At 60.7% G+C, this 56879-nt stretch carries 53 protein-coding genes (1 of these 53 running past the window's edge); 32 read left to right on the top strand and 21 right to left on the bottom strand.

Annotated elements, in window-relative coordinates; genetic code table 11:
- Positions 1-107: 107 nt before the first annotated feature.
- The 3 genes from ACXAH0_RS20690 to ACXAH0_RS20700 all read right to left on the bottom strand — a co-directional run bounded on the left by ACXAH0_RS20690 (position 108) and on the right by ACXAH0_RS20700 (position 1654).
- On the bottom strand, positions 108-1058 hold the full coding sequence (locus tag ACXAH0_RS20690; RefSeq protein WP_475194761.1) for a relaxase/mobilization nuclease domain-containing protein: 951 nt from the start codon (positions 1056-1058) through the stop codon (positions 108-110).
- Positions 1055-1420, bottom strand: coding sequence for a hypothetical protein (locus ACXAH0_RS20695; protein WP_475194763.1), 366 nt, complete (start codon positions 1418-1420; stop codon positions 1055-1057). The genes ACXAH0_RS20690 and ACXAH0_RS20695 overlap by 4 nt, the downstream gene beginning before the upstream one ends.
- Before the next feature lie 84 nt (positions 1421-1504).
- Entirely contained in the window at positions 1505-1654 is a 150-nt protein-coding gene (locus ACXAH0_RS20700; RefSeq protein WP_475194765.1) for a hypothetical protein, read from the bottom strand.
- 744 nt (positions 1655-2398) lie between these two features.
- Between ACXAH0_RS20700 and ACXAH0_RS20705 the strand changes: the two genes are divergently transcribed.
- The 3 genes from ACXAH0_RS20705 to ACXAH0_RS20715 all read left to right on the top strand — a co-directional run bounded on the left by ACXAH0_RS20705 (position 2399) and on the right by ACXAH0_RS20715 (position 5390).
- Positions 2399-3496, top strand: coding sequence for a tRNA-dihydrouridine synthase (locus ACXAH0_RS20705; protein ID WP_475194768.1), 1098 nt, complete (start codon positions 2399-2401; stop codon positions 3494-3496).
- A 533-nt stretch (positions 3497-4029) separates the two neighbouring features.
- Positions 4030-4560: a DUF5946 family protein gene (locus tag ACXAH0_RS20710; RefSeq protein WP_475176753.1), complete on the top strand. Its 531-nt coding sequence runs from the start codon at positions 4030-4032 to the stop codon at positions 4558-4560.
- A gap of 188 nt (positions 4561-4748) precedes the next feature.
- Positions 4749-5390: a glutathione S-transferase family protein gene (locus ACXAH0_RS20715; RefSeq protein ID WP_475176749.1), complete on the top strand. Its 642-nt coding sequence runs from the start codon at positions 4749-4751 to the stop codon at positions 5388-5390.
- A gap of 17 nt (positions 5391-5407) precedes the next feature.
- Here ACXAH0_RS20715 and ACXAH0_RS20720 read toward each other — a convergent pair whose 3' ends face one another.
- Positions 5408-6445 (bottom strand): LacI family DNA-binding transcriptional regulator, encoded by a 1038-nt coding sequence (locus ACXAH0_RS20720; RefSeq protein ID WP_475194770.1) that lies wholly within the window; start codon positions 6443-6445, stop codon positions 5408-5410.
- A gap of 154 nt (positions 6446-6599) precedes the next feature.
- On the opposite strand from ACXAH0_RS20720, the gene ACXAH0_RS20725 reads away from it, so the two are divergent.
- From ACXAH0_RS20725 to ACXAH0_RS20770, 10 genes are all read left to right on the top strand, one after another.
- Positions 6600-6779 carry a hypothetical protein gene (locus ACXAH0_RS20725; protein ID WP_475176742.1) on the top strand — a complete coding sequence of 60 codons (180 nt, stop codon included), beginning with the start codon at positions 6600-6602 and terminating at the stop codon, positions 6777-6779.
- Positions 6780-6809: 30 nt separating this feature from the next.
- A complete protein-coding gene (locus tag ACXAH0_RS20730; RefSeq protein ID WP_475176736.1) occupies positions 6810-7952 on the top strand; it encodes a TRAP transporter substrate-binding protein in 1143 nt (380 codons plus the stop codon).
- A gap of 122 nt (positions 7953-8074) precedes the next feature.
- Complete coding sequence (locus tag ACXAH0_RS20735; protein ID WP_475176732.1) at positions 8075-8590, top strand: TRAP transporter small permease; 516 nt, start codon at positions 8075-8077, stop codon at positions 8588-8590.
- A gap of 11 nt (positions 8591-8601) precedes the next feature.
- The gene (locus tag ACXAH0_RS20740) at positions 8602-9933 is read left to right on the top strand and encodes a TRAP transporter large permease (RefSeq protein ID WP_475194773.1); all 1332 of its coding nucleotides are present in this window, start codon (positions 8602-8604) and stop codon (positions 9931-9933) included.
- 8 nt (positions 9934-9941) lie between these two features.
- Positions 9942-11255, top strand: a complete 1314-nt coding sequence (gene hisD / locus ACXAH0_RS20745) for a histidinol dehydrogenase (RefSeq protein ID WP_475194775.1) — start codon at positions 9942-9944, stop codon at positions 11253-11255.
- 3 nt (positions 11256-11258) lie between these two features.
- On the top strand, positions 11259-12011 hold the full coding sequence (locus tag ACXAH0_RS20750) for an SDR family NAD(P)-dependent oxidoreductase (protein ID WP_475194777.1): 753 nt from the start codon (positions 11259-11261) through the stop codon (positions 12009-12011).
- Complete coding sequence (locus tag ACXAH0_RS20755) at positions 12008-13003, top strand: zinc-dependent alcohol dehydrogenase (RefSeq protein WP_475194780.1); 996 nt, start codon at positions 12008-12010, stop codon at positions 13001-13003. The genes ACXAH0_RS20750 and ACXAH0_RS20755 overlap by 4 nt, the downstream gene beginning before the upstream one ends.
- Before the next feature lie 11 nt (positions 13004-13014).
- A complete protein-coding gene (locus tag ACXAH0_RS20760; RefSeq protein WP_475176711.1) occupies positions 13015-13305 on the top strand; it encodes a UxaA family hydrolase in 291 nt (96 codons plus the stop codon).
- Positions 13306-13317: 12 nt separating this feature from the next.
- On the top strand, positions 13318-14499 hold the full coding sequence (locus tag ACXAH0_RS20765) for a UxaA family hydrolase (RefSeq protein ID WP_475194782.1): 1182 nt from the start codon (positions 13318-13320) through the stop codon (positions 14497-14499).
- A gap of 62 nt (positions 14500-14561) precedes the next feature.
- The gene (locus tag ACXAH0_RS20770; protein ID WP_475176699.1) at positions 14562-15566 is read left to right on the top strand and encodes an Ldh family oxidoreductase; all 1005 of its coding nucleotides are present in this window, start codon (positions 14562-14564) and stop codon (positions 15564-15566) included.
- A 47-nt stretch (positions 15567-15613) separates the two neighbouring features.
- On the opposite strand, the gene ACXAH0_RS20775 is transcribed toward ACXAH0_RS20770, so the two are convergent.
- A complete protein-coding gene (locus ACXAH0_RS20775) occupies positions 15614-15868 on the bottom strand; it encodes a hypothetical protein (RefSeq protein WP_475176694.1) in 255 nt (84 codons plus the stop codon).
- Between the two features lie 383 nt (positions 15869-16251).
- On the opposite strand from ACXAH0_RS20775, the gene ACXAH0_RS20780 reads away from it, so the two are divergent.
- Together ACXAH0_RS20780 and ACXAH0_RS20785 are read left to right on the top strand one after the other, a co-directional pair.
- Entirely contained in the window at positions 16252-17298 is a 1047-nt protein-coding gene (locus ACXAH0_RS20780) for a GlxA family transcriptional regulator (RefSeq protein ID WP_475176689.1), read from the top strand.
- 152 nt (positions 17299-17450) lie between these two features.
- On the top strand, positions 17451-18743 hold the full coding sequence (locus tag ACXAH0_RS20785; protein ID WP_475176686.1) for an Hsp70 family protein: 1293 nt from the start codon (positions 17451-17453) through the stop codon (positions 18741-18743).
- Positions 18744-18941: 198 nt separating this feature from the next.
- Here the strand turns inward: ACXAH0_RS20785 and ACXAH0_RS20790 are convergent, their stop codons facing one another.
- The gene (locus ACXAH0_RS20790) at positions 18942-20348 is read right to left on the bottom strand and encodes a PepSY-associated TM helix domain-containing protein (protein ID WP_475194783.1); all 1407 of its coding nucleotides are present in this window, start codon (positions 20346-20348) and stop codon (positions 18942-18944) included.
- An 81-nt stretch (positions 20349-20429) separates the two neighbouring features.
- Positions 20430-20849 carry a hypothetical protein gene (locus ACXAH0_RS20795; protein WP_475176676.1) on the bottom strand — a complete coding sequence of 140 codons (420 nt, stop codon included), beginning with the start codon at positions 20847-20849 and terminating at the stop codon, positions 20430-20432.
- Positions 20850-21209: 360 nt separating this feature from the next.
- Between ACXAH0_RS20795 and ACXAH0_RS20800 the strand changes: the two genes are divergently transcribed.
- From ACXAH0_RS20800 to cobM, 7 genes are all read left to right on the top strand, one after another.
- Positions 21210-21461 carry a DUF6732 family protein gene (locus ACXAH0_RS20800; protein WP_475194785.1) on the top strand — a complete coding sequence of 84 codons (252 nt, stop codon included), beginning with the start codon at positions 21210-21212 and terminating at the stop codon, positions 21459-21461.
- The gene (locus ACXAH0_RS20805; protein WP_475194787.1) at positions 21458-22594 is read left to right on the top strand and encodes a sirohydrochlorin chelatase; all 1137 of its coding nucleotides are present in this window, start codon (positions 21458-21460) and stop codon (positions 22592-22594) included. The genes ACXAH0_RS20800 and ACXAH0_RS20805 overlap by 4 nt, the downstream gene beginning before the upstream one ends.
- A 12-nt stretch (positions 22595-22606) precedes the next feature.
- Complete coding sequence (locus ACXAH0_RS20810) at positions 22607-23263, top strand: precorrin-8X methylmutase (protein ID WP_475176662.1); 657 nt, start codon at positions 22607-22609, stop codon at positions 23261-23263.
- Positions 23264-23551: 288 nt separating this feature from the next.
- A complete protein-coding gene (gene cbiE, locus ACXAH0_RS20815; protein WP_475194790.1) occupies positions 23552-24748 on the top strand; it encodes a precorrin-6y C5,15-methyltransferase (decarboxylating) subunit CbiE in 1197 nt (398 codons plus the stop codon).
- Positions 24748-25473, top strand: coding sequence for a precorrin-2 C(20)-methyltransferase (gene cobI, locus ACXAH0_RS20820; RefSeq protein WP_475194796.1), 726 nt, complete (start codon positions 24748-24750; stop codon positions 25471-25473). Before cbiE ends, cobI begins: the two co-directional genes overlap by 1 nt.
- On the top strand, positions 25443-27797 hold the full coding sequence (gene cobJ, locus ACXAH0_RS20825; RefSeq protein WP_475194797.1) for a precorrin-3B C(17)-methyltransferase: 2355 nt from the start codon (positions 25443-25445) through the stop codon (positions 27795-27797). The genes cobI and cobJ overlap by 31 nt, the downstream gene beginning before the upstream one ends.
- Positions 27794-28564: a precorrin-4 C(11)-methyltransferase gene (gene cobM, locus ACXAH0_RS20830; RefSeq protein WP_475176643.1), complete on the top strand. Its 771-nt coding sequence runs from the start codon at positions 27794-27796 to the stop codon at positions 28562-28564. Before cobJ ends, cobM begins: the two co-directional genes overlap by 4 nt.
- A 49-nt stretch (positions 28565-28613) precedes the next feature.
- On the opposite strand, the gene ACXAH0_RS20835 is transcribed toward cobM, so the two are convergent.
- From ACXAH0_RS20835 to ACXAH0_RS20845, 3 genes are all read right to left on the bottom strand, one after another.
- Complete coding sequence (locus ACXAH0_RS20835; protein ID WP_475194800.1) at positions 28614-29960, bottom strand: metallophosphoesterase family protein; 1347 nt, start codon at positions 29958-29960, stop codon at positions 28614-28616.
- Between the two features lie 540 nt (positions 29961-30500).
- Positions 30501-31139, bottom strand: coding sequence for a LysR substrate-binding domain-containing protein (locus tag ACXAH0_RS20840; RefSeq protein WP_475194863.1), 639 nt, complete (start codon positions 31137-31139; stop codon positions 30501-30503).
- Positions 31073-31405, bottom strand: a complete 333-nt coding sequence (locus tag ACXAH0_RS20845; protein ID WP_475194865.1) for a LysR family transcriptional regulator — start codon at positions 31403-31405, stop codon at positions 31073-31075. The genes ACXAH0_RS20840 and ACXAH0_RS20845 overlap by 67 nt, the downstream gene beginning before the upstream one ends.
- A 144-nt stretch (positions 31406-31549) precedes the next feature.
- Here ACXAH0_RS20845 and ACXAH0_RS20850 point away from each other — a divergent pair, with 144 nt between their 5' ends.
- Entirely contained in the window at positions 31550-32533 is a 984-nt protein-coding gene (locus tag ACXAH0_RS20850; RefSeq protein WP_475194801.1) for a fatty acid desaturase, read from the top strand.
- Complete coding sequence (locus ACXAH0_RS20855) at positions 32530-33390, top strand: sugar phosphate isomerase/epimerase family protein (protein WP_475194804.1); 861 nt, start codon at positions 32530-32532, stop codon at positions 33388-33390. The genes ACXAH0_RS20850 and ACXAH0_RS20855 overlap by 4 nt, the downstream gene beginning before the upstream one ends.
- A gap of 38 nt (positions 33391-33428) precedes the next feature.
- Here ACXAH0_RS20855 and bchE read toward each other — a convergent pair whose 3' ends face one another.
- From bchE to cobA, 3 genes are all read right to left on the bottom strand, one after another.
- Positions 33429-34991 carry a magnesium-protoporphyrin IX monomethyl ester anaerobic oxidative cyclase gene (gene bchE, locus ACXAH0_RS20860; RefSeq protein WP_475194805.1) on the bottom strand — a complete coding sequence of 521 codons (1563 nt, stop codon included), beginning with the start codon at positions 34989-34991 and terminating at the stop codon, positions 33429-33431.
- 100 nt (positions 34992-35091) lie between these two features.
- The gene (locus tag ACXAH0_RS20865; RefSeq protein WP_475194808.1) at positions 35092-36408 is read right to left on the bottom strand and encodes a cobyrinate a,c-diamide synthase; all 1317 of its coding nucleotides are present in this window, start codon (positions 36406-36408) and stop codon (positions 35092-35094) included.
- 10 nt (positions 36409-36418) lie between these two features.
- Positions 36419-37297, bottom strand: coding sequence for a uroporphyrinogen-III C-methyltransferase (gene cobA, locus ACXAH0_RS20870; protein WP_475194810.1), 879 nt, complete (start codon positions 37295-37297; stop codon positions 36419-36421).
- A gap of 157 nt (positions 37298-37454) precedes the next feature.
- Here cobA and ACXAH0_RS20875 point away from each other — a divergent pair, with 157 nt between their 5' ends.
- Both ACXAH0_RS20875 and ACXAH0_RS20880 read left to right on the top strand, forming a co-directional pair.
- A complete protein-coding gene (locus ACXAH0_RS20875) occupies positions 37455-38555 on the top strand; it encodes a cobalt-precorrin-5B (C(1))-methyltransferase (RefSeq protein ID WP_475194813.1) in 1101 nt (366 codons plus the stop codon).
- The gene (locus tag ACXAH0_RS20880; RefSeq protein WP_475194814.1) at positions 38542-39300 is read left to right on the top strand and encodes a cobalt-precorrin-6A reductase; all 759 of its coding nucleotides are present in this window, start codon (positions 38542-38544) and stop codon (positions 39298-39300) included. The genes ACXAH0_RS20875 and ACXAH0_RS20880 overlap by 14 nt, the downstream gene beginning before the upstream one ends.
- Before the next feature lie 14 nt (positions 39301-39314).
- On the opposite strand, the gene ACXAH0_RS20885 is transcribed toward ACXAH0_RS20880, so the two are convergent.
- Positions 39315-40112, bottom strand: coding sequence for a WecB/TagA/CpsF family glycosyltransferase (locus tag ACXAH0_RS20885; RefSeq protein ID WP_475194816.1), 798 nt, complete (start codon positions 40110-40112; stop codon positions 39315-39317).
- A gap of 326 nt (positions 40113-40438) precedes the next feature.
- Between ACXAH0_RS20885 and ACXAH0_RS20890 the strand changes: the two genes are divergently transcribed.
- Both ACXAH0_RS20890 and ACXAH0_RS20895 read left to right on the top strand, forming a co-directional pair.
- Positions 40439-42550 (top strand): GumC family protein, encoded by a 2112-nt coding sequence (locus ACXAH0_RS20890; RefSeq protein WP_475194819.1) that lies wholly within the window; start codon positions 40439-40441, stop codon positions 42548-42550.
- Entirely contained in the window at positions 42528-43769 is a 1242-nt protein-coding gene (locus tag ACXAH0_RS20895; protein ID WP_475194821.1) for a UDP-phosphate alpha N-acetylglucosaminyltransferase, read from the top strand. Before ACXAH0_RS20890 ends, ACXAH0_RS20895 begins: the two co-directional genes overlap by 23 nt.
- Before the next feature lie 23 nt (positions 43770-43792).
- Here ACXAH0_RS20895 and ACXAH0_RS20900 read toward each other — a convergent pair whose 3' ends face one another.
- Positions 43793-44959 carry a glycosyltransferase family 4 protein gene (locus ACXAH0_RS20900; RefSeq protein ID WP_475194823.1) on the bottom strand — a complete coding sequence of 389 codons (1167 nt, stop codon included), beginning with the start codon at positions 44957-44959 and terminating at the stop codon, positions 43793-43795.
- A 115-nt stretch (positions 44960-45074) separates the two neighbouring features.
- On the opposite strand from ACXAH0_RS20900, the gene ACXAH0_RS20905 reads away from it, so the two are divergent.
- The 4 genes from ACXAH0_RS20905 to ACXAH0_RS20920 all read left to right on the top strand — a co-directional run bounded on the left by ACXAH0_RS20905 (position 45075) and on the right by ACXAH0_RS20920 (position 50449).
- Positions 45075-46109, top strand: a complete 1035-nt coding sequence (locus ACXAH0_RS20905; RefSeq protein ID WP_475176589.1) for a glycoside hydrolase family 5 protein — start codon at positions 45075-45077, stop codon at positions 46107-46109.
- Positions 46110-46156: 47 nt separating this feature from the next.
- Positions 46157-47245 carry a GumK N-terminal domain-containing glycosyltransferase gene (locus ACXAH0_RS20910; RefSeq protein ID WP_475194826.1) on the top strand — a complete coding sequence of 363 codons (1089 nt, stop codon included), beginning with the start codon at positions 46157-46159 and terminating at the stop codon, positions 47243-47245.
- A 295-nt stretch (positions 47246-47540) separates the two neighbouring features.
- A complete protein-coding gene (locus tag ACXAH0_RS20915; RefSeq protein ID WP_475194828.1) occupies positions 47541-49019 on the top strand; it encodes a lipopolysaccharide biosynthesis protein in 1479 nt (492 codons plus the stop codon).
- Between the two features lie 227 nt (positions 49020-49246).
- Entirely contained in the window at positions 49247-50449 is a 1203-nt protein-coding gene (locus tag ACXAH0_RS20920) for a hypothetical protein (protein WP_475194829.1), read from the top strand.
- 91 nt (positions 50450-50540) lie between these two features.
- On the opposite strand, the gene ACXAH0_RS20925 is transcribed toward ACXAH0_RS20920, so the two are convergent.
- From ACXAH0_RS20925 to ACXAH0_RS20950, 6 genes are all read right to left on the bottom strand, one after another.
- A complete protein-coding gene (locus tag ACXAH0_RS20925; RefSeq protein ID WP_475194867.1) occupies positions 50541-51950 on the bottom strand; it encodes an aspartate aminotransferase family protein in 1410 nt (469 codons plus the stop codon).
- 59 nt (positions 51951-52009) lie between these two features.
- Positions 52010-53023: an NAD-dependent epimerase/dehydratase family protein gene (locus ACXAH0_RS20930; protein ID WP_475176570.1), complete on the bottom strand. Its 1014-nt coding sequence runs from the start codon at positions 53021-53023 to the stop codon at positions 52010-52012.
- Entirely contained in the window at positions 53020-53457 is a 438-nt protein-coding gene (locus ACXAH0_RS20935; RefSeq protein ID WP_475176566.1) for an EamA family transporter, read from the bottom strand. The genes ACXAH0_RS20930 and ACXAH0_RS20935 overlap by 4 nt, the downstream gene beginning before the upstream one ends.
- Positions 53458-53602: 145 nt before the next feature.
- Positions 53603-54907 (bottom strand): FAD-binding protein, encoded by a 1305-nt coding sequence (locus ACXAH0_RS20940; protein ID WP_475194830.1) that lies wholly within the window; start codon positions 54905-54907, stop codon positions 53603-53605.
- Positions 54908-54912: 5 nt separating this feature from the next.
- Positions 54913-56349 carry a UbiA family prenyltransferase gene (locus tag ACXAH0_RS20945; protein WP_475194833.1) on the bottom strand — a complete coding sequence of 479 codons (1437 nt, stop codon included), beginning with the start codon at positions 56347-56349 and terminating at the stop codon, positions 54913-54915.
- Positions 56350-56586: 237 nt separating this feature from the next.
- Positions 56587-56879 carry the final stretch of a class I SAM-dependent methyltransferase gene (locus ACXAH0_RS20950; protein ID WP_475194835.1) on the bottom strand. It continues 505 nt past the right edge of the window, so the window shows 293 of its 798 coding nt (coding positions 506-798); the start codon falls outside the window, past its right edge; it ends in the stop codon at positions 56587-56589.

The following is a 56879-nucleotide window of genomic DNA, read 5'->3' on the forward strand; positions in this document are numbered from 1 at the left end:
TCCGCCGCTTTCTTCGCTTACTCATTAAGGGCCCTTAAATGTCCATTTAATTAAGCGGACACTTAACGCACCAAATCGAAAAGCGGCAGGTCGGGTTCAACGGACGCTCACGCTTCTGCATACCATCGTCTAGCCTGACCTTCGTCCAACTTTGTGCGCTCACTTCTATGAGTTGAGATCAATTGCTTGCGCTCGTTCTCAAGTGCTGCACGTTCGATGGTCAGATCATTCCTTGCTTCACCAGCCATACGGACGAATTGGCGGCGGACGTTGTTTCTATGCTTTGCCATGGCCTCTTCAACGCTTGGCAGGCCGTCAGCTTCTCCCAGTCGTTCGCGAACGACCTTCGCTTTTTTCCCAACCGCTCGAGCAACAGCCAAAACTTCACCGTCATGGCAAACAACCACATGACCGCGCCTATCGCCTTTGGCGAGAATGTAACCATGATCTTTGAGCGCTGCTTCCAAACCTGAACGGCTATCGCTGACCATCCAGCATTGTTGAATGAGTTTTTTCTGGTCGATTGCGTTCTTGCCGCGCCGCTTGGCAGCTTGCCATTCTGCAAGCGTGACATTGGTGGGAGATTTGAGGGAACGATCACGTAAACCCGCAGGCATCTTCCATTGATGCTCAAAGAAAAGATCTCGACTGAGAGACATCAACCGGTTTTTGAAATGCGGTAGGTTCTTCGCTGTCATGGTCTGCGCATCAATGCGGGAAAACACCACATGTGCATGCCGCCTCCCGTCTTTCTCATGAAAAATGAGAACGCGAGGTTGACCGACGAGGCCATTGACTTCAGCAATCCTGTCCGCAGCTTCTTCAAACATCTCAACCGTGACGGATACATTGGCAGGCGGGTTTATACTGACGGAGAAAAACGGCTGGCTACACTTGGTACCCTTGGCAATCGCCTGGACTTCCTTGAACGCGCCAGTGACATCATCGGATACGAACCCTGAGACTTCATGCACCTCAACAAAATCATTGTCGTTTTCATTGAGCAAGTGAATCGCCAGTTTTTTGGCATTGCCGCGCTGTGCCCCCTTGAGCATCATCGCTCTGCTACCCCAAGAGCGCACATCAATAACTTACGAACTCTGGTCAGAAGATCATGGCACTGCACGAGAAGCGCTTTGCATTCGTCATCTGCTGGCTGAGTGCCATCCTCAATGTCTTCCGAAGCTTTTTTGAATGCGAGAACCAGATTGTTCTGACCGAGCAAGGCAAGAATCTGCGCAAGAACGCGATGGTCCTTTATCGGTGCAGCTTTGTGTGCCTTGCGCTGCTCTGCGGCTTTCTCCAGAACAAGTTCGCGTATGAATGGAGCAAGTTGCTTGTCACCCGCCTTTGCCTTCACAAGCGCATACTCGTCCGGCTTGAGCCGAATCGTGATGCGGTGGTCAGGCGGGTTAGGCATTGTAGGCGCGCAGGCTCCCCAAAAAAAGAAAACCCGCCGCTCATAGTGAGGGCGGGTGCAATTGAATTTGAATGTAGGAAAGGATCAGCGCGGGCTTAGATCGGGCGGATCACTTGGCGGAGAAGTTTCATCCACATCGAAATCTGGAAGCGCATTCAATATCGCTTCCCATGTCTCAAGCTCTTTGAAAAGATCATCAATATGGTTCGAACTTTCTCCCAGAAGGTCCGCCATATTTGCGTCTGCGGTAGCGCTCAACCCGAAAAAGGCAAATTGGGTTGTGCGAAGACCCATTGGACGCCATCTTCAGGCCGTTTCTACAAACATTCTGATGCAACTGGCCCGGTAAAACCAACCTTACCAAATAAGACCCTCTTCGACCGAGACATGAGCGCGTTCTGCAAAGCGCATGTTACAGGGCCGTATGGGATATCGTCCAGGGCGCGCGACAGGGCGCAACGCTCTCATGTCGTGGCCTTTGGTGGCTTTTTCAGGCCTGCCACGCTGTGTCACACCGCTTACCCGGCCAACAAGGCCAGCCTGCTCGCCTTTCCTTGGCGGCGAAGCTGAAAAACCAGCCAATAGGGTCTTGTTTGGTGAGGTTGATATTAGGCCAAATCTGACCAGATTGCGAAGAGCACTAGAGTGTGGCTAGCAAGCTTATGTTTCTATTATGGTTTTCGAAACTGAAATATGCTCCGGTGCGCGCTGCATAAAAGAGGCGTATTTTAATTCAACCACACTAGGTCAAAGCGGCTTGAAGCCGAATACCGGCATATGCCTGGGGCTCGACACGGCCAGCACCGCATTCCCTCTTCTTCCCGGTCTTCATGGTCTTTGGCAGCATCTGCATCTGTTTTTTGGGCATTTGCTTTAATTTTTTGCAATTTCCGGATCTGGTGCAGAAGGGGCTCCGGCAAAGATTGACTCTTTGGTCAAAAATGATTGTCCTAGTCCTCAAAAACCAGAGGACACATTATGTCAAATGCGCTTTCGACACATTTCACCGGCCTTGAATTCGTCAATCCATTCGTTCTGGCTTCTGCGCCGCCTACGGAAAGCAAACGCAAAATTCTGAGGGCCTTTGAGGCTGGATGGGGAGGTGTTGTCACCAAGACGATTGGCTTGCACCCGGTTGAAAACGTCGCAGGACCCAAGACGATCTTTCAGCGTTCCAGCGAAGCCAAACCTTACGTTTCGCGCACAAAACGGCCAGACACGGTGGCCCATTCCTCTTGGAACTGGGAGCTGATTTCCGATCAGCCGCTTGATTTGTGGCTTCCTGATCTGGAGGAGATCAAGAGCACCTATCCCGACCGCATGCTCATTGCCTCCATCATGGCCGGGGCGGGCGGTGAAGACGAAATGAACAATTGGCGCAAGCTGGCAACCGCTTGCGTGACCGCCGGGTGTGACGCGCTGGAGCTGAACCTGTCCTGCCCGCATATGGACCGCAAAGACATGGGCGCGCATATTGCCAATGATGAAGACATCATCCGCTCGATCCTCAAGGCTGTCACCGGCGTGGTCAGCGTTCCGGTGTGGGTGAAACTCACGCCCTCAACCTCCTCTCTGGTGGAGGCCGCCGGGGTCGCCTATGAATCGGGCGCCGCCTCCATATCGCTGTGCAATACGTTTCCGTCTTTGCCCCTGATGGACCCTGAAACCATGAAATTCGAGGTCGAGGTCGACGGCCTTGTCACTTCCGGAGGCCTGGGAGGCGCGGCTATTCTGCCGCAAGCCCTGCAACGTGTGTCGGACATCTCACGGGCGTATCCGGACAAGGCGATTTCCGGCATTGGTGGCATCCGGGGGTTTCGCGAGGCCTTCAATTTTATTGTCCACGGGGCGGGGAACCTGCAGGTCTGCACGGCCGCCATGGAAGAAAAAGGCAGCGGTGGGATTGGCGTTAAGCTCATCCAGGAACTGACAGAGGATTTGCGCGATTACCTGCAGCGCAAAGGCCTGTCGTCAATTGAAGAGTTCCGCGGGATCGCACGCGAACGCATTGTAGAGCATTCCCAGATCCGCCGGAAGAGCGAGGCCTATAATGGCGGCTACCGGACCGCGTCCTAAGATCGCCCCGGACCATGGATCCAAAATCCGCGAGCGCCGGAGCTGCTGACTGCGCAACAAGAGGCGCCCGCTCAGCGTCCCTGCAGCCGCAGGGAAAGGCCCGCCACCAGCGCCATGTCCCACGCGCCGCAGGGGATCAACTCTCCGGTTTTGGTGCCCCGCGTTCCCTCGGCCCAGAATATTGCCAAACATCTGACGAAGTCCGTTGCCTGCCGACAGCGGATTTCCGGAAAATCGGCTTTAGCGTCAGCGGGAGGCGCAGCTGCAGCGGGGTCAATGACACGGATGGCGGCATGGCAACCAGCTCCCGCCCGCGCCACCCTACCCTGCGCAATCGGCGCTCTGGGATTGTGCATTGCGAGGTTCCGGTCGCATGGTTTTCCGCACGCCAGTCACCAGCTTTCGATTTGAGGGATGGGCGCAGCCTCTTCCCCTAACTCTGCCCCAATCGGCCGCTAGGTTTGCGTTCTCAAAAGACTGTCAAAGACCCAAACCACACACCCCTCTCAGGCGCAGGCTCAGATACGCAGATCATGCACGCCCTTCCCAAAACATCCCGCTGCCCCGGCTGTGGCGCCACACTTGATGTCATGGAAGGGCCAGTTCATGCCTATATGACCGCGTCACCGGCCTGTTTCGATCTCTTCAACAAGGTTCTGGCCATTGAGTACAGCGCCCCTCAATTTGCGGCCGCCCACCGCATGACGGTGGACACCTATGCGGTTCAGCATCCCGGCACGGAGAAGAGCCGACGGCAAATCCAGTCGGTGGGGCTGCATCTGGCGCGGCTTCATGTCCAGCTGACAACACCCTTGCCGCCGCAGAAAACCAACGAGGTCATGCTTGGCTTTTCCAGACATAAGGCCAGCCTGATCTTTCTGGAGCCGCCAAGCCGTTTTTCCATGTGCATCGCCGATGTGGCGCCCTTTGCCGGAAGCCCGGATCATAGCACCAAGATCCGGGACTGGGCGGCGGCCACCTGGTCCGATTGGGCGGACCACCACACCTACATTGAAGACTGGGTCAACAGCCACACCAGCGATAGGCTGGCCCGGCAGCGATAGCGGCGCTTGCCCCAAGCCCCCCACGCCGGACAGAGCTCTATTGCCGGGCAAGCAGTCAACAATGCAACAGGCACCGGAGCGGCCGGATCTGCCCCACGCTTGCGCGGAGCACAGCTTGATGCCCAGGACGGAGACGCTAGACTGCAGAGGCTGGCCCACCGGCCCACCTCACACACGAAGGACCCGTCATGCTCACGGTTTGGGGCCGCAAGACCTCGTCGAATGTTCAGGCGCTGATGTGGTGCATCGGCGAGCTGGACCTGCCCTGTCAGCGCCATGACATCGGCCACCGCTTTGGTGGGACCGAGACGGATGCGTTTTTTGCGCTCAACCCGAACCGGACAGTGCCGGTGCTTCAGGACGGCACCAACCCGCCTCTTTGGGAGACCGGTGCCATTTTGCGCTATCTCGCCAGCAGATACAGCCAGGGCCCGTTCTGGCCGGAGGAACTTATTGCCAGAACCGAGGTGGACCGGTGGGCGGAATGGTCGAAACTGAATGTCGCCCTCGCCTTTACCGCGCCGGTATTCTGGCGGGTGGTGCGCACACCGTGCGCCAGCCGGGAGCCGGAGAAAATCCAGGCTGCTGTCCGCGCCCTGGAGGCCAAGTTCAAGATCGCCGAGGACCGGCTCCAGTCACAGGCTTTTCTTGTCGGAGACGGGTTGACCCTCGCTGACATCCAATTCGCCCATGTGCTCTACCGCTACTATGATATCAGCATCGACAGAGCGCCCCTGCCCGCGCTTGAAGCCTATTATGAGAGACTGACCCGCCGCCCGGCCTACCGGCAGCATGTCATGGTGTCTTATGAGGATTTGCGGGCAGAGTAACAGCAAAAGGCAGCGCTTTACGGCTCCCGCGCCGGACCCAGTGTCTTGCGCATGCTTATGGATGTGGGCAACTCGACGCTGTCCGGCCGCCCGCCCCCAAGCGCCGTCAGCAGCGCCTGGGCTGCATATTGGCCCATGCGGCGGTGGGGCACATGGACGGTGGTCAGGGGAACCGGGGCAACACTGGCCAATTCAATATCGTCAAAGCCGGTCAGGGAGACCTCCTCCGGCACTTTCAGACCCAGGGCTCCAGCCGCCCGCAAAGCACCAACAGCCAGAACGTCATTGCCACACATAACCGCCGTTGGCCGGACCGGGGCAGACATGAGGGTGCGGAAGGCCCTGTCCCCGTTTTCAATCGAATAGTCAGCTTCCACGAGCTGAAGACCGTCCGGGTCAAGGCCCATTTCCATCAAGGCCACGCGGATCCCCTCCACCCGGGCCCTCGCCCGGTCATTGTCGGCCGTTGGCGCTGAAATGCAGCCGATGTGCCGGTGCCCTTCCGCCAGCACCCGCTGCGCCAGGGCGTGCATCGCCGACTTGTTGTTGAATCCCACGGACAGGTTGCTGGAGTCCGGATCGGACACCCAGGTCAGAACCACCGGAATGTTGCGCTTTTCCAGATAGGTATAGATCTGAGGGTCCCGCTGATATCCGATCAGAAGCAGAGCATCCGCTCCGCGCACGGTTAGGGTCCGGATCTGCTCTTCTTCCAGCTCCGGCCGGTAAGAGGAACTGGCCACCAGCAAGGTGCAGCCGTTCTTGTGCAACTCCTCCTGAAAGGCCTGCAGGCCCCGGGCAAAGATAGCGTTTTCCATGGTCGGAATGATCGCACCGATGGTGTTGGTGCGGCCGGCAGCAAGAGCCCGGGCGCTGTAATTGGGCGAATATCCGAGCCGGTCAACAGCATCCATCACCGTCTTCAAGGTCTTTTTCGTGACCCTGTCAGGCAGGTTCAGACATCTTGAAACAGTGGCCGTTGAAACACCTGCCGCATTGGCAACATCGGCCAATGTGGGCACGCCGCTGATCTTGTGTTTGGGTTCATTTGCCATAAGTCCGGCGTACCGCTGCTCCCCTTTTCTTATCGTCCCTGATCCTGCCTTACAGATCTTTTCAGACTGCGGGAACCGTTTTTTCCGCTTGCAATGCATAATGTAAGCGCTTACATTTTTCAATGCCGGGGGAATTGATCGTTGGGAGGTGATCATGTTTTTGGCTCTGGCGGTGCTTTTCTTCGCCGTCTTCGTGATCAACGTTTCGGTCGGTTCTTTTGGCGGAATGCCGTTTTTCGGAAATGCCGGTGAGATGCTTTGTTTGTTGGCAGTGTCGGTTGCGTTCACGGCGGCAATCCTGAGGAAGGAAGCGGACAAAAAAGCCGGCAAATAACCGGTCAGAACCGGATTTTGGGAGGAGACTATGAAGAAAACTGAAGACCTCGCCTCGTGCGAGCGCCGGACCTTTTTAAAACTGGCCGGGGCCGGAAGCTTTACCGCTGCCCTTGTGGCAGGTGCGGCCGGCACGCTCTGGTCCGAGCAGGCTGCAGCCCAGACCGCGCAGGAGGAGCGCGCACGGGAACAGGCCGCCGACCACATCATGACGCTGGCCACCGCCTATGTGCTGGGCGCTTCGCGCAGCTACCCGATCATGCAGCTGGACCTGAAGGAAAACATCCAGAATGCCACCAATGGCAAAGTCTATGTGCGCCTGGCCCCCGGCGGTCAGCTTGGCGCTGGCGGGGCTCTCGCCCAGGCGGTCCAGGGCGGCACCATTCAGGCCGCCCAGCACTCACTGTCGAATTTCGCCCCCTTTGCATCCGCAGTTGACCTGATCAACATGCCGTATTTTTGCGGCTCCAATCAGCGTTTCACCAATCTTGTCACCTCAAAGGCCTGGAAAGAGGAGGTTCATCCCAAGATCGAAGCCTCCGGTTTCAAGGCGCTGTTTTATGTTGTGATCGACCCGCGCGTGGTCGCCGTGCGCAAGGGCGGCAACAAGGTCCTTACGCCGGCGGATCTGGATGGCGTCAAATTCCGCGTTCCCGGTTCGGCCATGCTGCAGCAATATTACCGCATGGTCGGTGCCAACCCGACCCCGGTCGCCTGGGGCGAGACCCCGTCCGCCATCAAGCAGGGGGTCGCAGATGCGCTCGACCCCTCCGTCGGCGCCCTCTATGTCTTCGGGTTCAAGGACATCCTGAGCCATGTCACCTTCACCCAGGCGGTGCCGGACAGTCAGGTCTATTCCATGAATCTGGAATGGTTCAATTCCTTGCCCTCCGACGTTCAGGAAGGCATTGAATTTGCCGGTGACATCACCGCACAGCAAAACCTTGCCAAGGTCCCCGCCGCCCGCTCCTACGCCATGTCGGAACTGGTTAAATCGGGGGTGGAGTTCCACTCCCTGACCCAGGACCAGCTGGCCGAATGGCAAGCCGCCGGGGGCTACCAGCGCGAGGAATGGGATCCGTTCAAGGTTGAACTGGCCGGATCCATGGAGGCCTTTGCGCGGCTCGAAGAAGCCGCCGCCTCCCAGAGCCGCTACTACGTGCACGACGCCTGAGCCCCAAAAAGACCACAACGGACCGGCGCTGACACAGCGCCGGTCCGGACCCGCCCGACGTTTTCCATTCCGCAAGACCGCCGCATCAGACCCTGTCTGATGGGACCGGTGAAGGAGTGCCTATGCCGACTGTTCTCAAAGCCGTCGACCGCAACGGTGAACGCTGGCTGCTGCTGGTGTTCTATGTGATGCTCGTCCTGACCATGTTTGTCGAAGTGATCCGGCGCGAGGTCTTCGCCTATTCCTCGATCTGGGGGGAAGAAATCGTCCGCTACTCCTTCATTTATCTGGTCTGGATCGGCGCTGCCGCCGCCGTGAAGGAACGCGGCCACATCCGCATTGACGTGATCATGCAATATGCCGGACCGCGCTTCAAAGCCCTGCTCTATATCTTCGGCGACCTGGTGATGGCCGCCGTAGCGGTGATTGCTCTCTACTGGTCTTTCGAAACGGTTCTGGTCTCCGCCAAATTCGGGTCCGTCACCCATGGCCTGCGCATCAGCCAGGTCTGGTTCCTGATGGCCGTGCCGTTCGGCTTCGCCCTGGTCCTGTTCCGCCTGGTCCAGTCCTTCCTGCGTGATCTGCGCGACCTTCGTGACGGGCGCCCCGTCTATGAAGGCGACAAACTGTTCGACTGAGGGAGGTCGCGATGCTCTGGCAACATCTTCAGCAACAGACCGTCGAACTGGGATGGTCCTTTTACGGCCCGGTTCTCATTTTTGTCGTCCTGGTCGCCCTTGCGGTGCCGGTCTGGGCCGCCATCGGCGCCGCCTCGATCGCCATGCTGGTGATCTCCGGTGCCCTGCCGCTTTCCCTGGTGGGCGAAAGCCTGTTTCACGGCATCGACCATTTTGCCCTGACAGCGGTGCCCCTCTTCATCCTGACCGGCGACGTTCTGGTGCGCACCGGGCTCAGCCGCAAGTTTCTTGACGTGGCCGAGGCCTTGACCTGTTGGGCAAAGGGCGGGTTCGGCTCGGCCACCGTTCTGGTCTGCGGCATGTTTTCCGCAATTTCCGGATCCGATGCAGCCGGGGCCGCAGCCGTAGGGCGCATGACCATCGATCGGCTGGTGGACAGCGGCTACCCGCGCCCCTATGCCTGTGCCCTGGTGGCCGCAGGCGCCTGTACCGGCATCCTGATCCCGCCCTCCATCGCCTATATCATCATCGGTCTGGTGCTGGGCATCTCCGCCTCCACGCTGTTTCTGGCCGCCGTGGTCCCAGGCCTGGCCATTCTGGTCTCCATCCTGGTCACTAACATCGTCATGAACCGGATCTACGCCTATGAGAGCGGCGAGCTGATGACCTTCGGGGAATGGGCCAGCAATCTCGGCAAGGCGCTGAAATCGGGCTGGTATGCCTTCATCGTTCCCGGCGTGATTTTCTATGGCATCTTCTCTGGCCGCCTGACCCCTACGGAAGCCGGTGCGGTTGCGGTGATGATTACCATTGCGATGGGCTTCCTGCTCGGCACGCTGAAACTGTCGGACTTTCCGGCCATGCTGGTCAGCTCGGCAAAGGTCAATGGCGTGATCGTGCCGATCATCGCCTTTTCCCTGCCCCTTGCCCAGGCACTGGCGATCCTCGGCGTGCCCCAGGGATTTGTCTATGCCGTGACCTCGCTCACCAATGAACCGGCCCTTTTGATCCTGCTGATGATCGTCATCCTGATTGCGGCCGGCTGCGTGATGGAGACCACACCCAACATCGTGATCCTGGCACCGATCCTGAAGCCGCTGGCCGACAATATCGGCATGAACGAGATCCAGTTCTGCATCATGATGATCACCGCCCTCGGGGTTGGGTTCATCACGCCGCCCCTTGGCCTCAACCTCTTCGTGGTGTCTGGCCTGACCGGGGAATCGATCCTGAAGATCGCGGCCCGTGCCATCCCCTTCGTCTTCTTCATGCTGCTCGTGACCCTGCTGATCGCCTATGTCCCGGCGATCTCCACCACGCTTCTTCCCGATATTTACAAGTAGGACCCGCCATGACTGTCGACTATCTGAAAAAAGCGGTGCGCACTTCCAAGACAGACGCCTCTGAAACCACCCGGATCGTGCAGGAAATCCTGGATACGATCGAAGCGGGCGGTGATGCGGCCGCCCTCGACTATGCCGCACGCTTTGACAAATATGACGGCGCAATCCTGCTGGACGAAGCCGCGATTGAGGCCGCAACGGCAAAAGTGCCGGATAAGCTGAAGCGGGATATCGAATTTGCCCATGCCAATGTGAAGCGCTTTGCCGAAGCCCAGAAGCAGACCTGTGTGGATGTGGAGGTGGAAGTGGTGCCCGGCCTGACCGCCGGCCAGAAGAGCATCCCCGTGGAGACTGCCGGGTGCTACATTCCCGGCGGGCGCTACAGCCATATTGCCAGCGCCATCATGACCGTGACCACCGCCAAGGTGGCGGGCTGTGCGAACATCATTGCCTGTTCGCCACCGCGCCCGGGCATCGGCATCAATCCCGCCATCATCTATGCGGCCAAGGTCTGCGGCGCTGACAAAATTCTGGCCATGGGCGGGGTCCAGGGCGTGGCCGCCATGACCTTCGGCCTGTTCGGCCTGCCGAAAGCCAATATTCTGGTCGGCCCGGGCAACCAGTTTGTGGCCGAGGCCAAACGCATCCTGTTCGGCCGGGTCGGCATCGACATGATTGCCGGGCCGACCGACAGCCTGATCCTGGCCGACAGTTCGGCGGATCCGGAGGTGGTGGCCTCCGACCTCGTCGGCCAGGCCGAACATGGCTACAATTCTCCGGTCTGGCTGGTGACCGACACACGCTCTCTGGCCGAAGCGGTGATGGCCAGGGTGCCGAAGCTGATCGACGATCTGCCCGAGGTGAACCGGGACAATGCGTCGGCCGCCTGGCGCGACTATGCGGAGGTGATCCTGTGCAGCAGCCGGGACGAAATGGCGGCAACCTCCGACGCCTATGCGCCCGAACACCTGACCGTGCAGGCCCGGGACCTTGACTGGTGGCTGGAGCGGCTGGCCTGCTACGGCTCGCTGTTTCTGGGCGAAGAGACAACGGTCGCCTTTGGCGACAAGGCCTCCGGCCCGAACCATGTGCTGCCCACCTCCGGCGCAGCCACTTATACCGGCGGCCTGTCGGTCCACAAATACATGAAGATCGTCACCTGGCAGCGGGCGACCCGAGAGGGGGCAAAACCGGTGGCGGAAGCCACGGCCCGGATTTCCCGCCTGGAAGGCATGGAGGGCCACGCCCGCACTGCCGATATCCGGCTCAAGAAGTACTTCCCCGATGAAACATTTGACCTGAACGCCGAGGCCGGGATCTAAAGGATGAGCGGCCTCTTTGACATTTCCGGCAAGGTAGCCTGCGTCACCGGCGCCAGTTCTGGACTTGGTCGCCGCGCGGCGACCGTACTGGCCTCTGCCGGGGCAAAGGTGGTTGGCGTTGCCCGGCGCGAAGCGGATCTGGAGGACTGGCGCCGGACCGCCGGAGGCGCCACAGCGTCGGTTCCGGCGGACCTCAGCCAACAGGGCAGCCTCGACGAAACAGCCAATCGGATTGCCGCGCCGTTCGGCTCACCTCAGATCCTCGTGCATGCGGCCGGGATTAACACCCGTCAGCCCGCCGATGACGTCACCCGGGACGGCTGGGAGCTGACCCTTGCCCTCAACCTCACGGCGCCCTTCTTTCTCAGCCAGGCCCTTGTCCCGGCCATGCGGGCCACAGGCTGGGGCCGGATCGTGACCTTTGCCTCCCTGCAAAGTTTCCGGGCCTTTCCAGGCGGGATCGCCTATGGCGCGTCCAAGGGCGGGGTCGGGCAGATGACGCGGGCCATGGCCGAGGCCTGGTCGAAAGACGGCATCACCGCCAATGCCATTGGCCCCGGCTTTTTTCCAACGGAACTCACTGCCGCCGTTTTTGAAGATGACGCAAGGGCGCAGCGCAACGCCGCACAGACCTGTGCCGGGCGCAACGGCAGGCTCAGTGACATTGATGGGCCAATTCTCTTTTTATGTTCAGAAGCTTCCGCGTATGTAACAGGGCAGATTCTTATGGTTGACGGAGGTTTCACCGCAAAATGAAAGCACTTGTTTACACCGGCCCGCAAACGCAATCCTATCAGGACACCGCCGATCCGGTGCCCAGCCCCGCAGAATCGCTGGTCCAGGTGGCCCAAAGCGGCATTTGCGGCTCGGACATGCATGCCTTTCTAGGCCATGACGAACGCCGCCCGGCGCCACTGATCCTGGGCCATGAAGTCTCGGGCACCGCCCTCTCCGGTGCCTTTTCAGGCCAGCGGGTGACCGTCAATCCGCTCGCCTCCTGCGGCACGTGCGAGTTTTGCCTCTCTGGCCGGGACAATCTGTGTCCGGAGCGCAAAATCATTTCCATGCCCCCACGCGAAGGCGGCTTTGCAGAGTTTGTCACTGCCGCAGATGGCAATCTGGTGGCCGTTCCGGACCATGTCAGTGACGAACAGGCCGCCCTTACCGAGCCGCTGGCCTGCGGCTGGCATGCGGTGCGGCTCGCCATCAAGGCCCTGTTCAAGGGACCGGCGGACGCAAAAGCCCTTGTCATCGGCGGCGGCACCATCGGCCTTGGCGCAGCCTTGTGCCTGAGGGCGCAAGGGGTCAGCCAGATCCGCATTGTCGAACCCCATGAGACCCGCGCCCGCTACCTGAGGACCCGGTGTTCCCAGGAGGTGCTGACGCCTCAGGAGAGCGAGGCCAGCGGGCTCTATGATCTGGTGATCGATGCGGTCGGGTTTGAGACGACCCGTGCAGCCGCCTCCGCCCGGATAAAACCGGGTGGCGTTATCGCCCATATCGGACTGGGCTCGGCGGAAGGCGGGCTCGATATCCGGCGCATGACCCTTCAGGAAATCACGTTCATCGGCACCTATACCTATACGGCCCAGGACTTCCGCGACACTGCCAGAGCCATGTTCGAGGGCCACCTCGGCCCGCTCGACTGGGTGGAGGTTCGGCCGCTTTCCGAGGGGCTGAAAGCCTTTACCGACCTGCGGGACGGCAAGGTCGCCATTCCCAAGATCCTTTTGAAACCCAATCCATAAGGAGACGCTCCATGTCCGAAATTCCTCACCTGCTTGTCCATGAGCACGCCGACAATGTCGGCGTGGTTGTGGTGGAAGGCCTGACCAGCGGCACCGATATGCTGTGCTGTGTCACCCATGACAATTCCACCTTCCGGCTGACCGCCGGCGCGGATGTGCCCATTGGCCACAAGATCGCGCTGAAGGACCTCAAGGAGGGCGATACGGCCACCAAATATGGTGAGGACATCGGCAAGATCATCGCCGACATTCCCAAGGGCGGCCACGTGCACACCCACAATTGCAAAACAAAGCGCTGGTAAGGAGCCGTGACCATGTCTTCCAAATATTCCAACATCACGGTGAAAGCCTACCGGCGCGAGAATGGCCGGGTTGGTGTGCGCAACCATGTGGTCATCCTGCCCGTGGACGATATCTCCAACGCAGCCTGCGAGGCGGTTGCCAACAATGTCAAAGGCACGCTGGCCATTCCCCATGCCTATGGCCGCTTGCAATTTGGTGAGGATCTGGATCTGCATTTCCGCACCATGATCGGCACTGGCGCCAATGCGAATGTGGCCGCTGTCGTGGTCATCGGCATCGAACCGGGCTGGACCAGGCGGATCGCCGACGGCATCCGCAAGACCGGCAAGCCGGTGGCCGAATTCTCCATTGAGCAGAACGGGGACTTTGAGACCATCCGCGCCGCCTCCTGGAAGGCCAAGGAATTTGTCCATTGGTCGAGTGAATTGCAGCGGGAAGAATGCCCGCTTTCGGACCTTTGGATCTCCACCAAATGCGGTGAGAGCGACACCACCACCGGCCTCGGCTCCTGCCCGACCGTTGGCAACATGTATGACAAACTGCTGCCGGAAGGCATTACCGGCTTTTTCGGTGAAACCTCTGAAATCACCGGCGCGGAACATATTTGCCAGAAGCGAGCGGTCAACGAGGAGGTCGGCGAACGCTGGTACAAGATGTGGAAGGCCTATCAGGACGAAGTGATCTTTGCCCACCAGACCGACGACCTGTCCGACAGCCAGCCGACCAAGGGCAATATCGAAGGCGGTCTGACCACCATTGAGGAAAAGGCCCTCGGCAATCTGGAAAAGATCGGCCGGACCTCCTGCTACATCGACATTCTGGAACCGGCGGAAGAACCCACCTCCGGCAACGGCCTTTATTTCATGGATTCCTCTTCGGCGGCAGCAGAATGCGTGACGCTGATGGCCGCAGGTGGAGCCGTCATCCATACCTTCCCGACCGGCCAGGGCAATGTGGTTGGCAACCCCATCGTACCGGTCATCAAGATCACCGCCAATCCGCGCACGGTGCGCACCATGAGCGAGCATGTGGATGTGGATGTATCCGGCATCCTGCGCCGGGAGATGACCATCGATGAGGCCGGTGACGCACTGATCGACATGATCCGCCGCACCGCCAACGGGCGTCACACCGCCTCCGAGGCTCTCGGCCACCGGGAGTTTTCCATGACAAAACTCTATCGCAGCGCCTGATACGGGTCAGGGCAGCCGGGCAGCCGGTTGCCCTGTCCTGCCCGTTCGGCAAGGATGGGACCATGACGCAATCAGAACGCCTGACCCTGGAGCAGGCCACCCGGCTCCTGACATCGGTTTTCACTGCCGCCGGAGCCAACCTACCGGTGGCCCATTCCGTTTCGGCAGCCCTTGTGGCGGCAGAGGCGGAAGGCCAGAGGGGGCACGGGTTTTCCCGCGTCGCCGACTATGCTGCCCAAATGCGCAGCGGCAAGATCCGTGCGCAGGCCGAGGTCAAGATCCGGCAGACCGGCACGGCCAGCCTGTTAGCCGATGCGGATGGCGGCTTTGCCTATCCGGCGCTGGATCTGGTGATCCGCGAGGGGGCCGATCTTGCCCGCGCCCATGGCTGCGCAAGCCTGGGCGTGACACGCTCCCACCATTGCGGCGCCCTTTCCGTGCAGGTGGCCAAATTGGCCAGTCATGGCCTGGTGGCGCTGATGGTTGCCAACACCCCGGCGGCCATGGCCCCTTACGGGGGCAGCACAGCGTTTTTCGGCACCAACCCGATTGCCTTTGCCGCCCCGCGCGAAAACAGCGACCCGCTTGTCATCGACCTGTCCCTGTCCAAGGTGGCGCGCGGCAAGGTGATGGCGGCCCACAAAGCCGGAGAGCCCATTCCCGAAGGCTGGGCGCTGGACCGGGAAGGCCAGCCAACCACGGATCCGGCCGAGGCGCTGGCGGGGACCATGCTGCCCATTGCAGATGCAAAAGGCACTGCCCTTGCCCTGATGATCGAGATCCTTGCCACGACGATGACAGGGGCTGCATTCAGTGCGGATGCTTCGTCTTTCTTCACCGCCGAAGGGCCTGCGCCCCATGTCGGCCAGTTTCTAATTGCCATGACACCCCAGGACGCGCATTTCAGCCGTCGGCTGGACGTCCTGCTCGACCGACTGCAAGCCCTGGAGGGTGCGCGCCTTCCCGGAAGCCGACGCGCCGCAGCCCTGCGCGCGGCGCATGCTAACGGCCTTGAGGTGGCGTCGCTCCAGCTGGAACATCTCAGGACATTGGCACGCGGCGTGTGAGCCTCGCGAAGCGGGTTTGACCCTGCCGGTACCGCGACGCAGATTTTTCAGGCGGCGTCGGTCTTTTGCGCAAGATCCGCATTGGCGGCCCGGTTGCCTTCCTCGATATTCTGCAACACGATTTCCATCGCATGTTCCGGGGTCAGCCGGGTTTCGTCCTGCAGGGCAATCAAGCTTCCGACAACCTGACTGGCGACCGCCAGCAATTCAGCCGGACAAAGTTTGTCCTGATAGGCGCACAAGGCACCGACCATCTCCCGGCGCGCTTCAAGATGAAGGGACTTCGGCACAACTCGTCTCATGACAGCAACCTCATCAAAGTTCGGCAATATTCTGATTTAAAATCACGTTCAAAAACCGGAAAACACGCATCAAATCCCAAAATGCTTAGAACTTGAAATATTCAAAACACCTGTTCATATTCTCATTTTTCGGACATAAATCTCAAACCTCGCATTTGCTTCAATCTTTACTCTAATCGAGCCATCATATTACGTTGCCTAACACAATCCAAGGCGAAGCTCGCATAAAGTGCATTGACCCTTACGACGCCCCTATAACGAGCACCCTTGCCGTGATGGGCTGCGGGTCGCCCTGTTTCCAGCCTCTCCCGCCTGCCGCTGATACCGGTCTGACACGACAAGAGACGTGACCGGTGACAGGTCCCTCTGTATAAGATGCGGGAATGACGAGTGAGACCAGATGCCGAAAGATTGGCTTCCTGTTGGTCGACGGGTTCGCCCTGATGTCGATTGCAGCGGCAGTCGAGCCCTTCCGGGCTGCCAACCACCTCGGGACCGGGGATCATTTCACCCTGACCTATTATTCGCTGAACGCCGGTAAGGTGCGTGCCTCCTGCGGCGCGCAGTTCGAGACCGAGCCCCTCGGTATCCTCAGCAATCAGGTGGATATTCTGTTTGTGGTGGCAGGCAGCCGCCCCGTGTCTGCGGCCTCTGGACCAATACAGGCGGCGTTGCGCAAGCTGGCCGCCCATGGGGTGGCCCTTGGCGGAATTTCCGGCGGCGGTGCCCTGCTTGCACGGGCCGGGCTGATGGACGGCCACCGGTTCACCGTACATTGGGAACATTTTGAGGAACTCAGCGCCCATTCGGACCGCTATTTTCTGGAGCGGCGTCTCTTTGTGATCGACCGCAACCGCTATACCTGCGCGGGCGGGGTTGCCGCGCTCGACATGATGCTGGCGGTGATCACATCCGAACTGGGCCTGGAGCTGGCCACCACCGTCAGCGACTGGCTGGTCCATAGCGGCATGCGCAGCCCGGAGGAGCCCTTGCGCTCGCGCTATCTGGGCAGTGCAGCAAGCCTCAACAGCTGCGTGGTCGCTGCTGTCGATCTGATGGAAAGCCATGTGAGCGACCTTCTGACTTTGGACCAGATCGCCATGCTGGCCGGGGTGAGCCCGCGCAAGCTTCAGCGCAATTTCAAATCCGATCTCGGCATCAGCGTGATGCGCTGCTACATGGATATCCGCCTGCACAAGGCCGATGACCTGTTGCGCAAGACAAGACTGGCCGTCGCCCAGGTGGCCTTTTCAACGGGCTTTGTGGATCAGGCCCATTTTGCCAGCGTCTACCGGGAAAAATACGGCCTGTCCCCGACCGAGCGCCGCAAGCGCAGCCGCCCGGCCTCCCTGACAGAGGGCCGGAGCGGACCGGTCAGCGCAGCCCCGGCCGATGCAGAGCAGCACAGTCCCGTTCTGGAAACGCAGTAGATTTTCTCCCGCCGGATCAGGGATTGCTTGCCTTTTCCCGCAATTGGCCGTATTCAGCGCGGCCATTCCAGTTTCGCGACAGTCTCCTTCACCGGCCCTTTCAGGCACCGGTCCTCCCGCGCGCTGCCGTGAATAGCCAAAGGTGAGTTGAGATGAGAAGAACAATCGGATTGGATTTCGGAACATCTAACACCGTTGCCGTGGCTGCAGAAGACACGGGCAGCACCCGGCCCGTTGCCTTTCAGGACCAGGAGCACGGCTTCACCTCCCTGCCCACCGTGCTCAGCTTCCTGGACCGGGGGGCCGCGCGGGCGCTTAATCCGGAGGTCGGGCCCTGGGCGATCCGGCAGTTTCTGGAGAGCTTCGGCGATGTGCGCTTCATCCAGTCGCTGAAAACCTTCGCCGCCAGCAGCCTCTTTAAGGGCACCGGTGTCTTCGGGGTCCGCTTCGAGTTCGAGGACCTGATGGCCACGTTTTTGCGCTGCGCTTTCGAGCGCGCCGGAACCAGCTTCGATCCCTCCGCAACACGACTGGTCGTGGGCCGTCCGGTTGAATTTGCCGGGCACAATCCGGACGTGAAGCTGGCCATGGACCGGTACCGCAAAGCCTTCCGGAAAGTCGGCTTTGAGGATATTTTATTCGTGATGGAGCCGGTCGGCGCCGCCTTTTCCTACGCACAGACCCTGACCCGGGACACCACGATCCTGGTGGCAGATCTGGGCGGCGGCACCACTGACTATTCCCTGATGCGCTTTGAAAGCACCGGCGGCCACATGACGGCTTCGCCGCTTGGGCGCGGCGGTATCGGCATTGCCGGGGACACACTGGACTACCGGATCATCGACAATGTGGTGTTGCCGAAACTGGGCAAGGGCTCGACCTATAAAAGCATGGGCAAGGTGCTTGAGATCCCGCCGAACCTCTTTTCCAATTTCGCCCGCTGGCACATGCTGTCGATCTTCAAGACCTCGGATGATTTCAAGGAACTGAAGAAGCTGCTGCGCTGGTGCCAGGATCCGGACAAGATCGAGCTGTTCATTGAGCTTGTGGAAGAGGACCAGGGCTATCCACTCTACAAGGCCGTGTCTGAAACCAAGGCCCTGTTGTCGTCTCAGGACGAAGCGGACTTTGCCTTTGCCCCGCTCGGCGCCGGCTTCAAGGCCGCGGTCACGCGGGCCGATTTCGAAGGCTGGATCGCCGGGGACCTGGCCAAGATGAACAAGGCGCTTGATGCCACGCTGGCAAAGGCGGGCCTCAAGGAGACAGATATCGACCGGGTATTCATGACCGGTGGCACCTCTTTTGTGCCTGCCGTGCGCCGCCAGTTCGCGGCCCGCTTCGGGGACGAAAAGATGTCCGGTGGCAACGAACTCACCTCCGTCGCCAATGGCCTTGCGTTGATCGGCGCGCGGAAGGACGCGGAAGACTGGGCTGTTGCGGCGTAAAACGGACGCTGCCGCGTGACCGGCAAAGACTGCGGTCACATGCCCGGCGTTCGCGGCCAGGCTCCCAGATCCGGCCAAGATTGTCAGGTCAAGCTCGCCCCTTCACTCTGGTATTCGGCATGGGGCTTTGCGTCTGCCGTTTGACACAAAGAAAGAAGAAAAAACGGGCACTGACAGGGCCAGCGCCCGGGGACCGTGTCAGCCAAAGGCCTTGCGCAGGCTCGGAATGCGTTTGACGAGCAGATAGTCGAGCGCCAGAACGGTAAGCAGAGTGATGCCCACAAGCGGGAATGCCAGCGACAGAAACAGCATCAGGATCATGGCGCCGCGCCAATGGGGCAGGTCGTTCGGCGTCTTTGGGGCAAAGACCCTCAGCACCACGCCCTTGGGCCGACGCATCCACCACAAAACCACGCCGGAGACACACAGGAAAATCACCGACAGGCACACAAGTGTGTTCAGCAGCAGGTTCCAAAGGCCCATAAGCCCCATATGGAACGGAATGCCCACCGCCATGGCCTTTCCGGCCAGCGAATAGTCGGCGAAGGCCACGTTGGCCAGCACCTTGCCGGTATACTGATCCACATGCACGGTCCTGTCGGCAAAGGGATCATCCGCATCCGAACTCATCGTGTCCTGATTGATGGTCCAGACCCCCGTTTCACCGCGCGGGAAGGCAATTCGGTAACGCGCGGTGAAACCAATAGCCTTGGCAAGGTCGGAGATGCTGTCCAGCGTGACCGGCACACCGGGTGTCGTTCCGGCCACACCGGCGTCAGACCCGGAGGCCGGCATCGGCGTCTGTTCCAAAGCCCAGGGCACATCGGACACAGCGCCGTGGTTCATGGAGGCATGGGTAACGTCCGACAGGGGCACATTGCTCCATTTTTCCGCCGGGAAGGTGTTCCAGGCCTGCACAAGCTTGCCGCCCCAGACCCCTGTCCAGGACATGCCGGTGATCAGGAACAGCAGCAGCAAAAACGAGACATAGATGCCGACGGTCACATGCAGCGCCTTCCAGAGCTCCCGGCCCGTTCGGCGCAGATCGGGAATGAAGGCCTGTGCCAGGGCTCTGTCCCGAGGCCACCAGAGATAAAGACCGGTCACGATCAGAATGAAGGCCAGGCCAGCGGCGATTTCCAGCAACCGGTCGCCGGGCGTGCCGAGCAGCAGGTCGCTGTGAATGTTGTCGGCAAAGTCATACCAGCCCTTGCGCCGGTTCCAACTGTCGATAGTGTCCCCGGTATAGGGATCGACCGCGACCATGGTCTGGACACCCTCATGCTTGATCCGGAAGACGGAGACGCTCTCCGCCGACCGGCCTTTCAGCCATTCCACCGGGGTGCTGCCGGGCTGGCTTTGAAGGGCGGCTTCGGCCTGCTGCGACACGCTCAGTGGCGCTGCGTTCTCAGGCACGGAGACCGTTATTTTCTCGCCATCCCGGCCATCGATATAGCCGATATACATCATCGTCATGCCGGTCGTGGCCAGGGTGAGCAGAAAGGGGATGACAAACAGACCGGCGTAAAAATGCCAGCGCCAGGCCGCCAGATAGAAACGGCTGGGGGAAGACGCCTTCGCGGCGCCGTCAGAAGACAAGCTCATGGAAACTCCAGTGCGAACCGCAACCGGGATCAAACCGGTCCAGCTCAACTCGTTTGGGATCTTGGAATGCGAACGGAGATGTCAGCTTCCATGAGGCGGCGCGCGCGCGCCAAGCGGCCCAAGGCCGACCGGCATCCAGGCGGTCTCTTGCCAGACCGGGACCGGTTGGGGAGATGGCGGGGGAAAAGCAGGTTCCGGCACCGTTTCGGCAGCCAGGACCGCGCCGATCCCGGCAAAGACGCAGGGCGTATGCGTACGGTCCTGATCGTCCTGCGGACCGGCCGGGGCCGGTCTCTCCCGGCCCTCTGCGTCCAGCGTGACGGTTCTGATGCCATCTGCGGTGCACAGCGTCACTGTGAAGCCGCCATCCGCCGTTTTGCCGGGCATATAGCCCTGTGGCATCAGGGCGGTCAGCACAAATGGGATCAGCAGCAGCGCGATAGCTACCGCCCTGACATTCACCCGCCTCACGCCTTGAAATCTGTGCCGGAAACGCTGCACGCGCCAGCTGCTCCTCAAACCCTCTGAACTTCTGCTTGTGTCAATATCCCAGTCTCTGCGGAAAAACAATCTCCCGGGCCGCCTTCGGCCAGGCAGATGTTGAGCGTGGCGCAAGGACGCCGCATTCGCGCTTGATCCGCCGCATCCCCTCCCCTAGATTGCCGCAACCTGACGGCGTCCCTTGAGGGACTGAAAGCGATTCCGGATGCGGTTGACCCAACCAGGGGACCAAGGCCGGAGCTGTTGACGGCATCTTCTGACGGACCGGGCAACCGGACCGCCTTTTGTGTGTTTGCTTTCATCTTCTCCGTTGCGCCGTTACCATTGTGCCTTCACCGGCATCTGCCATCGGGAGAGACCATGCCCCACCGGATTATTCTTGCCGGCCTGTTTGCCGCCGCCTTGCCCGCCAGCGCCTTTGCCCATGGGGGCCATCTGGGCGAGCTGGCTGGACATTCCCATTGGATCGGCGCAGCCGCACTCGCCGCAGCCGCGCTCGTGGCCGGTCTTGTTGCCTGGAAAGACCACAAGAAAAAAGCTTCAGAAGACGCGACGCAAACGGACAAAGACGCTGAAGGGGACCGCAACGCAGAGCCCGAGGCCGCCCAATGAGCGAGAAACTTGGCCTGATGATCTGCGGCCATGGCAGCCGTAACAAGGGCGCGGTGAAGCAATTCGCCCAGCTGGCGGAAGGCCTGACCGCCCGGTTTCCGGACTGGCCCGTCGAATACGGCTATCTGGAATTTGCCAATCCGGTGATCCATGACGGCCTCAACAAGCTGCGCGAACAGGGCTGCACCCATGTGCTGGCAGTCCCCGGCATGCTGTTCGCAGCCGGTCATGCCAAGAATGACATCCCCTCCGTCTTGAACACCTATCAGGCCATGCATCCGGAGATGAAGATCTCCTATGGACGTGAGCTGGCTGTTGACACCCGTATGGTCAAGGCGGCGGCCGCGCGCATTCAGGAGGCCATCGACGCAGCTGGCACCGAGGTGCCCCTGCACGAGACCCTGCTTATGGTGGTCGGGCGCGGCGCGTCGGACCCCGATGCCAATTCCAATGTCACTAAGATTACCCGCCTGTTGTGGGAAGGCTTCGGCTTCGGCTGGGCGGAGACCTGCTATTCCGGCGTGACCTTTCCGCTGGTGGGTCCGGGCCTCGAACATGCGGCCCGGCTTGGCTACAAGCGCATCATCGTCTTCCCCTATTTTCTGTTCACCGGTGTTCTGGTGCAGCGGATCTACAACACGGCGGATGAGGTCGCGGCCCGGCACCCGGAGATCGAATTCCTGAAGGCAGGGTATCTGAACGACCATCCGCAGGTGCTCGACACCATGGCCGACCGGGTGCAGGAAATCCTGCAAGGCGCCAACCTGATGAATTGCCAGATGTGCAAATACCGGGAGCAGGTGTTGGGATTTGAAGCCGAGGTCGGACTGGCCCAGGAAAGCCACCACCACCATGTGGAAGGCCTGGGGGCGGAAGCCGAATGCAAGCTGTGCGACGAATTGTGCACCGGCGCCTGCGAAAAGCAGGTGCAGGCTGGCGGCCACCACCATCATGATCATAGCCATCCCCATGACCACAGTCACGATCATGGGCACAGTCATGGCCATGGTCAGGGGCACAGCCATGGCCACGGGCAATCCCATGATCACAGCCATGACCATGGCCATCACCACCATCCCTACCCGCATGCAGATCACCCGCACGGACCGAAATCCATGAAGCGGCCAGGTTAGGAGCCGCAAAACGTGAACGACCGGCAGCCTTCCCCTTATGCCTATGAAAAGGATCCAGCGGAAATCTACCGCCAGTCCTTTGCGATTGTACGGGCCGAAGCCGATCTGACCGGCCTGCCGGAGGCCTTGGCCCCTGTGGCCGTCCGGCTGATCCATGCCTGCGGCATGACGGATCTGCCCCGGGACCTGGCCTGGTCGGGGACGGTTCTGGACGCAGCCCGGAAGGCCTTTGCCCGCCGGGCTCCGGTGTTATGCGATGTGGAAATGGTGGCCCATGGCATCATCCGCTCCCGCCTGCCAGAAGGCAGCCAGGTGATCTGCACGCTGAATGATGACCGCGTGCCGGATCTTGCCCGGCAGCTGGGCACGACCCGCTCTGCCGCTGCAACCCATTTGTGGCAGGATCATCTGGAAGGTGCCATCGTTGCGATCGGCAATGCCCCGACCACCTTGTTTCAGCTGCTGGAGACCCTTGCACAGGGCGGCCCAAGGCCTGCCCTCGTACTCGGCTTTCCAGTCGGTTTTGTCGGCGCGGCAGAATCCAAACAGGCGCTGATTGAAAATGAGCTGACCCTGCCGTATCTGGCCCTCAAAGGCCGCCGCGGCGGCTCTGCCCTTGCAGCAGCAGCCGTCAACGGGCTGGCGGCAGGCTTGCCGGAGGAACGCTGACATGGCTCCAGATCGGGATAAAGACAAGGGCAATAGCAACGCAGCCGCTGCCAGGGGGCGAAAGATCGGGACCGGCAGCGGACCGGCTCTGCGCTCCCGCGGGTTCCTGGCCCATCCTGGCGGTCCCGCCACAGGAGGGGAGAACCGGCCGTCCTCTGCACCCGGCGATAGCCAGACGCCTCCAGCTTCCAGATCCAGAGGCACGCGCTCTGTGGCTCCCTCATCGGATGGCAAGCCTGAGGCCCTGTCTGAGCCCAAACCCGTCAAACCCTACAGGCTGGACAGCGCATGACCGCGCCCTGGCTCACATTGATCGGCATTGGCGAGGATGGCGGCCTGTCAGGCGGCGCGCATGCGGCCCTGGAGCGGGCCCGGATCGTTTATGGCGGCGCGAGGCATCTGGAGCTGGCCGGTCCGCTCGCGGCCGAAAAAAGACCCTGGCCATCACCCTTTGCCGCAGTCTTTGAGGAGCTTCGGAACCTGAAGAACCAGCCGGTTGCGCTCCTGTGTTCGGGCGACCCCATGTGGTACGGCATGGGGTCTTCGCTTTTGAAGCATGTTTCCGCCGGGGAGTTAGCGGTGCTGCCGTCCCCTTCCGCCTTTCAACTGGCCGCCGCGCGCATGGGCTGGGCCCTGCAGGACTGCGACTGCCTGTCGGTCCACGGGCGCCCGCTGGATCTGCTGCGCGCTGCGCTTTACCCCGGCGCCCGGCTGCTGGTTCTGACCAGCGGTGCAGAAACCGCGCGACTGGCGGCCGGTCTTCTGAACGAAGAAGGCTATGGCCGCACCCGGATGACGGCTCTGGAACATCTCGGCGGTGAGCGGGAACAGCACCTGAGCGGCACCGCCGACAGCTGGGAAGTCGAGACCGCCGCACTCAACACGCTTGCACTTGACATTGCCGCCGATCCGGGCACGCAGGTCCGGCCCCGCACGCCCGGACTGCCGGACGAGGCCTTCCGCCATGACGGCAAGATGACGAAACAGGATGTAAGGGCCATCACCCTTGCGGAACTGAAACCCTATCCAGGCGCCCTCCTGTGGGATATCGGTGCGGGCTGCGGCTCGGTCGCCATTGAATGGCTGCGCGCCGCCAGCCGTACCCGGGCAATCGGCCTGGAACCGGTGGCCGCCCGCCGGGAAATGGCGGCGGACAATGCCGTGGCCCTTGGGGTGCCCCAGCTTGAACTGATCGATGCAGTTGCCCCGGAGGGGCTTGCGGGACTTCCGAAACCTGACGCCGTCTTTATCGGCGGCGGCTTAACCACCCCCGCATTGGTCGAGACCACCTTGAAGGCGCTTTCCCCCGGCGGCCGGCTGGTGGCCAATGCGGTGACCCTGGAAAGCGAAGCGGTTCTTCTGGCGGCCTATCAGCACCATGGTGGCAGTTTGAAAAAGCTGGCCGTTCACCGGGCCAGTGCGGTGGGAGGCCTGACCGGCTGGCGGCCACACATGCCCGTGACACAATGGAGCCTGATACGCTGATGAGCGGCATTCTTTACGGAATTGGCCTTGGTCCGGGAGATCCGGAGCTGATGACCTTGAAAGCGCATCGGCTGATTGCCAGCGCCCAGGTCATCGCCTATCCGGCGCCTGACAGCGGCCCCAGCTTCGCCCGGTCCATTGCGGCCGGTGTCATTCCCGATGGGGCCCGCGAGATCCCGATTGTCGTGCCCATGCGCGTTGACCGTTTTCCCGCGCAGGAAATTTATACCAAAGCCGCGGAGGAAATCGCCGCCGTTCTGGAAACTGGTGCGGATGTGGTGACCTTGTGTGAAGGCGATCCGTTCTTCTATGGCTCCTTCATGTATCTTTTTGAGCGCCTGTCCGGGCGGTTCCAGGTGGAGATCGTGCCGGGCGTAACCTCGCTCACCGCCTGCGCCGCACAGCTTCAGCGCCCGCTGACCGCACGCAAGGATGTGCTGACCGTCCTGCCCGGCCCATTGCCGGATGACGAGCTGGCCCGGCGGATCGAGGCCTCCCAGGCGGTTGCGATCATGAAGGTCGGCCGCCATCTGCTCCGCCTGAAGGCCCTTTTGGAGCGGATGGGCCTGCTGGATCAGGCCGGCTATGTGGAGCGCGCCAGTTTACCTGAGCAAAAAGTCTCCCGCCTCATTGACCTTAAGGCAGAAACAGCCCCCTATTTTTCCATGATCCTTCTTTACAAGGGAGACGAAGCGTGGACGCTTCCCCCATCCTTTTTGTCCTGAACCAGGCGGGCCTCGACACAGCCGAGGATGTCGCCAAACGGTTTTCGACCGCCCGCATTCACGGCCTGGCGGGCCGGGTGCCGACGGCGGACACCCAGTTCAACGAAACCATCGAGCACCTGCAGCTGCTCTTCAAGGCCGGGCATCCGATTGTCGGCTTTTGCGCCAGCGGCATTCTGATCCGGGCGCTGGCGCCGATCCTGTCGGACAAACATACCGAGCCGCCGGTGATTGCAGTGTCGGAGGACGGCTCCAGCATCGTGCCGCTTCTGGGCGGCCATCGCGGTGCCAATGAACTGGCCCGGATCCTGGCCCGGGCCCTTGGCGGCCATGCGGCGGTCACCACCGCCGGAGACACCAAGCTCGGGATTGCCCTTGACGTCCCCCCCAAGGGCTGGCGGCTGGCCAACCCGGAAGACGCCAAGCCGGTGATGGCGGAGCTTTTGTCCGGTGCCGAGGTGCGCCTGGAAGGGCGCGCCGACTGGCTGAACGATGCAAAGCTGCCGCTTGCGGACGACGCTGCCCTCTCCCTGGTGGCCAGTGAAAAGCCGGAGGCCAGCGGGCCCACCCGCCTTGTCTACCACCCGCAGAAATTTGCGGTCGGTGTGGGCTGCGCCCGCCATTGCGACCCGCGGGAACTGATCGATCTGGTGGAAACGCAGCTGGAAGACGCCGGAATAGCAACAGGCGCCATAGCCTGTATCGCCACCATCGACCTGAAGGCCGACGAGGCAGCGGTGACGGAGCTGGCCGCCCATCTCGACGTGCCCTTGCGCGTTTTTTCCGCCGAGGAGCTGCAGCGCGAGACACCGCGCCTCAAGAACCCATCCAATGTGGTCTATGCGGAAGTCGGCTGCCATGGCGTTTCTGAAGGTGCCTCGCTGGCCGCCGCTGGTGCGTTCAGCGCGCTGGTGGTGGAAAAACAGAAGACCGAGCATGCCACCTGTGCCATCACCCGTGCACCCCAACCCTTCGATCCGCACAAGGTGGGCCGGGCCAGAGGCCATCTGGCGGTGATCGGTATTGGTCCGGGCAAGGATGACTGGCGCACCCCGGAGGCCACCCGGCTTCTGTCCGAGGCCTCCGATGTGGTTGGCTATTCGCTCTATCTGGATCTGGTCAAGGACCATATCACCGGCAAGGCCCATCATAATTTCCCTCTGGGCGCGGAAGAGGACCGGGTGCGCTTTGCCCTGGAAGAAGCGGGCAAGGGCAAGACTGTTGCTCTGATTTCCTCCGGCGACGCGGGCATTTATGCCATGGGTGCCCTGGTCTATGAGCTGCTGCACAGAAATGAGGAATTTGGCGGTGTGTCGGATGCGGCAAAACGGGTGCAGGTCACCAATGCGCCGGGCATTTCCGCGCTTCAGGCCTGCTCCGCCCGCATCGGGGCCCCGCTCGGGCACGATTTCTGCGCCATTTCCCTGTCCGACCTGCTTACCCCCTGGGAGGCGATTGAAGCCCGGCTTCACGCGGCCGCAGAAGGGGATTTCGTGATCGCCTTTTACAATCCGGTCTCCAAGCGCCGCAGGACCCAGCTGGCCGCTGCCAGGGAGATCCTGCTGAAGCACCGGCCGGAGACAACACCGGTAGTGCTGGGCATCAATCTGGGCCGCCCGGACGAGACCTTGCGCGTGACCACCCTCAAAGCCCTTTCGGTGGATGATGTGGACATGCTGACCACCGTTCTGGTGGGCTCGTCCAACACACGGGCGATCATGAAGGGGGATGGCAGCATCTTCGTCTACACGCCGCGCGGCTATGCCAAGCGGATCGATGCCCTGAGACCAGTGTTTCATGCCGCTGACCCGGCTCCGGCCGCCCCAGACTTTCCACAAACCCCAGAGCCTTCAGTCACAGACAGTCCGGTACCATCCGCGCCGCCTCTGCCGCCAGCCGGGAGTTTGCCGGAGCCTGAAACGCTGCCCGGCAGCCCTGCCGAAAAGGCGCCGGAGACAGGCCTGCCCCCGCTGCCCGATGCGCCTTTCGACGCCAAGTCCACTTCGGTTGCAGATGCGGAGGCCGATGCCCTGTACGAGACGCAGCCGGACCCGGCTCCCCAAAAGCACGCCAATCCTCTGTTTGAGGCGCTGCGCGAACGTGTGCCTGAGCTCCTGCCGGACCCGACCCCTTCGGTGCCGGACCCCCAATCCGACATGCAGGCGGGCATGCTGCTGGAATCCCTGCTGGAGCCCCTGCCCCGCACCGCAGACCAAACGCCCCCGGCAGAAGGACCGCCGGAGCCATCTGCCCCCCGGAGCGCGGAAGTGTCCGGCCAGTCCCCGTCAAACCGTCCCACTCCAGAGACAGATAAAAATTCATGACCGTTCATTTTATCGGCGCCGGGCCCGGCGACCCGGACCTCATCACCGTGCGCGGTCTGAAGCTGATCCAGTCCTGCCCCGTTTGCCTTTATGCGGGCTCGCTGGTGCCGGAGCAGATCGTAGCGGCCGCTCCGGCAGGGGCCCGGGTAATCGACACCGCGCCGATGACCCTGGACGACATCATCGCGGAGATCAGCGCAGCGCATGACAACGGGCAGGATGTTGCACGGGTCCATTCCGGCGACCCTTCCATCTACGGGGCAACGGCGGAACAGATGCGCCGGTTGGACGCGCTTGGCATTGCCTACGACATCACTCCGGGCGTGCCCGCCTTTGCGGCGGCGGCAGCGGCCCTCAAGACCGAGCTGACCATTCCCGAAGTTGCCCAGACGGTGATTGTCACCCGCACGGCCATGCAATCTTCCGCCATGCCCAACCGGGAGGATCTCGACACGCTTGGCCGGAGCGGCGCCACCCTGGCCATCCACCTGTCGATCCGCAATCTGCGGGAGATCGAGCGCCAGCTCACTCCCCATTACGGTCCGGACTGTCCGGTGATCGTGGCCTACCGGGTGGGCTGGCCGGATGAAGCGTTCATCCACGGCACGCTGTCAACAATCGCGGGTCAGGTGCGCACCTCCAAGATCACCCGTACCGCCCTCATCTTCGTCGGCCACGCCCTGACCCCCGGCAGCTTCCGCGACAGTGCGCTTTATGACGCCAACCATGTGCATGTGCTGCGGCCGAAAAAGGCGGGGGATGGGTGAGGCCAGCTCTGAAGCCATAGCGCAATTGCGGTCCCAATTTGCTGCGGCCTCAGACAAGGCCGAAAGAGACGGCAAGCACGCCCTCAAACCGTGTGTCCGAATCGGCCGCGCCGCACTGCCCCACGCAAAGATGCTTCGGCCAGATCACCCGTTCAAGGCCATGAGGCGACAGACCATGGAAGCCGGTCCAGGCTCCGGGTCCCGAAGGGCGCCACAAGAGACCGCCCGGCCCCATGCCGCCATGAAGCAGAATGTCCAGATCAAACGCTTCATCATCGTGCAGACAAGGCCCCAGCCACTGATGAGGGCTGCGACCCCGCTCTGGCTGTAATACAAGTGTCAGCTGCCGTTGCCGCCCGGTGAGACCGATCCAAAGCGGGCGGGACCCGTCGTCCTCAACGGCCGCCAGAAGTGTCTGTCTTGCGCTGCTTCCCTCGATACGGCCCTGAAGACGCACCTGTGTTACCAGATCGCTGCCGGTGCGCCCGCCCCAGGGACAGGACTGCATGCCCTGCTGCAACGGTGACAAAGCCTCAGGTTCGTCCGGAGGCCAGCACAACTGCTCGCGGAGCTGGCCGTCTTCATCCAGGACCTGATACCGCAGCCCGTTCTGATCGACCGCCATCTGAACACAGTGAAGATATTCAACACCGTCCGGCATTCGGTGCGCGGTGCCCGCACCGGCGCTGGTGATTTGCAAGACACCCTTATGGCACTGGACATCAAAGGCCAGGATATGGCTGCAAAGATAGGCAGTCACACCATTGCCGGTCAGGATCTGCCAGAACTTTCCGGCATATTCCGGGCCTATATTGCGCTGATAAGGGCCACCATAGCCGTTCACAGTGAAGGCGGGATGGTGGCCAACCACAAATTTCCAGCGCGCATCCGCGTGGGTTTTCAAGGTTCCTGCCAGCCAGTCCAGCTCCAGATGCCCTTCCCCGCCCAAACCGCTCCAGAGCGTGTTCACAAACACCATCACCACATCACCCCGGCGAATGACATAGGAGAGACCATCTTGTCCCTCAGGACCGTTGCGCGGAAGGTGCGCCATGACTGCGGCGAACACACGCTCGCTCATCTTGTCATAGACCGTATGGTTGCCGGTCGTATGGTAATGCGGAATACCAGACTGGCTCAGCCAGGCCATTTCCACATCGAAAAAATAGGCCCATTGCTGCCGAAGTTCCGCTTCTCCGGGCACCAGACCAATGATTTCGTCCCCCGGAAAGACAACCCATTCCGGCGCTGGGTCCAACCGCTGCACGACCGCATTCACCCTGGCCAGCTTTTGCGCATGAAGCGCTTCCGCAATACCGGAGCAGCTGTCCCCGTAAAAAACAAACTGATGCCCCTCCCCCTCCGGGGTCAGGGCCTTTATTTTGCTGTCCGCCATCGCCTCCCCGCTTTCCGCCTTTGACCAGACCACCGAATGCGGCTGGGTGTCTGTCTAGTGTCGTGGAATTGAAATACGCCCGATTTGTGCAGCGCGCGCCGTCGCGTATTTCGATTCCGAAAACCACATTAGAAACATAGACTTGCTAGTCACCTTCTTGAATCTGAAGTTCGTTCGGGTCGTGCCGGGAAATGTGACGAACTTGAGATTCAGGTGACTAGCAGATCCTAGGCCTGCCCCAATAGATCCACCAGCACAAGAACAAAGGATTGGAAAGCCCTGAGCTTTCGTCGTAGCTGGCTCTCCGCAATCTCACATTGCAACAACCCCAGCAAAAAGAGCGCCTATCAAAATTTAAAAACATTTCAAAAATTATTATTATTATTAAATAACATATTACTCTCTATATATTTTAATATCTTATTTATAACAAATATCACTATATTATATTGAAAATTATTTTAATATATATACGAGATACTTCAAGGAAAACTTCGCAGCAGTGCCGTAAACCTACCAGTTGAAAAAGCAAATCCTCCCTTACCCCGCCACCTCCTCCCGCAGCCAATCGGCAAAGGCGGCGGCCGGGGCCGTCAGACCCGCGGAGGGGCCGGTGAGCCAGTAGGCGGCGCGGGCGGGATGCTCAAGGCCGAAAGGACGGACGAGACGGCCCGCGCGCAGGGCGTTGCCGCAGGTGACACCGTCGCCAAGACAAAGGCCAAGGCCGGCTTCCGCGGCCGCATACATGGCCAGCAGGCCGGTAAAGAGCGCTCCACCCGTGGCCAGATCCGGCGTAAGTCCAGCCGGTTTCAAGCCTGCCTGTGTGCCTCTCTCCGGCCCGGGGTCCGACACCTCCCCATGTGCTTCCAGCCAAAGCTGCCAGTCGCGCGGCGTGTTCAGATGGAGGAGCGGCAGCGACGGGAACCCGGAGAGGGTGAGCGGACCATTCCGGCTCAAAAACCCGGGGCTGCAGACCGGAAAGAAAGACACGTCCTGAAGATGGTCCGCCCCCTCCGGCGGCTGATCGGTGAACACTATGCCAAGATCGCACTCGGGCAGCTTTTCCCCGGCTGCAACACTGCGCAGCTTCAAGGACACTTCCGGATAACCGCTCAGGAAACCGGACAGGCGCGAAGCCAGCCATGTCGCCGCAAACCCTGAACTGACAGCGATATCCAGGCTGCCCCGGGCCTGGTCCCGGCCGCGATGGGCTGCCGCAACACAGCAAGGGCAGGCCGAATGGCCTCCACATAGCGCCGGGCCTCTCCGGTCAGCACTACGCCGCGCCCCTTCGCCCGGGTCAGTTGGAAACCCAGCCGGGTTTCCAGCGCCTTCAGCTTGTGGCTGACCGCGCTTTGGCTGAGTTTCACCTCCCTGGCCGCCTCCCGCACAGAGCCGGTGCGGGCAAGAGCGTCCAGAACGGTAAGCGCAGAAAGAGAAGGCATATTCATGCATGAATTGCAGCATTAAGCGCCGGAAATATCAATAGACCTGCAAAAACCTAATCGGTACGATTTTCTGCGTATGAGGCGCTCCAGCACCATCTGCCGGAGGCCTCATGAAGAGATATCTGGCTGAGAGGGCCTTTTATGGACGCGCAATTTTCCCGCCGCAAATTGCTGGAGCCTGCCGAGCTTCACGCGCTCAACAAACGCTCGGACCTGCGCGGCTGGGCCCAGATGCTCAGCCATATCGGCGCCATTGCCGCTATTGGCGCCCTCCATGCCGCTGCCATGGGCACCTATTGGGTGCTGGTGACCGGCTTCTGCCTCGGTGTGCTGTTGAACTTCCTTTATGCTGCCCAGCATGAACTCTCCCATGGCACGGTGTTCACCGCCCGCCGGGTGAATGAGATCTGGGGCCGGATCATCGGCTTTTTGATGCTGTTTCCCCGGGATTTCGACCAGGTGATGCACTTTGCCCATCACAAATGGACCCAGGACTGGGAGCGGGACGGCGAGCTGGTGCGCGAACCCTATACGCTGGGCACCTATCTGCTTTGGGTCAGCGGGATCACCTATTGGCGCAACCGGGTGGTGGGGCTGCTCCGCCGGGCACGGGGCATCATCGCCGAACCTTATATCCGAGCCGATGAAGAGGACCGGATCATCCGCGAAAGCCGCATTCACCTGGCGCTCTACGTCCTGATCATCGCCGGATCTGTGCTGCTCGGCAGCTGGGCCTTTGCCACCTTCTGGCTGCTGCCCATGCTTTTGACCAAACCGGTGCATCAGCTGCAAAACACGATCGAGCATCTTGGCCTCAGCCATGAGGACAATATTCTGGAAAACACCCGCAGCACCCGCGCCAACGGCTTTGTCCGCTGGCTGTGCTGGCAAATGCCCTATCACACCGCCCATCACACCTTTCCCTCCGTGCCGTTCTGGAAGCTGAAACAGCTGAACGACAAGATCGAGACCAAGATCGGCGGCGAGGTCTGGCGCATGGGCTGGATCGAGTTCCAGATCGAGGTGATCAAGAAACTCAGCCAGAAAGAGGAAAGCGCCTATCCGATGAACGAGGTCTGGGTTGTTCCGGTCAATGGCCGCCAGATGCGGATTGCCGCCGAATGAGCCGGTCGCTTGACGTCTACACGTCCCTTTGGGCCCTGCAGCCCCATGACCCGAGCGGAGTGAAGCTGCCCTTCGAACAGGTGATCGAGAAGGTGAAAGAGGCCGGCTATGCCGGCATGGCGCTGGATTTCGGCGCGACCCCGCAGGAGGATATCAAGCGCATTCAGCCCATGATGGCCCGGGCCGGGCTGACACCGTTTCTGGTGGACTTTCCCAAAACAGTTGAGGGCCTGCGCCCGACGCTGAAACTGGCCAGCGACTTCGGCGCCCCCTTTGTGGTGGTGATCGGCCAGGTCATGCCGCTCAGTGTGGACGCCATGATCCCGGTGATCCGCGCCTGGATCGACATATCGAAACAGGAAGGCATGCCGATCCTGTTTGAGACCCACCGCGACTGCATCACCAATGACCTTTTTGCCACCCTGCTTCTTCTGGATGCGGTTCCCGAAATGCGGCTCTGTGCGGACTTGTCCCACTATGTCACGGCCAGGGAAATGGCCTGCCCCCTGCGTCCCCGCGATGCGGCGCACATGAGCCGCATCCTGGAGCGCTCCGACAGTTTTCAGGGCCGGGTGGCCAGCCGCAGCCAGATCCAGCTGCAGCTGGACTTTCCGCAGAACCAGAAATGGGTGGAGATGTTCAAGGGGTGGTGGCGCGAGGGTCTGGCCGGGTGGCAGGCCCGCAACACGGACGGCACCTGCATCTTCTTATGCGAACTTGGCCCGCCCGACTATGCCATGACCGGCCCGGACGGACGCGAACTGTCCAACCGCTGGGACGAAGCCCTTCAGATCAAAACCTGGGTGGAAGATATCTGGCAGGATCTCTTGAAGGTAGACCTTGCAGAAGACCTCTAAAGCAAATCGCGTTTCATCCGTCTGGTCTCCCGGCTTTCTTAACCGGCCCCGGGGCCAGATGCGGTTTCTGGCTCGGTTCCCGGAGCCAGCCCGGGTGCGGAACCAAGGCGCTGCGGGCGTGCCAGGGCGTTTTCGTCTTCCAGATTGTCGCCCCAGAAACCAGCAACGCTTGGCCCATCCTTCACCCTCTTGTCCTTGAAGAGAAATCCGAACACCTCATGGAACCACACCCGCTTGCCCATCTGGTAGTACCAGGCCTGACCGTGGCGCAGCTTCCTGTCTTTCAAGGTGAAGAGCCGCCACAGAGCCCTGGGGCGGGACTGGACGATAAACTCGATTGCCTTCACCCATAAAAACACCCGCCAGGGCGGCACATGGCGGGTCGCCAGGACCTGGTGTTTGTAATCCCATTTGCGCTGGTCAAGCTGGATCACCTGCCGGTGGCTGATCTCGGCAAACAGCGGTGTCCAGCGGTGCGGCGTGACATAGAGCGACTGGATCTGATCCGGGTCATACACCAGGAGAAGACGCAGCACCCGCCAATAATCCCGGTCCCGTTCCTCCTCAAAGCCAACCACCCAGGTGGCCATGGACAGCATGCCATGGCGCCGCATCAGCCGGATTGCCTCGCGGTCGGTGCTGGTGGCGCCACCCTTGCGCACCTTTTTCAAAACGGCCTCATCTGTGTGTTCCATGCCCATCAGGAACCGTTCGACACCTGCTTTCTTGTAAAGGTGAAGATGATCCCGGTCCCGGACGATATCGTCGGCCCGGGTGGACCCGACCAATGACACATCGATGTTTTCCGCTATCAGAGCCTCCAGGAACCGGCGCCACATCTTTTTTGAAGACGTCGGGTTTTCATCGGCAAAATTGAAGACTTCGACCCCATGCTTCCGGTGCAGCCAGGCAATCTCACCGGCAAAACGTTCCGGATTGCGGTGTCGCCATTGGGTCCAGAAGCCGCGCTGGCCGCAATAGGTGCACGGATGCGGACACCCCCGGGAGAACTGCACCACCACGGCGCGCTTTCCGCCCCAATAGGAATAGTCGGCAAAATCGATCAGCTCCCAGGCGATCCGGTAGGCATCCAGATCCCGGATCACCGGCTGTGGTGCAGTTGAGGTAACTTTGCCCTCCTTCCGGAACGCAAGGCCGCGCACCCCGCTGAGAGGCTGCCCCGTTGCGAAGGCCTGAACAAGCTGGCGGCAGGTTTCCTCTCCTTCCCCCCGGACAATGATGTCGAATTGCGGCGCGTCCTTTAGAACCTCGCGCCAATGGTAGGTGGGAAAGACACCGCCATAGATCACCGTCAGCCCAGGGCAGAGCGCCTTGGCCTCACAGGCGATCTTAGCGGCAGTCGGATGGGCCGAGGTTGATCCGGAGTGGCCGATCAGCAAAAGATCACAGCCGCTCTCCGCAATGTTCCGGGCAATCTGGTCCGGGGAAAGCGGACCGAACTCGGCATCAAGCAGGCGAACCTTGTGCCCGTCATCCAGAAGCGGCCCTGCAATCGACAACAACCCTAGAGGCGGCAGATGATCATCCGGAATCCGGCTGCCGATGGCCGTGTGCGGCGGGTTGACGATCAGAATATCCATGGGCTTCCTTTCCGGGCGTGGGACCACGGCAAGAAAGCCTGCCCGGCTTGCAGAAACTCAGGAGAGCCTGTGCGGAACGGGCTGAGTTCGGTTTGAAATCTTAAGGGTGCCTGGAAATCACATGGGCAAAGGAGCCCATTACGGAGCCGGACTTCAGGCCCATATCGGGCAAGGCTGTGCCTGCTGCGTCCTGTGCCGCAAACAGCCGCTCTGCCGTGCCTTCCGACTGGATCGAGGCATAGTGGAACTCATGGGCTGCCAGCGCGCCCTGCCAGGGATGCCCGTCAAGCGGTGTGAGCCTGCGATAGCCCAGATGCCGTTTGCGGGCTGCAAACGAGGTTTCCAGCGGCAACAGGCCCAGCATCCGGTGACGGAGGCCCTTGGCATCGGTGAGGCCGGTGCCAAGGGTCATATAGCCGCCGCACTCCCCGTAGATCAGCGTGCCGGAAGCGGCCGCCTTTTCCATACCAGATCGAAAACGCTCCGCCGCTGCAATCCGGCCCGCATGAAGCTCCGGATAGCCGCCGGGCAAAAAAACCGCGTCGGCGCTGGGTCCGGGCGTTTCATTTGCCAGGGGGGAAAAGAAGCTCAGTTCGGCCCCCTGGGCTTGCCAGAAAGACAGGAGATGAGGATAGGAAAACGCAAAGGCGGTGTCCTGTGCAATGGCAATTCGCTGTCCCGGCGGCTGCGGCAGATCAATGGAACGCCCGCCAGCCTCCTCAAGGGGGGCTGCGGCGGCACTCAAGGCCGCCAGATCAAGATGCTGTGCACAGAGCGCCGCGGCCTGGTCCAGAAAGGCCTCCAGATCCGCATGTTCGCCGGCCTGAACAAGTCCCAGATGGCGCTCTGGCAGGATCAGCTCGTCTGACCGGGGCAGAGCGCCGAAAATGTCAACTCCGCCGGGGGCCAGTGCGGCGCGCAGCATGGCCTCGTGACGGGCACTGCCAACCCTGTTGAGGATCACGCCTGCCAGATGGATATCGGGGCGAAAGCTTTGAAAGCCATGAACCAGCGCGGCTATGGACTGGGCCTGACGCGCGCAATCCACCACCAGAATCACGGGCAGCGCCAAGCAGGCAGCCAGATCAGCGGCAGATCCGCGCCCGTTCGCCGCGCCATCAAACAGACCCATGGCCCCTTCCACCAGCAACAGCTCCGCCCCTGTCCCATGGGCGCACGCAAGCCCTTTCAATGTGCCCGTCCCCATGGCCCAGGCATCAAGATTGAAACAGGCCTTGCCGCTGGCCGCCCGGTGAAAGCCGGGATCGATATAGTCAGGACCGGATTTGGCCGAGACGACGGACCGGCCTGCATTGCGGAACGCCCGCAGCAGAGCCAGGGTGACGGTGGTCTTGCCCGAGCCGGAGGATGGGGCTGCAACAAGAAGCCCCTTTGCAGGACCAGCGATCTGATCCATCGGCAGGAGCCTATCCGGCATCGGCTGACCGCTGCCCGCGCGGATGGCCCAAATGCAGGCCCAGCGGGTCACTCACCAGCACCTTGCCGGAGAGCGCGCCCAGCCAGTCGAGCCCGGCGCGCAGGCGCACCACCTCACCGACACAGACAATCGCCGGAGGTTTGAGGCTGGAAGCTGCCGCGTCGGCCGCGCAGCGTCCAAGCGTGGTCTCCAGCACCTGCTGGCCCTCCAAAGACGCATTGCACACAATGCCCACAGGCTCGTCCACAGACCGTCCACCGGCTATGAGTTTGCCGGCTATGTTTTCAAGATGCTTCATCGCCATATACATGACGATCACCGGCGAGCCCTTGGCAATGCCTTCCCAATTGACCGCATCGGGCGTCAGGCCGGTCTGGTCATGGCCGGTCAGGAAAGTAACCGCCTGATTGCAGTCCCGGTGGGTGGCCGGAATGCCCGCATAGGCCAGCCCGCCAATGCCCGCCGTGATGCCCGGTATGATGCGGAAGGGAATTCTGGCCTCCACCAGCCCAAGCGCCTCTTCCCCGCCCCGGCCGAACACAAACGGATCGCCGCCTTTAAGCCGCAAAACCCGTTTGCCCGCACGGGCCGTCTCAATCAGCTTCAAAGTGATATCGCGCTGTTTCGGGCTGGGTTTGCCGCCACGCTTGCCCGCATAATCGGCAACCGCCCCGGGCTTCATCCAGTCCAGAATGCTGCGGTCGACCAGCGCATCATAGACCACCACATCCGCCTGGCGCAGGCCGTTGAGGGCATGCAGGGTCAAAAGGCCCGGATCTCCCGGCCCGGCGCCTGCAAGCCAGACCCAGCCGGGCTCAAACACCGGAAGGCTTCTTGGCATTGCAGTCACATGATGCGGTTCGTCCATGAAACCTGTTTATCCGGCAATCCTTCGCCCGCCAAGCCGGTCCGTGCTGGAAAAGAGAAGGAATACGACACCGCCGCGGTACCGCCGTTCCCCTTTTGCCATGGGACACCGGCAAAGAGGCCGCGCACAGGGTGGGAACATCGGCTATAGAGGGATCATGTCATCACCGGAGCCTAAAGACCTCAGACGTGGCTGGACGACCGGGGCCTGCGCGACTGCAGCTGCCAAGGCCGCCTATTACGCGCTTTTGAGCGGCCGCTTTCCCGATCCGGTGACCATTGCCCTGCCCAAGGGCGGCGAGACGGATTTTGCCCTCACCCGGCACGCCTTGCTGTCAAAGGACAGCGCCAGCGCCACCATCACCAAGGATGCGGGCGATGATCCGGATGTGACCCACGGGGCGCTGATCACAGCCACCGTGCGCCTGCTGGCACCCGGCACCGGGGTCCGGTTCTCGGCAGGGGACGGGGTCGGCATGGTGACCCGGCCCGGCCTGCCCATCCCGCCTGGGGAACCGGCCATCAACCCGGTGCCGCGCCAGATGATGGCTGAGGCCATTGCCGGGGCCGCTACAGCCTATGGAGCGCCGGGGGATGTGGAGATTGAAATCTCCATCGACGGCGGAGCGGAGCTGGCTCAAAAAACCATGAACCCGCGTCTCGGCATCGTCGGCGGCCTGTCGGTTCTGGGCACAACCGGCATTGTGCGCCCCTTTTCCTGTGCCGCCTGGATCGCCTCCATTCACCGGGGCATTGATGTCGCCCGGGCGGGTGGTCTCTCCCATGTGGTTGGCGCCACGGGGGCGTCTTCGGAAGAGGCGGTGCGCAAACGGTATCAGCTGGATGAGGCGGCCTATCTTGACATGGGCGACTTCGCGGGCGGGCTGTTGAAGTATCTGCGCCACCACCCCGTGGACCGGCTGACCCTGTCCGGCGGCTTCGCCAAATTCTCCAAGCTGGCGCAAGGCGCCCTCGATCTTCATTCGGCCCGCAGCTCGGTCGACTTCAGCTTTCTTCAGGAGCTGCTGGAGGAGGCAGGCGCATCCGAAGCCCTGATCAAACAAGCTGCGGCGGCCAACACCGCCAAGGAAGTGCTCGACACCTCGCTTGCGGACGGGCTGGACCTGAGCACGCTGCTGGCCCGGCGCACAAAACAGGCGGTCCGCCACATCCTGAAAGACGCGCCGGTGGCGCTTGAGGTTCTGGTCACGGACCGGACCGGCATGGTTCTGGGGGAAAGCGGCTTTGACAACACCTGACCACCTTTTGCTGCTGGCCGGAACCTTTGAAGCACGCCAGCTTGCCGAAAGGCTCAAGCAAGCCTTTCCCGGTCTCCGGATCACGGTGTCCTTTGCCGGAGCGGTCAAGGATCTGCCCGCGCTTGACCTGCCCACCCGGGTTGGAGGATTTGGCGGGGTTGAAGGGCTCTGCGCGTATCTGCGGGCAGAACAGGTCACGCTGGTAATCGATGCCACCCATCCCTTCGCAGCGCAAATGAGCCGCAATGCCACGAAAGCCTGCCAGCAACTGGCTCAGCCGCTGATCCGCCTGGACCGCCCGCCCTGGCCGGTGCAAGACGGCGACCAATGGATCGAGGTGGAGACGATGGCGGCTGCGGCCTCCGCCCTGCCCGCCGGGGCGAAGGCCTTTCTCGGGATTGGCCGGAAGGAAATCGGCCAGTTCACCCAGCGCACGGATCTTTCTGCGCTTGTGCGGATGATCGAACCGCCTTCAGTGCCCCTGCCGGCCCGTTGGGATCTGGTTCTGGCCCGGCCGCCGCGTTCCGCACAGGACGAATGTGCCCTCTTCAGGCACCATGGCATCACCCATGTGGTCACCAAGAACAGCGGCGGTACAAGGGCCTATGCAAAGATAGATGCCGCCCGCATGCTGAATGTTCCGGTGATCATGATCAACCGCCCTCAACTGCCTGAAACCAGGACCGTTTCAAGCCTTCAGGACATGTTGGCGCAGGTTGAAAAGGAGCTTGCCAGAAACGCCTGATCCGGGCGGGACTGTCAGGGCTGTTTGCGCTTCAAAGTCCACAAAGCGAACAGGAAGCGGGGAATACCGATGACATAGCGGCGGAACAGACGGCGCGGTTCCAGCAGAAACCGGAACAACCACTCCAGGCCGACGGCCTGTACGGCACGGGGTGCCCGAATCACCGATCCTGACAGGAAATCAAACAGAGCGCCGACGCCGACCGCGACGGTCGCGTTCAGGTGTTCACGATTCTGGACAATGAAATTTTCCTGCCGGGGATTGCCCATGCCGACAAGCAGAAGGTCCGCCCCGGTGCTGTTGATGCCCTCGCAAATGGCCACACTGTCAGCCAGATCGAAGTAACCGTTCCGGCATCCGACAACCTTGTGCTGGGGGTACGTCTCGACGATATGGCGTTTGGCCTGTGTCACCCGGTCTTCGCTTGCGCCCAGCAGATAGATACGGAGCGGCGTTCCAACTTCTGCAAGAAGGGTCGGGATCAGATCCGTGCCATTCAGGTTTTCCGGAAAGCAAGTCCCGTTCAGATAGTGACTTGCAATGTTCACTCCGACCCCATCATTCAAAAGGGTCATCTTTTGTAGTGTTTTGGCAAACTGCGGATCATACAGTGCGGTCAACGTCGTGTGCGCGTTGCAGATGGCAATATCCAGCCGTTGATGCATCAAGATCGCGGACCTTATCAGCTGAACGGCCTGAGAGCTTGTCAGCCGCGAAATCGCCAGCGGCCCGATAGTCGTGGTATCCGCCCGGACAGGAAGATTGACATCCACCTTATTCATTATCGGAAAGCCATAGTTTACTGAACGCATTCTTCATTTCTTACTTCGCCAACGACCAAATGTTTCTTAGTGGAAATAAACTTAATTTGGCTTAACGTGGTCATACGCCCCTCGTTTATCGTGAATATTTCGTTTCGTCATCATCTAAAATTTTTTCTGAAGTAAACTTTTAAGATGTTCTATCTGCGATTTGCATCCAAGAACGATCTTTGCGATGCGTTAATCATGTTTGTTTACCCTCAGGGACCGGTGCGCGGCGGTGCAACAGGCCCCCGCCCGGCACAGGCAGAACGCATGGCCTAACAACCAGCTCCAACCGGGGCGCTTGACGGCCCCCAAGTCAGAACGATGGCGGAATGATCGAACTTTCAGAGATACCGGCAATCCTGCGGCGTCATACCGTGTGGCTGATCGTGTCTCCCCTGGTCTTCGCCGCTCTTGCCCTAGGATATGCGGTTCTGAAAACCCCCGTCTATCAGACGACCACACAGCTTCTGATCCAGCCTGACGGGGTCCAGATTCTCGGCACGGACCCGACCCAGCTCCAGGGTGACCAGAGCCTGAAGGGGATGGATCTCGACAGCCAGATCTTCGTCATCCTGTCCGCAGGTGTCCTGAACGAAGTCGCCAACACGCTCCAGCTCGACGACAATGCATCCTTCCAGCGGCCCGGTCTGCGCCAGCGTCTGACCGGACTGCTCACGGGCGGGCTTGCCGGCGGGGGGCGCTCCTCAAACGACGCCCGCAATGCCACACTGGAAGCCCTGCGGGAGATCCTTCAGGTCTACCGGCTGGACCGGTCCTTTGTTTTTGCGATCACGGTCAGCCATCCCGATCCGCAGCTGGCCGCTGCCATCGCCAATGAGACGGCCCGCGCCTATATTGATCAGACCCGCAGCAGCCGGAGCGACGCACTGGCGCGGGCCAGCCTGTCTTTAAGCAAACAGGCCGGGCAGCTGCGCGCCCGGGTGGAAACTGCCGAGGCAGCCGCTGAGACCTACAAGGCCCGGCAAGGCCTGATCAGCACCGCTGGCGGCTCGGTGGTCGGCCAGCAGCTGGAAGCCCTCAACACCCAGATCACCACCGCACGGGTCGATCTGGACCGGGTCAAGGCGCTTTACGATCAGATGGCGCCGCTGACCCTGTCGGATGTGGAGGCGGGGTCCGTGCCGCCCGCAACGGGCAATTCGGTTCTCAATTCCCTTAGAGTACAATATGCCCGCGCTGCACAGCAGGAAGCAGAAGCGGCGGCAACCCTGGGCACCAACCATCCTACCTTGCGCGAGCTGCGGTCGCAGCTTGCCAATACCAAACGCGAAATCCAGAGCGAGCTGCAGCGGATCAAACAATCGGTGCGCAGCCAGTATGAGCAGGCCCAGGCCACCGTGAACGCACTGGAACAGCGGTCAAGATCCCTGCAATCGGAAACCACGGCTCAAGGCAAAGCGCTGATTGAACTGCGGCAATTGCAAAGCGAAGCAGATGCGAGCCGGGCGATCTATGAGGCCTTCCTGAAACGCTCCCGGGAGCTGGAGGAACTGCCCGATCTGGACACCAGCACCACCCGCATCCTGTCGGAGGCGCCAGTGCCGGGCGAGGCGAGCGGACCGCGCAAGCTTGTTGTGCTCGGAGCGGCCCTGGTCTTTGGATTTGCCGTTGCCGCGTCCGGTGCCGTTGGGATCACGCTCTTGAAGGGCACGATGGTCACCGAACGGCAACTTGTCACGCGGACCGGAGCCCCGATCCTGGCCAGTCTGACCGCGCCGCCAAAACCCGGCCACTCTTTTAGGGCTTTTCCCAGGCTTGGCTCTCCTGCCCGCCGCGCCCCGGAGCGCGAAACGGCCGTTGCCAGCGCGCGGGTAGCCTATGCGGTCCGCCACGCCCTGGCCGACACAAGGCCTGCGAACATTCTGGCCTTGAGCGTTGGGCGGAGTGGCGCCGGAAAGGGCTTTGTCCGCAGCCTGGCCGAAGAGCTTCACGACATGGGCGAGGATGTTCTTTTTGCCCAAACGGCAACCGGACCAAAAGCCCCACGGCAGGCCAGCCAGGTGCCGCGAAAGGGCAGTCAGCCCGGACAATCAGGACAATCCGGACAATCCGGACAATCCGCGCGCGAGATTTTCTCTCAGATGGCGACCAAATTCTCCGGTCCGGCCGAACGCGTCCAGCAGGATACAGCGGCAACCGGGGAAGGACTGTCCGGCTTTTTGCACGTGGAGCAGATCGACTCGCGGCGCAAATATGCCTCAGGCGGTGATCTGGCCACATCAACCGAAGATATTTTCCTGGTGGATGCAGGCCATATCGACGAAAGCCCGGTTCTGCCCGTGCTGCTGCGCCATTGTGACGGTATTCTTCTGATCACGGCACAGGACGGCACACCGGCCGCCGAGTTTGAACATGCGGCGGCCTTCCTGGAGCCCTGGCACAAGCGGATCATCGGAAATGTTGTCCTCAAGCCTGACTGACCGGCAGGGCGCCCTCCGGGCCGCCGGGGCGCAGGACCTGAACGGATACCGGCTCTGGCTACGGGCCGTTTACGCGGTCGTGCTCGGTGCGGTGATGTTCAATTTCCTGCTCGCCATTGTGAACACCAATGGACTGCGCATCTCCGAAAGCCATGTTATCCTTTTCGAGCTGGCGCTTCTGGGCGGCGCTCTGGTCCTCGCCTTCAGCCGGAACACCCTGGTTCTGGTGCTCGTCTTTCTCTATCTCAGCTATATGGCGCTGATCCTGGCCCTGCGGCCCGAGCTTGATCTGAAGGCCGTTCGCGACTTCCTGATCCCGATCGTGTTTTACCTGATCGGCCGGCAGATCCGCCATATCGAAGAGGCTGACCGGCTGGTCTGGATCTGCGCCGGGCTTGTCCTGAGTGTCGGGCTGTTCGAGTTTTTCTTTCTCGATGTCTATACGCGGGTAGTGAACATCTTCGATTATTATGTTGCCCGCGGCACCTTGAGCGCGGATGCAAATTTTGTCGAAGGCTCGAACCTGTTTGTATCCAGCACCCGGCTTGGCGGCCGGAACTTTTTCGGGTTTTTGGGCGAGGTGCGCGCCTCCTCCGTGTTTCTTGAGCCGGTCACCATGGGCAATTTCGGGGCCTTCCTGTGCCTGTGGGCCCTTTTCCGGTCGGGAATGCGCCGCCGCGCCCTGCTCTTTGCCGCCGCTTTCATTGCCATTGTCCTGCCGGACACCCGTTTTGGCATGTTCGTCTGCGTGGCCCTGATCGGAGCGGCCGCCGCCGGACGGGTTCTGCCCCGGTTGACCTGGTGGAGCCTGCCGGTGCTGATCCTCTTTGGCCTTGCCCTTTATGGCGGCTGGTCCACCCGCATCGGCTGGAGCGATGACTTTTCAGGCCGCTTGCTGCATGCCAGCCAGCTCATTCAGGAGGTCACACCGGAAGCCTTTTTCGGGGTCGATGCCAATGTGCCGTTTCTGGCCGACAATGGCTTCGCCTATGCCCTGGCCCAGGCCGGGGCCATAGGCCTGCTGGGGCTTTGGACGCTCTATATGTTTGCCCCGTATGAGGACCAGCGCGCCATTCAGTTCAAGGCCCTCTCGGCCACCTACATCGCCCTTTTGATGACGATTTCCAATTCGGTGTTTTCCATCAAGATGGCAGCCCTTTTCTGGGTGGCTGCCGGGGCCGCGGATGTAATGCGCCCGGCCAAACCGAAGGACCGCTGACGGACGATCCCAGGGACAGACAGCTATCGCGCCAGAACGTCCCGATAGAGCGCCTCATAGAGCGCCGCCTTGGCGTCCCAGCCATAGCCCGCCACAGCCTCCATGACCGCACGGCGCACTCCAGGCCTTTCGGCGAGGTCCCTGTAAGCGGCCGTGACCGCCTCCGCCGCCTGGCGGGCATTTGCAAAATCAAGCGTGCTGATCTGGGGGTGCTTGTCCCCAAGGCCCACAAAAGCTTCGTTGGCCTGCACCACCGGCACAAGACCCGCACTCATGGCCTCGATCAGAACCAAGCCGAACCCCTCATACTCCGATGCACTGACAAACAGCGAAGCCTGACCCATCAGATCCCGGATCTGAGCGTTTGGCAGCCCCACATGAAGATGGACATGCCCGGACAGACCCCGGGCCGTGATCTGGTCTTGAAGCGCCTGCCGGCTCAGATCGGATTCCATGCCCGCAATATCGAGATGCCACTGCGGGTCCTCCCCTGCCAGGATCTCCATCAGGCCCATCAGCCGGTCCAGCCGTTTGTTGGCGGAAAACCGGCCCAGGGTCAGCAACCGCTTTTGCGGACTGGGGGCACTGGCGTTCCGGAATTTTTCCAGCGCCACACCGTTTTCGATCAGGCGGGTTCTCTGTGGTGCGACCTTATTGAAAAGATCAAGATCACTTGAACTGCAACACGCAAGCGCTGCATAGCCGCGGCTGGTGGCACGGGTCAGGGAATTGAACCAAACGGCCTTGAGCCGCGCGAAGGTCCGGGTGTGAAAAAAGCCCCCATGGGTGGTGGCCACCAGCGGCTTGCGGTGAACAGGCTTTGTCAACGCCAGAAAGTCGAAGAAGAAATCGACCGCATGCACATGGACCAGATCCGCGCCGCCAATCCGGCTTAAAACCGAGGGCGCCAACGGATAGCGTGCGCTGCCCCGGTAGGGAATGCGGGTAATCTCAAGCCCGTCTATCTGCTCCCGGTGCGCCAGCCGTTTGCCAGGGTCCGTAAACAACCGGTCGAGCGTCACGATGGACACCTGCGCGAAGCTCTCCTTTTGCCTGGTTGCAAGATTTCTGACCACATCCTCAAGCCCGCCAACGCTCGGTGCATATTGGCGCACCACATGCACAATGCTCTTGTCATTGAGCAGATCGGTGCCGCCTTCAGCTTGGGCAGGCAGGCTGACTGTGTCCATCAGGGACCCTTTACGAAAATGTTTCGGCAAGACTAATCGGGTAATACGGTCGGAAAGCAAGCTATCATCCGCCCCTCAACAAGACCTTTATTGAGATTTCCGAGCCACACCGACCATGCTGACGCAGATTCCGATCCGGCTTTTGGCCTTTTGTCTGGCCGCCCTGCCCCTGACGGCCAATGCAGCCTCCTGCCTGCGCGGTGTCAATCTGGCCGGGGCGGAGTTCGGCGACCCCGGGTCCCCCCATGGCAAAGGCTATATCTACCCCTCCGAGGCCACCCTTGACTGGGCCGCCCGCCAGGGCATGACAGCCATCCGCTTGCCGTTTCTCTGGGAGCGGCTGCAGCCGCAGCTGTTTGGGGCCTTTGACCCGGATGAACTGGCCCGGCTGCAGATCACTGTTGCGGCCGCCAACAGCCGGGGCCTGAGCGTCATTCTCGATCTTCACAATTATGCAGCCTATCGCGGCGACAGGCTGGGAACGGGTGCTCTGACGAAAGAGGCTTTTGTGGACGTCTGGCGCCGTCTCGCTCCTGTTTTCGCGGGCAATGACCAGGTTGTTTTCGGCCTTATGAACGAGCCGGTCGAGGTCAGCGCACAAGACTGGTTCAACGCGGCTCAGGCGGGCCTGCAAGCCCTTCGGGAAAGCGGGGCGGGTCAGCTGGTTCTGGTGCCGGGCACCCATTGGAGTGGGGCCTCACACTGGTTCGACCCCGAAGAGGGCGGCTCCAATGCGGACAATTTCAAGCGCTTCGCAGACAGCCACAACAGGTTTGCTTTCGAGTTTCACCAATATATGGACGCCAATTTTTCCGGCACCCAGGCCACATGCCCGCGCGCCAAAGACGCGGTTCAGGCGCTTCAGGAGGTGACCGGCTGGATGCGTCAGCACGGTTTCACCGGGTTTCTGGGGGAATTTGGCGGCAGCGCGTCGCCGGATTGTCTGGAGGCCCTGAAGGAGGTGGCGGGGGTTCTGCAAGAGAACCGGGATGTCTGGATCGGCTGGACCGCCTGGGCCGCCGGGGAATGGTGGGGCGATTATGCCTTGTCCCTGCAACCCGACGGAGACACCAACACGCCCCAGCTGGAGGTCCTGAAACCGTATTTCAGCACCGCATCCGTCCAATGCGGGCCGAAGGCAGGCAAATGATGGCAACGCAAAGCCCGTGTTTTCAGTTTGCGGTGAGGAACACCTGAATGCCCAACTCCATTCTTCTGGTCTCACGCCATGACTACCGGACCGGCTGGCGCGCCAATCTGCATTTTCTGGCCGATGCCTATGTGGCCCTCGGAGACAGGGTCAGCTTTGTCTCTGCCGGGTTCAGCCCACTCTCCCTGCTGGCCTCGGACCACCGCAAGCACCTGTTCAGAGCTGCAAACCGATGGGAGGAGCACGCGGGGGTTGCGTGTTTCCTCTGGCGCTCTGCGCTCCATCCTTTCGGCAAAGGCCTGGGTGCGCTTCGCCCCCTCACCAATGGCCTGTTCCGCTGGTGGATCACCTCCCCTTGCGCTGAACTGGACACCGCCGCAGCAGAAGCGGACCTGATCCTTGTGGAATCCGGCCTCACAGCCGCCCTGATCGGGCGCTTGCGCAAAGCTGCTCCCAAGGCAAAGATCATTTATCTGGTGTCCGATCTGCTTGAGACCGTCGGTGCCCATCCGTTTATCGCCGGGCAGCTGTTCCGGGACCGGAAGGCCATAGATGCGATCGTGGTGTGCGCCCGCGCCATGGCACCGCATTTTGACAACTTTGGACGGCCGGTCCATTTCATTCCCCACGGAATTGCCAAATCCGACTTCAGCGAGATCGGCCCGACCCCCTACCGGGCCGACACGAACATTGTGACCGTCGGCTCCATGCTGTTTGATGCCGGTTTTTTTCAGACCGCCGCCGCAGCCTTTCCCAAGGTTCAATTTCACCTGATCGGTACCCCGGCGCTTGAGCGCGTCCCGGCCAATGTCACCGAATATGGGCGCATGCCGTTCAAGGACACTTTGCCGTTCTTGAAATATGCCGATGCGGGGGCTGCGCCCTATCATGACCAGAACCATGCGGAGTATCTGAGCGATTCCAGCATGAAGCTGATGCAATACGGGTATTTGAACCTTCCTGCAATCTGTCCGGATTTTGCGGCCGGGGGCAAGGCCAACCGCCATGGCTACCGGCCCGGAGACCGGGCATCGATTGAAGCGGCGGTTCAAAAAGCCCTGGAAACACCCTTTGCCGCACCCGGAGACGAGGTACTGGACTGGACGGATGTGGCGACCCGCTGCAAGGCGTTGTGATCTCTTGCCCGCGTGGTGAATTTGAAATACGCCTCATTTTGGCAGGAACCGCCGGAGCGTCTTTCAAATTCGAAAACCACACTAGGAACATAAATTTGCTGGTCACTTTCTTGGATCCAAAGTTCGTTCAGAGCTTGCCGGGAAATGTGACGAACTTCAGAGTCAGGTGACTGGATGCTCAAGAGATATTAAGCCTTTGCGCCGTATTCCCTTAAGTCATACAGTCCCGCGCCAGCCGAGGCGGCCGGATCAGACCACAAGCTGCAAGACACCAGAAAGGGCGACAGGGAACCCGATGGCCTCCATGCTGCGCATGTCCATTGTGAATACCTCTGCAGGTATGCTGTCAATGCTCGCCGGATTTGCAAGCAGCATCATCGTGGCGCGCACGCTTGGGGTCGAAGGCACGGGGACAGTGGCCTATGCCCTTTGGTTCATGACCGTTGCAACGCTTGTATCAGACCTGGGTATGCCCCAGGCAGCTCTGCGTTTCATTGCCAGGGACACCGCGGGCGGCCAGGGCCGGAGCCCGCTCTTCCGCCAGCTCTTTTTCCGTTTTCTCGCCGCGTCTTCCCTGATGACCCTTGCCATAATCGGATATGCCCTGGTCCTTGCCCGTCAGGACAATGCGCCGGGGGCCTTTGTCTGGGCCGTGACGAGTGTGCTTTTCCTCAGCTATGCCTATTCCACGCTGGTCATTGGCGCTGCCCAGGGGCTTGGCCAGTTCGACCGCGCAGCCCGCATGACCCTGACCGGCTGTCTGTTGCAGCCTGTTGTGGTCCTTGCCGGCGCGCTGGCGCTCGGCCCGGCCGGAGCCATTTTGGGACATGCTGTCCGGCATTTGCCCCAGGCGCTGGATCTGAAGCGGTATCTTGGCCCGGCCGGGTCCGGCACTGAGACCGGAGCAGCTCCGTCTGTCCCCCTGACCCAGGAGATCCGGCGCTATGCCCGCAATAACTGGATCTCCGGCAGCATCCTCGCCCTGTTCGGCGTCCGCATCGAACTTGCCATCATCGGCTTTTTCTTCACCCTGACCCAGGTCGGTTACTACGCGATCGGCCTGACCATGTCCGGCATGGTGGTGCAGCTCTCCCTCTTCATCGTTGCCTTTGTGATCCCACGCTTTGGCGTGCTGCATGATCAGGCCGATGATGAAGCCTTCCGAAAGGCGTTTGACGGAACGGTCCGCTGGCTGACGATCGTCATCGCCCCGATCACCATCGGCGGCGCCGCGATTGCACCGGAGCTTATTCCGCTTGTTTTCGGGGCCGATTTCCTGCCCGCCGTCTGGCCTGCCAGCGTGCTTCTGATCTTTTCCATTCCCATGGCCCTGTCGGCAGTCATTTCCCGAGCCATTCTGGCCAAGAACAGGAGCCGCGACGAGTTGCGCATGACCTTTGCCTGGTGCGCAGTCACGATTGCTGCGCTTCTGGCCGTTATACCCGCGTCCGGCCAGATGGGGGCTGCCTGGGTGCGCGGCGGTGCGAATGTGCTGCAACTGGTAATCCTGGCGGTCTATTGCCACCGCTGTTTCAAGCTTTTCCTGCCGCTCAAAACCCTTTTGAAAAGCCTCATCGCTGCGGCCCTTTGCGCTGCAGCAGCTGTCATTGTTCTGAACACAGTCTCAAGCCCGTGGAACTTGCCGCTGGCCATCCTGGCCGCAGCCCCGGTCTATCTGACGGCGCTTGTCTTGCTGCGTACAGTGCCCGTTGCGGAGCTTGCCCCGCTTGTTGAGGCCTTCAAGTCCCGCTTTGGCCGGAACCGAGCGACCTGATGCCAATCTCCGTTGAGAGGGGCCATCATATCAGGTTCTATCATGTGAAATCGGTATGCGTGAAAAGGCCAAACACGCTCATGTTTGGTTAATCAATAATCAACAGGCTGTTTCTAAGCTCCCGACCAACATTTGAAAGACGGATCGGCCAGGGGCCCCAGGGACGGAAAGCTGAGTTCCAGTCCGGACCGCGCCAGCTGATCACAGACCAGAAAGACGGCACGGCCATGACCTTGACTGATGTATTCGGCGACCGGTTCGGATCTTTTCTAAGGGCCATCGGCAGATTGTTGACCCGCAAAACCATGGGCGCCCTTGCAGCCGGACTTTATGGCGGGGTCGTTCTCGGCACCCTGGCGCTGGCCTATTTCAATCCGGTCTATAACTGGGACATCCTCGCCTATGTCGGCATTGCGGCGGAGAACAGCCTGGGTCTGGAGACCGCCGAGGACATCCATGCCGCCGCCTATGGCGAGGTCAAGGAAGCGGCGTCAGATCTCCAATTCTACAAGGTCACCGCCAGCATTCCCTACCGTGTCGGTCAATATGAGAATCCGGAGCATTTTGTGTCCCTGTTCCCACTCTATCAGGTCAAGGTCGCCTATATCGCGGCCATTGAACAGCTGGGAGCCCTGGTGGGCCGGGTTGAGGCAACAACGCTGATTTCAAGCCTGTCAGCGGCACTTGTCGGGGCTCTCATTTTTGCCTGGAGCCTGCGGCACGGTTTTGTTCAGGGGCTGTTCCTCATCGCCCCCGTCTCGGTGCTCACCGGCTATGTGTTTTCCGCCCGCGAGGCAACGCCCGACCTGATGATGACGGTGTTCAGCCTGCCCGCCATCTATTTTGTCAGCCGGGAAAAACCGCTGCTGGCCGCGCCGTTTCTCTATCTGATGTTTCTTGTGCGCCCGGATGGTATCCTGCTGTTCTTCGCCCTGCTTTTGGCAGCCCTTGCAGTCAACCGGTTCCGCCTTCTCTATCTGGCGTTTTTCGGTGCCTGTGTGGCGCTGTATTTTCCGGTGGTTGGCTCCGTGGACCACCCGGGCTGGTGGCCGCATTTCTATTTTTCCAACATCGAATATCAGGACGACCTGCGCGGCTTTGACCCGGCCTTCGATGCGGTGCTCTATCTGAAAGCGCTTGCCATCAATCTGGCCCGGACCGTCCAGGCCTATGACTGGCTGATGATCCTTGCGGTGATCCTGTGCGGTTTTGCCCTGCTGCTGCGCTCCGGCCGCCATGTCAGTCAGGGGCAATGGATGGCCGTGATCGCCCTCACCCTGTGTATCGGCGGTAAATTCGTGACCTTTCCCCTGCCGGACGACCGGATCTATCTGCCCTATATGCTCCCGCTTCTGATGGTGGTGATGCATATCTGGAAACCGGATTTTTCCTATCCGGACACCGAAGAACGGTCTGCAGCGTCACAATAATACATAGCGTAAATCCGCCCGCTAGAGCACAAAAGAGGACGCCCGCTCGTTTCAAGCGGGCGTCCTCTTTTGCAAACGGGCCGGAGGGCCTTCAGGAGGCCTGGGACTTAATGAAGCCCTGCACGATGCTGACGATGCCTTTGGACAGAAGGTCATCAAGGGCGTTGCAGAATGTGTCCACGTTCTGCCGTGTGCAAATCAACGGCGGCTCCAGGCGGATGACATTGCGGTTATATTCCGTGAAGGCGACCAGAATATAGTAGTCCCTCAGGAGCTGCGCACCGATAAAGCCGGAGAGCGAGCCCTTCAGCTTGTCATCCAGAAGGGCCACCATGGGCCTGAGCACCATAGGCATGGTGCGCGAGAAGTCCTGGAATTCCAGACCAACCATCAAGCCCTTTCCGCGCACATCCTTGATGATCTTCGGATACTTGTTCTGAAGCGCTTTCAGGCGGGTGATCAGATAGTCTCCCACCTGCGCGGCATTGTCGATCAAGTCCTCGTCGTAAAGAACATTGAGGCCTTCGATCGCGGTTATGCTCGCCTCTCCCATGCCGCCAAAGGTGGCCTGAGCATGGATCATGGCGGTTTTCGGCGTGCCATAGGCTTTCATGTAGACGCTGCTTTTCGCGATCATGGCGCCCACAGCCGCCTTGCCGGCGCCCAGGGATTTGGCCAGCGCCGTGATATCGGGAACAACGCTGTAATGTTCAAAGGCGTAGAACTTGCCGGTGCGGCCATAGCCGCACTGAACCTCGTCGGCAACCCAAAGCACATCGTGCTTGTCGCACAGGGCCCGCACCCCTTTCCAATAGCTGTCCGGCGCGGAGATGATGCCGCCACCACCCTGGACCGTTTCCAGAACAACCACGCCGATATCGGGATCGGATTCAATGGCCCGGGTCAGGGCCTCCAGATCGCCAAAAGGCACCTTTACACGGTTGTCCACCAGCTTGAAGGACCCTTGATAAAGATCGGAATCGGTGATCGAGAGAACACCCTTGGTCTTGCCGTGAAAGGCATTTTCGGCGTGCACGATCTTGCAGTTGGTCCGCCCGGAGGCGCGCTCGGCAAGCTTGACGGCCGCTTCCATGGCCTCTGATCCGGACGACCCCAGAAACACCATGTCGAGGTCGCCCGGCGAACATGCCGCAAGGTTCTTCGCCAGGGCAGAGGCATATTGCGACAGGAAGGCTATGGCGATTTCGTGCCGGTCTTCCTCCTGAAATGCCTTGCGCGCAGCCAGCACGCGCGGGTGATTGTGCCCATGGGCCAGCGAGCCGAAGCCGCCGAAAAAGTCCAGGATCCGGCGGCCATTCTGGTCAACATAATACATGCCGTCGGCACGCTCGATCTTGACCTTGTGAAAGCCGAGCAGCTTCATGAAATGAAATTGACCCGGATTGATATGGGCCTTGAAGAGATCAGCCATGGTCTTGGTGTCCATGGCCTTGGCGTCTTCCACACTCATTAGATCCGGTTTGGAAGACGTTTGTGGCATAAGATCTTCACCGACAAGATCGTCGACAGGAGCGGCTTGGGTCTGCGTCATGGGTAATCCTATTCTGCCGGTTGAGCGTTGCCATGGTTGACGCCGTTGCCGGCGGCTTTCTGGGCCCGGTATTCGTCATAGGCGGCGATCAGCATATCCTCATCCCGGTAGGCGGGCACCCAGCCGAGATCCCGTTCCCCCTTGGAGACATCCAGAACACACATTTCGTCGGCAATCAGATACTGCTCCGGGTCCATCAACGGCAGATTGACAGCATCCAGCAGATCCAGCGTCCGTTTGACCGCAAAGCCCCAGGTGGGCACCAGAAGCGATTTCGACTGAGCATGTTTTACCAAATCGCCAAGCAGCTTGCGGACTGGCGGCGGATTGATCGAGCCGAGATTATAGGCCTCATTCGGCACATCCGCCATCCAGGCCTTGTAAGCCGCATCGGCACAGTCATAGACCGAAATGAACTGATAAGGGTTCTTGCCGGAGCCGATCATGGGAACCGGCAGATTCATGTCGATCAGTTTGAACAGCTTGGTCAGGATGCCCAGACGGCCCGGACCGATAATCAGGCGGGGCCGGAACAGAGTGATGTTCATGCCGCGTGTGCGCCACTCACCCGCCAGAATTTCCGTATCCAGTTTGGACTGGCCGTATTCACCGAGCGGAGCGACCGGATGGTCCTCGGTCATCGGATATGTGACCGTATGTCCGTAGACCATGTCGGTCGTGTAATGCACCAGCTTGCTGGCTCCGGCCCGGTCCATCGCCTCGATGATGTGTTTCGTGCCGTCGTAGTTGACCGGATAGAAGAATGCATGCCGCTTGGCACGTACCTGGATCGGCGACAGCATCTTGGCCGAGAGATTGTAGACCATATCTCCCGCCGACATGGGAATGGCAGCAACCGAATCCGGATTGGTAACGTCGCATTCCAGGAACGTGGCTTTGGGATAGACTTGGCGGTTGGTGTCCGCGATGTCGGCGACAATGACCTCTTCGCCCTCTTCGGAGAGCCGTTTCGCCAGTTGACGGCCGACAAACCCGTCGCCGCCGAAAAGAATGTGTTTCACTTTGAGCTCTCCTCAAGGTCAACCGTTTGCATCTTTGTCTGGGTTCCGGCCTGCGCACCGTTTGACCCGCCCTGGGCAATGCAGACCGTGCCGGCACAGATCAGCGCGATGCCGAAAACCCGCATGGTGTTCAAATCTTCCCGGAAGATGAAATAGGCATAGACCGCCACCACCACATAAGCGAGCGACAGGAACGGATAGGCGTAAGACAGCTCCACCTTCGACAGGACATAGAGGTGCGAAGCCATCGAGATGACGAAGGTGCACAGCCCCAGAAAGACAAAGGGGGTGAACACGACCTGTAGCAATTTGATGATCAGGTTGCTGTGCAGCGTGCTGAGGTCGCCGATCCGGGTCATGCCCATTTTCAGCATGATTTGCGCAGCGGCATTGGTCAGAACGGTAAATAATATGAAGGGAAGATAGGAGCTCATGAAGGGCTTCTCCGCACACGCTGAATTCAACGTCGGCACTTTCCCTGAATTTCCATTAGATTATCTTAATTGCGATGCAAATTTGAACAACAGATTTTCTATGAATAACAAAGTATTACGTCACGTCTCCGTCATTCATAAACATTCACTTTACGAGGGCCGTTCTGCGCCAGAAATCGGATAACAGCGCCGGATCACGCAAGGTTTCAAGGCGCTGCCACTGGGGAAAAGACGCCTTGAACGTGTCAGCCGACATGCGGCGATCCTTGTAAGGATTGACTGCCCCGCCCGCCTCCAGCGTAATCTCGTCCAGCTTCGTCAGCAGTTTGAGGGTTTCCAGCCCCTTGTCTGGAAAGTCGAGCGTCAGCGTATAGCCCGGACGCGGAAAACTCATGAAGCCTGGGCTGTCAACAGCGCCGAACCGTTTCAGCACGGTCAGAAATGACCCGTGCCGGTGCTGGCGGGTGCACTCCAGAAGCGCTGCAACAGTCTCAAACCCCTGTGCCTCCGGGATCACGCTTTGGTGCTGATGCAGTCCACGCGGCCCATAGAGGCGGTTCCACCGTCCGATGCGGTCCAGGGGAAAGAAGAATGTTTCGGAAGCCACATCCCGGACCGATACGCCTTCCGGTGCGCCGCAGAAAAATGCTTCGTTGAAGAGTTTCAGGAACGGCCCCTGCAAGGGGGAAACCGGCAGGGTAAACGGTACGCTGAGCCGCCGGGCCGCCCTTGTGTCCAGGTGGCCGCCGGAGAGCAGGTGATCGCCTGCAATCAGATGGCCCCGGCCGAACTGTCTGCCCTTGGCGAGGGAGTCGATCCAGGCCACCGCATATTCATGCGTCTCGTCGGCCTTTGGCGCCAGCTCAAAATAGGCCTCCAGTGATGTGAAGCGGGTGGTTTTCTGACGGATTGCCGACGCCCCCACATGCATCAACTGCAGTTTAGCCTTGCGGATCAGGCCGGTCAGGCCCAGACCGCCGATTGTGGCGGCAAACAGTCCCGTCTGATCCTCCGGGGTGAGCACCAGCTGCCCCCGGTCGGACCGGTCCAGATGGATCTCCAGGACATGGCAGCCGAATGTGCCCTTGCGGTGATGGTTCTTGCCGTGAATGTCATTGGCAATCGCGCCACCGACGGTCACGAACTGGGTACCGGGCAGGACTGGCGGAAACCATCCGAATGGCGCCGCAGCGGCAAGGATGTCGGCAAGCAGCGTGCCCGCTTCAGCCTCCAGCTGGCCGGTGATCTTGTCAAAGAAGAGTATCCGGCCGGACGCCTGACTGGTGAGCGCCTTGCCCTGCGCATTCAGGCAACTATCGCCATAGCTGCGGCCATTGCCATATGGCAAGGCCCCACCCGGGGAAATCGCAGTTGCAAGATAGTCCTCCGGCAGCAGGATCTCCGGATTTTCAACGGACAAGCCGCCCCAGCTTTGCACAGCCTTCGCCACGGAGGTCACCAGATAGCTGCAATGAGAAACAGAAGCGCGCCGCAGCCGATCATGAGCTGGCTGCGCCAGTCCCGCAAGATGAAGACAATCGGGTCTTCATGCATTTCATTTCGCCGGGCCAGAATCCAGATGCGCATGATGATGTAGAGAATGAGCGGGCACAAAAGCCAGATCAGCTCCGGAAAGGAATAGGCCTGCTCGATGGCCGGGCTCTGGATATAAAGCGCCAGAACCAGAACGGCTGCAAAGCCGGAGGTCATGCCCGCCTGGGAGATCGCTTCAAGATCCACATGCCGGTAACCCCGTCCGGTTACCGCCCGAGACGCCGTTTCCCCGACCTGCTGCAGCTCCGTGAAGCGCTTCACCAGCGCCAGGGACAGGAAGAAGAAGACGGAAAAGGCCAGAAGCCAGAAGGAATATTCGATACTGGCGGCCACCCCGCCAGCCAGAACCCGGATCGTATAAAGGCCGGCCAGAACAAAGACGTCGAGCAGCAACATGCGCTTGACTGCCATGGAATAGGCGGTGGTGATGAACAGGTAGAGCATCAGCACCCCGGCAAATTCAATCGGCAGAAACGCGGCCAGCGCGAAGGCGGTCGCGACAAGGCCCAGCGCCAGTAGCAAACCCGCCGGAACGCTGAGGCGCCCGCTCGCAAAGGGCCGTTTGTATTTGCTGCTGTGTTTGCGGTCCGCTTCCAGATCCATCAGGTCGTTGAGAATATAGATTGCCGACGCCGCCAGCGAAAAGGCTAGGAATGCCAGAAACGCGCTGAGGAGAACGGCCCCATGGAAGATCTCGTGGTCCAGAATGGAGGGCACGAACACAAGAGTGTTCTTGATCCACTGGTGCGGACGCATGGCATGCAGCGCAGCCTTGACCTGGCTGTCCGCTGCCTCGATCCGCTCCGCGCCGGACTGGGCCTGCCATTGGCTGGCGGCCCGGTCCGGAGCCACCACTGTCGCCTCCACAGCCGCACCGAACAGGCAGATATCATGGTGGGAATTGCCGTAATAGTCGAACCCGTTGGCGTCCGCCTCCGCCTGGATGCGCGCCAGCTTCCGCTCCGACGTCAGATTTGTGGCCTCGTCCGAGGCCAGAACAGCGTCAAACAACCCTAAATGCCCGGCAACCGCCTGTGCCAGGCTGTCCGTCGACCCGGTCGCCAGAACGAGCCGCCGCCCAAGGGCTTTTTCATCTTTCAGCCGGTCCACGACCTCGCTGCGATATGGCAAGGAGGTGACATCAATGTCCGCCGCTTCGGCAAGCCGTGCCTTGGTATAGGCAATCCCGTTCAACAGCCAGCCGAACAGCGCAAGGATCACCTCCGGCTTCCGGCGCAGCGCCTGAAACAGGCTCTCCCAGAGCAAATCGGTCCGCAGCAGGGTCCCATCCAAGTCCACATAGATGGGCCTATCGGTGCTCTTTAAACGCTGATCCATTCCACTGTCTTCACAAAAGCATCTTTGAAGCGACCAGCCTTTCAATGCCAAACCGTGTCCCGTTGCACATTGGCTGATCTTGTGTCTCACTGTCAGAGCCTTAGCAAACGTTTCTTATCATGCGCTTTAGAACACCCGGAACGAGAGCAGAAAAAGAACATTTCCCGCAGAAATACTGCCGCTTCGGCCGAATTGGTGAAATTATACTTAGCAAACGCTTAACATCAGCGGCGGCGGTCAAACGGGCAGCGCGGCGAAATCCACATGGCCCACCGTGACTTCAAGCGCGCCGGTGCGGATCTCCCTTTGACGCTGCTTCCACCAGGCCCCGACAGCCTCGCCGTCCAGGCCGCTCTTGCGGCCCACACCGGCCCAGCCTTCCAGAAATTCCAGAAGAAAGGCGCTGTCCTGCGCACCCGCCTGCCAGTCCGAGCGTCCTTGGACCACCCGGTAGCCTTGCGCCTCAAACAGGCCGATGGCTGTGGCTGCCGCCTCCGGCCCAAGAGCCGGACCAAAACCCTTGTCGCTGC

This window comes from Roseibium sp. AWQ4_290 (assembly GCF_056160985.1).

Bases quoted from the DNA above. Each gene is read 5' to 3' on its own strand.
- ACXAH0_RS20690 (WP_475194761.1), bottom strand. From the start codon at position 1,058: ATGATGCTCAAGGGGGCACAGCGCGGCAATGCCAAAAAACTGGCGATT.
- ACXAH0_RS20695 (WP_475194763.1), bottom strand. From the start codon at position 1,420: ATGCCTAACCCGCCTGACCACCGCATCACGATTCGGCTCAAGCCGGAC.
- ACXAH0_RS20700 (WP_475194765.1), bottom strand. From the start codon at position 1,654: ATGGCGGACCTTCTGGGAGAAAGTTCGAACCATATTGATGATCTTTTC.
- ACXAH0_RS20705 (WP_475194768.1), top strand. From the start codon at position 2,399: ATGTCAAATGCGCTTTCGACACATTTCACCGGCCTTGAATTCGTCAAT.
- ACXAH0_RS20710 (WP_475176753.1), top strand. From the start codon at position 4,030: ATGCACGCCCTTCCCAAAACATCCCGCTGCCCCGGCTGTGGCGCCACA.
- ACXAH0_RS20715 (WP_475176749.1), top strand. From the start codon at position 4,749: ATGCTCACGGTTTGGGGCCGCAAGACCTCGTCGAATGTTCAGGCGCTG.
- ACXAH0_RS20720 (WP_475194770.1), bottom strand. From the start codon at position 6,445: ATGGCAAATGAACCCAAACACAAGATCAGCGGCGTGCCCACATTGGCC.
- ACXAH0_RS20725 (WP_475176742.1), top strand. From the start codon at position 6,600: ATGTTTTTGGCTCTGGCGGTGCTTTTCTTCGCCGTCTTCGTGATCAAC.
- ACXAH0_RS20730 (WP_475176736.1), top strand. From the start codon at position 6,810: ATGAAGAAAACTGAAGACCTCGCCTCGTGCGAGCGCCGGACCTTTTTA.
- ACXAH0_RS20735 (WP_475176732.1), top strand. From the start codon at position 8,075: ATGCCGACTGTTCTCAAAGCCGTCGACCGCAACGGTGAACGCTGGCTG.
- ACXAH0_RS20740 (WP_475194773.1), top strand. From the start codon at position 8,602: ATGCTCTGGCAACATCTTCAGCAACAGACCGTCGAACTGGGATGGTCC.
- hisD (WP_475194775.1), top strand. From the start codon at position 9,942: ATGACTGTCGACTATCTGAAAAAAGCGGTGCGCACTTCCAAGACAGAC.
- ACXAH0_RS20750 (WP_475194777.1), top strand. From the start codon at position 11,259: ATGAGCGGCCTCTTTGACATTTCCGGCAAGGTAGCCTGCGTCACCGGC.
- ACXAH0_RS20755 (WP_475194780.1), top strand. From the start codon at position 12,008: ATGAAAGCACTTGTTTACACCGGCCCGCAAACGCAATCCTATCAGGAC.
- ACXAH0_RS20760 (WP_475176711.1), top strand. From the start codon at position 13,015: ATGTCCGAAATTCCTCACCTGCTTGTCCATGAGCACGCCGACAATGTC.
- ACXAH0_RS20765 (WP_475194782.1), top strand. From the start codon at position 13,318: ATGTCTTCCAAATATTCCAACATCACGGTGAAAGCCTACCGGCGCGAG.
- ACXAH0_RS20770 (WP_475176699.1), top strand. From the start codon at position 14,562: ATGACGCAATCAGAACGCCTGACCCTGGAGCAGGCCACCCGGCTCCTG.
- ACXAH0_RS20775 (WP_475176694.1), bottom strand. From the start codon at position 15,868: ATGAGACGAGTTGTGCCGAAGTCCCTTCATCTTGAAGCGCGCCGGGAG.
- ACXAH0_RS20780 (WP_475176689.1), top strand. From the start codon at position 16,252: ATGACGAGTGAGACCAGATGCCGAAAGATTGGCTTCCTGTTGGTCGAC.
- ACXAH0_RS20785 (WP_475176686.1), top strand. From the start codon at position 17,451: ATGAGAAGAACAATCGGATTGGATTTCGGAACATCTAACACCGTTGCC.
- ACXAH0_RS20790 (WP_475194783.1), bottom strand. From the start codon at position 20,348: ATGAGCTTGTCTTCTGACGGCGCCGCGAAGGCGTCTTCCCCCAGCCGT.
- ACXAH0_RS20800 (WP_475194785.1), top strand. From the start codon at position 21,210: ATGCCCCACCGGATTATTCTTGCCGGCCTGTTTGCCGCCGCCTTGCCC.
- ACXAH0_RS20805 (WP_475194787.1), top strand. From the start codon at position 21,458: ATGAGCGAGAAACTTGGCCTGATGATCTGCGGCCATGGCAGCCGTAAC.
- cbiE (WP_475194790.1), top strand. From the start codon at position 23,552: ATGACCGCGCCCTGGCTCACATTGATCGGCATTGGCGAGGATGGCGGC.
- cobI (WP_475194796.1), top strand. From the start codon at position 24,748: ATGAGCGGCATTCTTTACGGAATTGGCCTTGGTCCGGGAGATCCGGAG.
- cobM (WP_475176643.1), top strand. From the start codon at position 27,794: ATGACCGTTCATTTTATCGGCGCCGGGCCCGGCGACCCGGACCTCATC.
- ACXAH0_RS20835 (WP_475194800.1), bottom strand. From the start codon at position 29,960: ATGGCGGACAGCAAAATAAAGGCCCTGACCCCGGAGGGGGAGGGGCAT.
- ACXAH0_RS20845 (WP_475194865.1), bottom strand. From the start codon at position 31,405: ATGCCTTCTCTTTCTGCGCTTACCGTTCTGGACGCTCTTGCCCGCACC.
- ACXAH0_RS20850 (WP_475194801.1), top strand. From the start codon at position 31,550: ATGGACGCGCAATTTTCCCGCCGCAAATTGCTGGAGCCTGCCGAGCTT.
- ACXAH0_RS20855 (WP_475194804.1), top strand. From the start codon at position 32,530: ATGAGCCGGTCGCTTGACGTCTACACGTCCCTTTGGGCCCTGCAGCCC.
- bchE (WP_475194805.1), bottom strand. From the start codon at position 34,991: ATGGATATTCTGATCGTCAACCCGCCGCACACGGCCATCGGCAGCCGG.
- ACXAH0_RS20865 (WP_475194808.1), bottom strand. From the start codon at position 36,408: ATGGATCAGATCGCTGGTCCTGCAAAGGGGCTTCTTGTTGCAGCCCCA.
- cobA (WP_475194810.1), bottom strand. From the start codon at position 37,297: ATGGACGAACCGCATCATGTGACTGCAATGCCAAGAAGCCTTCCGGTG.
- ACXAH0_RS20875 (WP_475194813.1), top strand. From the start codon at position 37,455: ATGTCATCACCGGAGCCTAAAGACCTCAGACGTGGCTGGACGACCGGG.
- ACXAH0_RS20885 (WP_475194816.1), bottom strand. From the start codon at position 40,112: ATGCGTTCAGTAAACTATGGCTTTCCGATAATGAATAAGGTGGATGTC.
- ACXAH0_RS20890 (WP_475194819.1), top strand. From the start codon at position 40,439: ATGATCGAACTTTCAGAGATACCGGCAATCCTGCGGCGTCATACCGTG.
- ACXAH0_RS20895 (WP_475194821.1), top strand. From the start codon at position 42,528: ATGTTGTCCTCAAGCCTGACTGACCGGCAGGGCGCCCTCCGGGCCGCC.
- ACXAH0_RS20900 (WP_475194823.1), bottom strand. From the start codon at position 44,959: ATGGACACAGTCAGCCTGCCTGCCCAAGCTGAAGGCGGCACCGATCTG.
- ACXAH0_RS20905 (WP_475176589.1), top strand. From the start codon at position 45,075: ATGCTGACGCAGATTCCGATCCGGCTTTTGGCCTTTTGTCTGGCCGCC.
- ACXAH0_RS20910 (WP_475194826.1), top strand. From the start codon at position 46,157: ATGCCCAACTCCATTCTTCTGGTCTCACGCCATGACTACCGGACCGGC.
- ACXAH0_RS20915 (WP_475194828.1), top strand. From the start codon at position 47,541: ATGGCCTCCATGCTGCGCATGTCCATTGTGAATACCTCTGCAGGTATG.
- ACXAH0_RS20920 (WP_475194829.1), top strand. From the start codon at position 49,247: ATGACCTTGACTGATGTATTCGGCGACCGGTTCGGATCTTTTCTAAGG.
- ACXAH0_RS20925 (WP_475194867.1), bottom strand. From the start codon at position 51,950: ATGCCACAAACGTCTTCCAAACCGGATCTAATGAGTGTGGAAGACGCC.
- ACXAH0_RS20935 (WP_475176566.1), bottom strand. From the start codon at position 53,457: ATGAGCTCCTATCTTCCCTTCATATTATTTACCGTTCTGACCAATGCC.
- ACXAH0_RS20945 (WP_475194833.1), bottom strand. From the start codon at position 56,349: ATGGATCAGCGTTTAAAGAGCACCGATAGGCCCATCTATGTGGACTTG.